Raw genomic sequence first — 57,671 nt, forward strand, 5'->3', positions numbered from 1 at the left:
AGTTTTTAATTATTAATTTAAACAACTCAAAATTTTCATTTTTCGGAGGTAGTGAATATTTAGAAATACCTTGGGAGTATGTAAAAAAAATAGGATCAAAAACTATCATTCTAGATGTAGAAGAAGAGAATATTAAACGAGCAAGGTTATAAAATTAAGAGGAAGTGGATATTTTGAAATTTTTAGTACAAAAATTCGGTGGCACATCTGTATCAACCGAAAGTAGAAGAAAGTTTGTAGTAGAAAAAGTAAAAGCAGCTATAGATGAAGGATTTTCACCTGTAGTTATTGTTTCTGCTATGGGCAGAAAAGGTGAACCTTATGCAACAGATACATTGTTATCTTTGCTTGATGATAAATTTAAAGAAGAAAATAAACAAGCTACAGACCTATTAATGAGTTGTGGTGAAATAATAAGTGCAGTAGTAATGAGTAATGAATTAAATAAGGTTGGTCTAAAGGCTATGCCATTAACAGGTGGACAAGCCGGTATATTAACTAACGATGACTTTACTAACGCTACCTCAACTAATGTAGATATTACAATGTTGAGTGACATAACATCTAAGGGATATATACCTGTAATAACTGGATTTCAAGGGATGACAAAGGAAGGCTTTATAACTACCTTAGGTAGAGGCGGTAGTGATACTTCTGCTTCCTTAATTGGCGTTGCTTTAAATGCTCATGAGATTCAAATATATACTGATGTAGATGGAATAATGACTGCTGATCCAAGAATTGTAGAAGATGCTTCATTAATAGATGTAATCAGTTATAGTGAAGTTTTCCAATTAGCAGACCAAGGTGCTAAGGTAATTCATCCTAAGGCAGTAGAAATTGCTATGAGAGGGAATGTGCCACTAGTAATTAAGAACACAATGAATAATTGTTCTGGTACATTAATAAATAGCATAGGTGATTCAAATAGCACAAGAATAATAACTGGAATTACATATTTGAACAATAGAATACAAGTTTCTATTAAATTAGAGGATAATCAAGGCAACCCTCATTATAAGGAACTATTAGATATTGTTGCAAATAATGATATCAGTTTAGATTTAATAAATATATTTCCAAAAGAAAAAATATTTACAATTGATAGCAGCAAGAAAAATATGCTAGAAACTATATTTAAAAATATTAATATTAAATATACCTTAATAGAAAATTGTAGTAAGATCTCTGTCATAGGCTCAAGAATGGCAGGAATACCCGGAGTAATGGCAAAGATAATAAAAGCGTTAAGTGATAGTAATATAGATGTACTTCAAACTGCTGACTCTCATAGCACTATTTGGTGTTTAATTGAAAGTGATAAGGTAAATGAAGCTACAAATATTTTACACCAGACTTTTCAATTATAGATTTTTAAGTTTAACTAATAACTTATGTAAACAAGAATAAATTGAGTTTCCTATAGTATAAAAATACTCCTCCTGTACAAAATATAAAAGTACAGGAGGAATGTTTGTTATGACTTATGATGATCCTATAAATTTAAATAAAAAGTATCCTAATAAAAATAATTTTTATTCTGCTGAATCTGAAGCTGAAGAAAAAAAAGAAAAAAATGAAGATATTGAATCAATTAAAGAAGTTGGAAATACAGAACCTGTAAAACCAGATGAAAGAATTCAAGTAATTTCAATAATTGGTCAAATTGAAGGGCATATGATTTTACCGCCAAACACCAAAACTACAAAGTATGAGCATCTAATACCTCAACTGTTATCAATAGAACAAAATCCAAATGTTAAAGGGGTTTTATTTATACTTAATACCGTTGGTGGAGATGTAGAGGCTGGGCTTGCAATAGCTGAAATGATTAATAGTATGTCTAAACCAACTGTTTCATTAGTAATTGGTGGTGGCCACTCCATAGGTGCTCCATTAGCAACTTCTGCTAAAGCATCATTTATATCTCCGTCAGCAACAATGATTATTCATCCAATAAGGATGAACGGACTAATAATAGGAGTTCCTCAAACCTTTAATTATTTCAATAAGATGCAACAAAGAATAAATGATTTTATTGTTAGAACTTCTAAAATAGAAACGGATGAATTAAAGCGTTTAATGTTGCAGACAGATGAACTTCTCAATGATATGGGAACTATACTAATTGGAAAAGAAGCAGTTGATATTGGATTAATAGATGAAGTTGGTGGAGTGAAATCTGCTTTAGATAAACTTGAATCTATGATAGAATAGAAATGTTAAATAAACCATAGGAAAAATCCTATGGTTTATTTGTGTAAAAAAGGATATTAATTTATAATATAGAATAGAGAGATAGGGGTGGTAAAATGGCAAGGAGAAAGACTAGAGCAAGAAAGAAGAAAAAAACAGAGATAAAGCAATATTCAGAGATAAAAGGTTTTATGTGGATTGTTATAGGATTCATTTTAGCAATAGGTATATATACTAACTTAGCAGGATACTTTTCTGCTTTTTCAAAGAATGTTTTATTCTCCCTTTTAGGAATAGGAGCATTTGTAATGCCATTATATCTAATATATTTTGGTGCTATGATAATATATCACAAAGGTGAGCTTCAACTAGGGTATAAATTTTACCCTATAACCTTTTTAGCAATTAATACATTACTATTAGTAGCCTCAATAAATATGGACATACGTAGTAATAACACATCTGACTTTTTTACAATTATAGGAGACATAATTAAGAACTCATCACCATTAGATGGCGGGATTTTAGGTTTTACATTAGCATATCCTCTATATAAAATCTTAGGATTTGTAGGTTCAATAATTGTTTATATGGCTATCTATGTTATATGTATAGTAATAACATTTAATCTCTCAATTAGAGATATGGGGAAAAATATAAAAGATAAAGGTAAGAGAGTTAAAGAAGATTTAAAAAATAAAAATATCCAATTAAAAGAGAGAGAACCAGATATTAATTTAGAAGTTGAAAAAAGCAAAGTTGAAAATGAATATATAGATGGTATAAACAAAAAGATAAAAATATTAGATTTTATGAAAAATGCTGAAATTCATAATGAACCGTTTGCAGAAGAGAAAAATAAAGAAATCGCAGTGTTTCAAATGGGTGATCTAGCTTCTGATGTTTCTAATGTTAAAAGTGAATCAACTAAAAGTAAAAAGCTTGAAAATGATGTTAAAGAAGATGTAAATAAAGAGATAGTCGAAAAAATATCTGAGGTAAAAACAGAAAAGGAATATATTATACCTAATTTAGACTATTTAAATGCTAACAGTGGTCTTAAGATTAATAAGGAAGATAAAAAAGAACTTATAGCTTCAGCTAATAAACTTGAAGAAACTCTTAGTTCATTTGGTGTTGAAGCAAAAGTTTTACAAGTTACAAAAGGACCTGCTGTTACAAGATATGAGCTTCAACCTAATATTGGAGTTAAGGTTTCAAAAATTGTAAATCTTTCTGATGATATTTCATTAAGTTTAGCAGCTTCAGGAGTAAGAATTGAAGCTCCAATACCTGGAAAATCTGCTGTAGGTATAGAGGTTCCAAATAAAAAGGTAACTCCTGTATTTTTAAGAGAAGTACTAGAATCCAATGAATTTAAAAGTTCTACAAGTAATGTTGCCTTTGCATTAGGAAAAGATATTGCCGGTCAGTGTATTGTAACAGACTTAAGTAAAATGCCGCACTTATTAATTGCCGGTGCAACTGGCTCAGGAAAATCGGTATGTATTAATACCTTAATTATGAGTATCTTATATAAATATTCTCCTGAAGATGTAGCATTGCTTATGATTGACCCCAAGGTTGTAGAGTTAAATGTTTATAATGGAATTCCTCATCTATTAATACCAGTAGTAACTGATCCTAAAAAAGCTGCTGCAGCGTTAAATTGGGCTGTTAATGAAATGACAAGAAGATATAAGTTGTTTGCTGATTTAGGTGTTAGGAATGTACAATCATATAATGCACTTTTAGAAAAAGGACAAATTGAAGCAAAGCTTCCTTATATAGTTATAATTGTAGATGAGTTGGCAGATTTAATGATGGTATGTCCAAATGATGTTGAGGAATACATTGCAAGATTAGCACAAATGGCAAGAGCAGCAGGTATGCATTTAGTTCTTGCAACACAAAGACCATCAGTAGATGTTATAACTGGCGTAATTAAAGCTAATATACCATCCAGAATATCCTTTGCAGTTTCTTCACAAGTTGACTCAAGGACTATACTAGATTCTTCTGGTGCTGAGAAATTATTAGGTAAAGGAGATATGTTATTCTATCCCGTTGGTGAATCGAAACCTCTAAGGATACAGGGTGCATTCATTTCTGAAGAAGAGGTTGAAAAAGTTGTTTCTTTCATAAAATCAGATGAAAATAACATTCAATATAAAGAGGAAATAATTGACCATATAAATAGTGAATCTGTTGAAAATAATAAAATTTCTGATGATGATACTGATGAACTTCTAGATGAAGCAATAAATATTGTAGTTGAAAGCGGCCAAGCTTCTGCTTCATTTATACAAAGAAGATTGAGAATTGGCTTTAATAGAGCAGCTAGAATAATTGAGCAATTAGAAGAAAGAGGCATAATATCAGCAAAAGACGGAACAAAACCAAGACAGGTATTAATATCAAAAAGCGAATTAGAGGAGTTTTAAGTAAAAAAACACTTGTTTTAAAATATAAAGAGTTTTAAAATTAAATTTGTAATTTATCTAACATAGGAGGAATAATTTTGACAAAATATAAGGTAGGTTTAGTAAGTTTAGGGTGCGACAAAAATAGAGTAGATTCAGAAATCTTACTAGGTGAGATGAAAACCAATTATGAATTTACAAATAATCCCAAAGAAGCTGAAATAATTATTGTAAATACATGTGGGTTTATTGAGAAAGCTAAACAAGAATCTATAGATACAATACTTGAAATGGCTAAATATAAAAATAAATATAATTGCAAACTTTTAATTGCAACTGGTTGCTTAACTCAAAGATATGGAAAAGATTTAGAAGAGCTTATGCCTGAAATAGATATAATGCTTGGAGTAAATGATTATAAGAAAATTAATCAGTATATTGAGGACTTTATTGCTGGTAATGAAAGAGTAGTCTCAATAGATTATTCAGACGAAAATATAAATGAAGGTAATAGAGTTATAACTACTGATAAAGCAACTGCTTATTTAAGAATTGCTGAAGGATGCGATAATTTCTGTACCTACTGTATAATTCCAAAAATAAGAGGAAAGTTCAGAAGTAGATCAATAGAAAACATTTTAAAAGAAGCAGAAGCTTTAGTAAGTAATGGGGTAAAGGAAATAATTCTTGTAGCTCAAGATACTACACGTTATGGTATAGATTTATATGGTGAGAAAACACTTCATAAATTACTAAAAGAACTTTGCAAAATAAATGATCTTAAATGGATCAGACTTATGTACTGCTATCCAGAAGAGATAACAGAAGAACTTATAAACGTAATGGCTTCTGAAGAAAAGATTTGTAAATATATAGATATGCCACTACAACATATTTCTTCAAATATACTTAAACTTATGGGGAGAAAAACATCAAAGGAAGATGTAATAGATAAAATTAATACTATAAGAAAATCTATCCCTGATATAACTATAAGAACTTCATTAATTGTAGGGTTCCCTGGTGAAAGCGATGAAGACTTTAATACCCTAAAGGATTTTCTTCAAGAATACAAATTAGAGAAAGTTGGAGTATTTAGATATTCTCAAGAAGAGGGTACTCCTGCTGCAACTATGAGCAATCAAATTACTGAAGATTTAAAGGCTAAAAGAGAAGAAGAAGTCATGCTTATACAACAGAATATTTCTTCTGAAATAAATAGTTTGAAAATTGGAAGAATCTATGATATTCTTGTGGAAGGATATAATGGAGAATATTTCTTTGGTAGAAGTGAAGAAATGGCTCCGGATATTGATGGAAATGTATTTATAAAAGATCAAGACCTAAAGGTTGGAGAGTTTGTTAAGGTTAAAATTACCGAGGCTTTGGAATATGATTTATTAGGGGTTGTTTGTGATGAATCTTGCAAATAAATTGACACTTATTAGAATTGTTTTAGTACCAGTATTTTTACTGTTTATTGCACTGAAAATTGATTATGGAACATATATAGCTACTTTTATATTTATACTAGCGTCATTAACTGATAAGCTAGATGGGTATATTGCTAGAAGTAGAAATCAAATTACTAACTTTGGAAAATTCATGGATCCATTAGCAGATAAATTGCTAGTTACTTCTGCATTAATTTCCTTAGTTGAATTACAAATCATACCTAGTTGGGCTGCAGTTATAATTATAGCTAGAGAATTTGCTGTTTCTGGTTTGAGAACTATAGCAGCTGCAGAAGGAACTGTTATTGCAGCTTCTTGGTGGGGAAAGATTAAAACTGTAATTCAAATTATTGCAATAATAACACTATTATTAAAAGTAAATATAAATAATTCAAGTATGCTTTTAAATACTTTTATGACTAATAACACACTTCATGCTTTATATAATTATTTACCAGATGTATTATTATATATAGCTGTAGCAATTACTATCCTTTCTGGAATTGACTATTTTAACAAGAACAAAAATACAATAGATACAAATAAGTAGTATATAAAAAAAATAAATGATAATAATTTAGATAAAAGTTCCAATTCTTATTGGAACTTTTATAATATCACTTGTTGACATAAATAAAAAAGTAACATATAATTAGTATATAGAACAGATGTTCGAGAAAGGATGGAATCTCATGGCAAATTTAGATATGGATAAACTAAAAGCAATAGAGGCTGCAATGGGCCAAATAGAAAAACAGTTCGGAAAAGGCTCAATAATGAAATTAGGCGAGCATACTACTAGCGGAATAGAAGCTATATCAACTGGATGTCTTGATTTAGATATAGCCTTAGGAATAGGCGGAGTTCCAAAAGGAAGAATAATAGAAATATACGGTCCAGAAAGTTCAGGTAAAACTACAGTAGCTCTTCAAATTGTAGCAGAAGCACAAAAAGCTGGTGGAGCCGTTGGATATATAGATGCAGAACATGCGTTAGATCCTAACTATGCACGTAACTTAGGAGTAAAAACTGATGATTTAATAGTATCTCAACCAGATACAGGTGAGCAAGCTTTAGAGATTGCTGAAGCTTTAGTTCGTTCTGGAGCAATTGATGTTATAGTTGTGGATTCTGTAGCAGCCTTAGTTCCAAGAGCTGAAATTGAAGGTGAAATGGGAGATTCTCATGTAGGTCTTCAAGCAAGATTAATGTCTCAAGCACTTAGAAAGCTTACAGGAACTATAAGCAAAACTAAATGTGTAGCTATATTTATAAACCAATTAAGAGAAAAAGTTGGTGTTATGTTTGGTAATCCAGAAACTACTCCTGGCGGTAGAGCTCTAAAATTCTATGCTTCTGTAAGAATGGATATAAGAAGAATTGATTCTATAAAGCTTGGTGATAACATAGTTGGTAATAGAACTAGAGTTAAAGTTCTTAAAAATAAAGTGGCACCACCATTTAAACAAGCTGAGTTTGATATAATGTATAACGAAGGTATATCAAAAGAAGGTAACATTGTTGATGTAGGGGTTAAAGAGAACATAATACAAAAAAGCGGAGCTTGGTTCTCTTATGGCGATGTTAGACTAGGCCAAGGAAGAGAAAATGCTAAACAGTTCTTAAAAGATACTCCAGAGCTATCTTTAGAAATAGAAAATACAATTAGAAAAAAATATGAATTGCCATTAGCAGTAGCTCCTGCTAAGGCTGAAAAAGAAAAAGCTAAAACTAAAGAAACCAATAAAGAAGAAGTAAAATAATTTTTAAATTTTTAAGATGACATAAAAACTAAATCATGCTAGAATTAATACCATATAATGGTGTTGCAAAGGAGCAGTGAAATTCACTGCTCCTTTTTGTTATATAAAAATATAAATTTTTAGAAAGATACAGGAGGTACATTATATGGAGATAAATACAAAGTACGGTGTTATTAAAGGAATGTCTTCAACCATATATTATAATAATGGTCAATTGAAAGAATGCATTTTAACTGAGAAAAACATCTTAGAAACCTCTTACGGACAATTGATCCCACAATATGAATATGATGAGGTAAGAAAAAAATATATTAATTCACTATCTTTCTATGAAAATGGAAGTCTAAAAGTAATATCATTAAATGAGAATACAAATATAAAAATTAAAAACAAATATTTTTCTGCAGAGAAAATAACTTTTTATGATAATGGTTATATAAAAAGATTATTTCACTTAAATGGCAAGCTCACAGCATATTGGAGTGAAGAAAATGAATATAAGCTTGCTCAAGAATATGATTTTCATTTTAGATTTGGATCTTTTAAATCCAAATTTATGACTCTTCAATTTTATGAAAATGAGAAAATCAAAAGTATTACCTTATGGCCAAAGGATAATATATTAATTAAAGCTAATGAACAAGATATAAAAATAAGAATAGGCATATCTTTATATGAAAATGGGAGTATTAAATCATGCGAACCAAGTGATTTAACAAAGATAATCACACCAATAGGCAATATAAATGCATACGATTATAGTGCAATCGGAATACATGGAGAAAATAACTCTTTAAAATTCTATGATAATGGTAATATAAAATCAATAAGTACATCTACAGATAGAATAGAAGTATATGATTCTTATGGTGTACAAGCAATATATACACCAGTTGAGAAAAGTAATCTATTTAATAAAAATATTAAAGACCTAATTCCATTAGTAATAAAATTTTACAATGATGCAGTTTATATAAATGGAGACGAATATAAATTGAATAAGTATAGATTTATAGTTAATAATAATTACAGAAAGCTTAAAATTAAAAACTACGATTGCTCAAGTTGTGAATTTTCAAATGTAGGAATTGAAATTAAAAAATAACCAATTTTTTTGCTAGGTATATTATGCGTATAATACCATGGTTAATTCACCTAGCAATTGTTGTCGCTTGACATAAGAAAAAAATTGCTATACAATAATAACAAATACTGGTTTATCAAATTCACTAGTTTACAGTGAGAATATATATGACACCTTTCTACGCTATCTTATTTAAATTTTATATACATTCAAATAGATGCGAAGGAGGTGTTTAAATGGAAATGAAACTTATATTAATAGATATTGTAGTATTAGCTGTTTTAGCAGTTGCTACATATATGGTTGTGAAAAAAGTTTCAAAAAATAAAGTTGAAAACTTAGAAAAAGAAGCACATGAACTTCTTGAGAATTCTAAAAAAGATGTAGAATCTTTGAAGAAGGAAGCTATTTTAGAAGCTAAAGAAGAAGTTCATAGATTAAGAAATGACTTTGAAAGAGATTCAAGAGAAAGAAGAAATGAAATTCAAAGACTTGAAAGAAGATTAATTCAAAGAGAAGAAACACTTGACAAAAAAGGTGAAGTGTTAGAAAAGAAAGAAGACGTTGTTAACAAAAGAATGCAAGAAATTGATGTAATGGAAGCCGATGTTCAAGACTTATTAAAGCAAAGAAGAGAGGAACTAGAAAGAATATCTGGTTTAAGCTCTGAAGATGCTAAGAATATTTTACTTGAAGAAGTAAATAAAGAAATTAAACACGAAGCTGCCATTATGATTAAAGAGGTTGAAACTAAGGCCAAGGAAGAAGCAGATAAGAGATCAAGAGAAATAATTACAACTGCTATTCAAAGATGTGCTGCCGATCACGTTTCTGAATCAACAGTACACGTTGTAGCGCTTCCAAATGATGAAATGAAGGGCAGAATTATAGGTAGAGAAGGTAGAAATATTAGAACACTTGAAACACTAACTGGGGTAGATTTGATTATAGATGATACTCCTGAAGCAGTAATATTATCAAGCTTTGATCCTATAAGAAGAGAAGTAGCAAGATTAGCTTTGGAAAAATTAATAGTAGATGGTAGAATACACCCTGCTAGAATTGAAGAAATGGTTGAGAGAGCTACGAAAGATGTAGAAAACGATATAAAAGAGGAAGGCGAGCAAGCCACTTTTGAAACTGGGGTACATGGATTACACCCTGAGATTATTAAATTGTTAGGTAGATTAAAATACAGAACAAGTTATGGTCAGAATGTTTTAAAACATTCAATAGAAGTTGCTTATTTAGCTGGATTGATGGCTTCTGAGTTAGGACTAGATGTTAACATTGCAAGAAGAGCTGGTTTGCTACACGATATAGGAAAAGGTGTAGATCAAGAGTACGAAGGTCCTCATGCATTAATAGGTGGAGATTTAGCTAAGAAATATCATGAATCAGCTGTAGTGGTAAATGCTATTGCGGCTCACCATGGAGATGTTGAGATGATTTCGTTGGAAGCAGTATTGGTTCAGGCAGCTGATGCAATTTCAGCAGCAAGACCAGGTGCTAGAAGGGAAACACTAGAAGCTTATATTAAGAGGTTAGAGAAATTAGAAGAGATTGCAAACTCATATGAAGGCGTAGAAAAGTCATATGCCATTCAAGCTGGAAGAGAGATTAGAATTATGGTTAAACCAGATCAAGTCGATGATGCAGTCGCAACTGAGATGGCACGAAATATTGTAAAGAGCATTGAAGAAGAATTGGAATATCCAGGTCAGATAAAAGTAAATGTAATTAGAGAAACTCGTGCTGTAGAGTATGCAAAATAATCGATAATAAATACATTTTGTGAAAACAAAATGTATTTTATTTTTTCTTAATAAAAATTTAATTTTTTTTATTTATGAAGAAGGAATTTAATGAAATTTATAGAATATATAATATGGTGTAAAGTAATTATTATGCAATATGTAAACGTATGCTAATTTAGTAAGACTAGGAGGTCAAAATAATGGAAGTATTAAAAGTTTCAACAAAATCTAATCCAAATTCAGTAGCAGGTGCACTGGCAGCAATTATAAAAGAAAAAAATATAGTGGAAATTCAAGCTGTTGGAGCCGGAGCTATTAATCAAGCGGTAAAAGCTATTGCTATAGCTAGAGGTTTTGTTGCCCCAAGTGGAAAGGATATCGTATGTGTTCCTGCTTTCACTGATATTGTAATTGACGGAGAAGAAAGAACAGCTATCAAACTAATTGTACAACCTAGGTAATAATAATATTTATAAATTATTTTTGAACTTAACTCGACAATGTCGAGTTTTTTCCTTTTAATAAGACTTTCACATATTAAAGTTTACAATATAATGATAAAATGATATATTTTTTATATATAGTAAGAGAAATCAGGTGAAAGTTATGAAATACGCTGATTTACATATTCACTCAACATATTCTGACGGTAAATTAACACCTGAGGAAATTGTTGAATTAGCAATGAGGCGAAAAATAAATTACATTTCCATAACTGATCATGATACCCTAGAATCACAATACATAACGGAAAATATGTATGATAATTTATCAATAATTCCAGGTATAGAATTATCTACTGAATTTAATGATATTGAAATACATATATTGGGGTACTTCATAGACATAAAAAACAGTCACTTATTAGGATTGATGGATGATTTAAAGGTATCAAGATCAAAAAGGGTTGAAGTAATATTAGATAAGTTAAATAAAATTGACATAAAAATTGATTTTTCAGATTTAAATGCTAATAAATTATGCTCTTTAGGTCGAGCTCATATTGCTTCTGCATTAGTCAAAAAAGGATATGCAGAAACATTCAAATCTGCATTTGTTAATTATCTTATTGAAGGAAAGCCAGCTTATGTAAAAAGAGAAAAACTTCCTTACAAAGAAATTTTAGATATTATAGAATACGCTGGAGGAATTTCTGTTTTAGCACATCCAGGAGAAATGAATAGACCAATGGAGTTGGAGAATACTATCAAAAGATTAAAATGTCATGGACTTAAAGGCATAGAAGTATTTCATCCTAGTCATAATTGCGAAAAAATAAATTGTATTTATAATTTTGCGAGCAAATACAAACTTCTTGTAACTGGGGGAAGCGATTGTCACACAATTGTTTCAAAAGAAGAAAGTATTATAGGTGAATATGGCATCAATGAATGTCAATTAAATAAACTATTAATAAGCAAAAGTAAAAATGGAGGTACATTATGATTTTATCAAAAAAAGGGGAAGCAATATCGCCGTCAATTACATTAGCTATTACAGCAAAGGCTAAAGAAATGAAGGCTAATGGGATAGATGTAGTAAGTTTTGGAGCAGGTGAGCCAGATTTTAATACTCCTAAAAACATTAGAAATGCAGCAGTTAAGGCTATGGAAGAAGGATATACAAAATACACACCAGCAGCTGGTATAACAAGTCTTAAAAAAGCTATAGCTACTAAATTATATACAGATAACAATTTAACATATGCCGAATCTCAAATAGTAATTTCAACAGGAGCTAAACAGTGTTTAGCAAATGCTTTTCTTGCGATATTAAATCCTGGAGATGAGGTTCTTATACCAACACCTTATTGGGTTAGTTACCCTGAATTAACTAAATTAGCTGATGGAGTTCCAGTATTTATTGATTGCAAAAAAGAAGATAACTATAAATTTAAAGTTAGCATTCTAGAAAAGTACATAAACGAGAAAACTAAGGCAATTTTGATTAATTCCCCAAATAACCCAACTGGAACTATATATACAAAAGAAGAATTAAAAGAACTTGCAGATTTTGCTGTAAAGCATAATTTATTTATAATTTCTGATGAAATTTATGAAAAATTAATTTATGGCTCTGAAGAGCATATAAGTATTGCAAGCTTAAGTAAGGAAGTATATGATAGAACAATTGTTATAAATGGAATGTCTAAATCATATGCAATGACTGGTTGGAGAGTAGGTTATGCAGCAGGTCCTAAGGAAGTTATAAAGGTTATGAGCAATATCCAAAGTCATATGACCTCTAATGTATGTTCTATTTCTCAATATGCTGCTCTAGAAGCGTTAGAAGGGCCACAGGATGATTTACACTCTATGATTAAAGTTTTCCAAGAGAGACGTGACTTAATGAGTTCATTGCTAGATAAAATGGATGGCATAAGCTATATTTATCCTCAAGGTGCTTTTTACATTATGGTGAATATAGAAAGCTTTATTGGTAAAAGCTATAATGGTAAAATAATAAATGACTCACTAACATTTTCAAACATATTGCTTGATGAAAATAAAGTTGCAGTAGTACCTGGAGCCGGATTCGGTCTTGAAAATTATATTAGATTGTCCTATGCTACTTCAAATAGTATTATAGAAGAAGGACTAAAGAGACTATCTTTATTTGTTTCTTGCATAAAATAATTCGTTATTTTTAGAATACAGTTGAAATTATTTAGAAAACAATATATAATAAAGTAAGTTATTATGTTTATAACAAAATATACAAAGAGGTGAATGTAATGGTAGTTAAAGAAGTATTAGTTAAAAATGCTACAGGTTTACACGCTAGACCTGCAACTTTATTAGTTAAGAAAGCATCATCATTTAAGTCTGATGTTCAAATTGAGTACAATGGCAAGAAAGCTAACGTTAAGAGCTTAATCGGAGTTCTTTCTTTAGGAGTTACTAAAGACGCTTTAGTAAAAGTTATCGCTTCTGGTGATGATGAAACTTTAGCTGTTGAAGAAATCGTTAAATTAATCGACAGTTTAGAAGAATAATAAAAAAAGGTTCGATAGAACCTTTTTTTTATTTTAAGCTTTTTTCATAACGAATTTACTTTTAACAAATATAGCTACTAAATTTATTCCTGCGACAAATACTAATATATATATTATTCGTTCTATAATGGGTAAGATACCAAATAGAAAGTGAACAAAGTTAAAATTCAATAACCCAATTGTCCCCCAATTTAAGGCCCCGATAATTACTAAAATAAAAGAAACTTTGTCTAAGATACTTATTTTATACATATTCATACAACTCCCAACTATTTTTATACTAATTTATATTCAACTTTTTTTCTTAATATAACTGATATTATGTAGAAATTATGATATAATAATAGCGAACTATATTAGATAAATTTTAAATTTTATTCGTATGGAGGTTTTTTATGACAAACTTATATAGTACACCTTTAAATTCTAGATATGCTTCAAAAGAAATGAGTTACATATTTTCTGATGATATGAAGTTTTCTACATGGAGAAAACTATGGGTTGCACTAGCAGAATGCGAAAAAGAACTCGGTTTAAACATAACTGACGAACAAATAAATGAATTAAAAGCTAATATTTATAATATTAATTATGAAGATGCTATAAAAAAAGAAAAAGAAGTTAGACATGATGTTATGAGTCATGTTTATGCATATGGCTTACAATGTCCATCAGCTAAAGGGATCATCCACTTAGGAGCAACTTCTTGTTATGTTGGAGATAATACAGATGTTATTATAATGAGAGATGCACTTTTACTCGTAAAAAAGAAAATAGTTAACGTATTAAAACTATTAAAAGATTTCTCAATAAAATATAAAGATATGCCAACACTTGGCTTTACACATTTCCAACCAGCTCAATTAACTACAGTAGGTAAAAGAGCTACACTTTGGATGCAAGATTTAGTTATGGATATAGAAAATATAGACCACTTATTAAGTACTTTAAAGCTTAGAGGAGTAAAAGGTACAACTGGAACTCAAGCAAGCTTTATGACTTTATTTGAAGGCGATGAAGAAAAAGTTAAAGCTCTTGATACAATGGTAGCCACTCAAATGGGCTTCAAGAAGAGTTTTGGCGTAACAGGCCAAACATACCCAAGAAAATTAGATTCAATAGTTTTAAACACTTTATCAGAAGTAGCACAAAGTGCATATAAATTTTCTAATGACTTAAGATTACTTCAAAGCATGAAAGAAGTTGAAGAGCCATTTGAAAAGAATCAAATAGGTTCATCTGCTATGGCATATAAAAGAAACCCTATGAGATCAGAAAGAATAAGTGCTTTAGCTAGATATGTAATTGTTGATTCTTTAAATCCTGCTATTACTGCAGCAACTCAATGGTTTGAAAGAACTTTAGATGACTCTGCAAACAAAAGAATAGCTGTTGCTGAAGCTTTCTTAGCTCTTGATGGAGTTCTAAATCTATACATGAATATAGCTGAGAATATGGTCGTATACGAAAAAGTAATTGCTGCTCACGTTAATAATGAACTTCCATTTATGGCAACTGAAAATATAATGATGGAGTCTGTTAAAATAGGTGGAGATAGACAAGAACTTCATGAGAAAATAAGAGTTCATTCTATGGCTGCTGCTCAAAGAGTAAAAGGAGAGGGTTTAAATAATGACCTTATAGATAGAATTCTAGCTGATCCAGACTTTAAATTATCTAAAGAACAAATTATAGATATAATAGATCCAATGAAATTTATAGGAAGAGCTCCTAGTCAAGTTGTAGAATTCATTGATGAATATATTGATCCTATATTAAATGATAATGCTGATATGCTAGGTGCAAAAGCTGAAATAAACGTATAATAATATACTGATAATAAGAAGACTTAAATAGGTCTTTTTATTTTTGCTTTAATATAACTTTGTAAAAACTTGTAATTATGTATTTATATGACTTAATAATGTCGCAAATGCTGATAATTTAACTTGTACAGGACATGCTATAGGAGATATTTGGGAAACACAAATTTATAATGTTTTTAAAGAAAATAGTATTCAATTGATGGGGAATGGAATAGAGAATAGAGAGTTGGGAAGAGATGTGAATCTGATATAAGTATAATCTTTGAAATCTCGAATTATAGATACTTAAATAATCTTCCAATCATCGTAAGTACTGAATGTGTTGTAGATAGACTTATTAATATTGATGAAGCAAAGGTTCAAGGATATACGAAAGTGTAAGGATTATATAATGGAGATTGGAAAAGGTAAGGAGAATAATTATAGACTTAGGTAGAAGAGGGATGGTCTTAAATAAATGCCATTAGTACCATAAAGGCGGATATATAACTAAGCTTAAAGAGTAATTAATTTTAATATTGAATACAAAATATAAAATGGCAAATATATTGTATATCTTCTATCATTTCGTGAATCTTGAGCATTGAATTTTATTTATTTTAAAATAATATATGATATAATTATATGGAAAATATAGAAAGGCATGGGGTGGTAATTGATGCTTAAAAATAAAAAAGTAATTAGTATTTCTGCTGCAATTATCTGTATTATTTTAATTGCTTTAATTATAATTATGACAAAGAACAAAAATGGAAATAATGAAAATATAGATGCAACGAAGGTATCAACTGAAAAGTCAGAAAAATCTACAGAACAAACTGAAAAACAATCTTCAGAACAACAGCCACAGAAAGTAGCAACTAATACTGCAGCAGGAGGAGCTACAGATGTTGGAAGTTCAGGTGGAGTTCCAGTACACAATGGAGCACCAGGTAGTACTGACAATGGAGGAGGCTCAAGTACACCTGCACAACCTCCAGTAAATCAAGGTATCTCAACTATTTACGGAGAACACACATATGGTGTAAACAATCAAGACGAATACAGTGCGGTAATGAGTAAGGCAAGAGGTGCTATAGGATCTGGAGACATAAATCAATATGTATACTCATACCTAGATGGCGACAGGGCAGAAAATCATCCCGCTGGTTCAGATGCATATAATTGGTTAAATTTAATAAATGAAGATATAGGTTATATGAACCACAAAGTAGGTAAAGATGCTACTTTAAAATTTGTAAGAGCAAGAGCAGCTGCAAATGCTTTATCTCGTTCAACTAATGCAAGTAATCCTTACAATGGTACACCTTCAAGTGCATATGATGTATTATTTAGAGGATTGAAAGACTGTGATGCTAATGCACAAGTAAAATCAGCAGTTTTTGATGTATCTGGATTTAGTTCATCTGTAAGATATGCTAGTGGTCATGCTTGGCTTGTAGTTAATGTAGGGGGCACTTGGTTTTCATTAGATGGAGCACCAGTTGGATTAAACGGAAATGCGGTACCTCATTCTTCACCAAATTAATGAAACATTCGAAGATATTGATAATGTTAAGTGTAAATAACCATACAATTTAGATAAATTAAAGTTAGTGTTCAGCAATCTTTGTATGAGACAATATTACTATTTGAAGCATTGCTGAAACCGTATATTGAATAGAATATAAATATAGAAAAATTAGGAGAGTTATATGGAAAAGCAAACGATACTTCGATTCTTAAAAAATATTACTAAGGATAATATAGCTGATTTATTAGTTCTTATACCTACTATAGGCATTCCTTTAAGTATAGGAACGAAATTGGTAATAGGTGGACTAGACTCTAAAGCTGATGGGGATGATGAACATACAAATAAAGAACTAAAGAATCAGATTTCTAAAATTGAAGATCTTATCAACCAATATGGTATAGAAGAAATCAAAAATCAAATAACAAAAGCAATACTAGATGAAATAGATAAGGAAAATTCTTATGATTTGGTTTATATTTCAGGAGTAACTATTGCTTTTGGTGATGGAGAAGTGTTAACAAAATGTGAAAAGGAATCTATTACTCATATATTATCGGGTTATTATGAAAATGAAATTATTAATGATTTTATGGATCAGCATTGTAGCTCGAGAGATTACCTTATTTTTGAAGATAGAATGTATTTAAATTTTGATAATGATGAAGATATGTTCAGTGCGGTAACAACCTTAAATCTTAGAAAAGAAATAATATTTTTTATAGATATGATTAATAAGATAAGAGCTGGTAGGACTCTGTTTAGTAGATACAAATTTTATTAGTATTATAGCAATCAATGTAAAATGAGTTTTAATATAAATTTATTTAGATATTACAGTTTAACAATAATTTTTACCTCAACAAATTCCAATGTATAACTTAACATAAGATTCTAAAAAGAAAATAAAAATTCCAAAATCATATTATTCAAAATCATAAATGAATAGTATGATTTTTTACTACTTATTACAAAAATGATGTGCTTATTTATTACTTAATGTTGTTGTTCAGCCAAAGCATAATGGAGTAATTATAAGGAGGGTTTAAAAATGTCTCACTTTAGTCTAAAGTCATAGACTAGAACATAGTTCAAAATAACACGAAAATAGTAGAGATTAAACTTATGTTAATAAAAATAATACTGAAAACAATTAATATTTACTTATATGCAAAGATATTTATATCCTATATAATGGTATTTGTAGTGATTGTAAATTAATGATACTTATGAAAGATGCAAGATAACTCAATAAATAGTAATTTGTAAAGGAGTAGTAAATTCAAATGAATAATTCATCTCAGACAGACACCCCAAAAACGTATAAACAAAAATACGGAAATATTATCTTCATCATTATATGCTTTATTGGAGGTTTATTTTTAATTACACCAATTTTATTGAGAGTTCAAATTTTCAGTGGTTTACTTTCATGGCTATTAAGTCCTTTAAAGACAACTGAGTATAAAAGTAGTTATATCCAAACATTCGGTGCTATATTAGGTACATTTATGGCTGTATCTGGAGCATTATGGACACAAAAAAAATCGACGAAGTAACAGAAAAAAAGAGTTTAAAAGAAAGTGTGTTGATAGTTTATTATGGTTTCTACTTTGCCACCAATGATATAAGAGCTTTGATAGAAAACTATTTAAATTCACAAAAACAAATGATAAATACGTTAGAAGATATAGACCAGTTTAAAAAATGCAAAAAAAGTATCGTTAATATTTAGATGAAAATTGGATTCGAAATGTAGCAAGCTTATCACATATCTTATCTAGCGAAGAAACTAAGATGATCTATAAAATATATGGTGATTTAAATACGTTTAAGCAAGTGATAAATATTAGCGAAGATCAATTGTCTATTGAAGATGCTAAAACCGCTTATAGAATTATGTTTAAAGACTTTTGTGATACAAGCATGGAACTCAAATACCCACTCATAATTATTGTTGAATTAAAAAGTAGCATAAATGATATAATTAATAAATTAAAACAGCTAGCTAATATTGCTTGATATCTCCAGGTGATCTAATAAAAAATTAATTACTATTAATTAAGAGAAAAACAAACTTTTAAATTCCAATTTATCTTTATAAAAGTACTGAAATATAAAAAATCTTAGTGATTTAGTTGCAAAATGTGAATTAATAGACAAGCTTTTTAAATAGATTAAGTTGTTTATATTAGATATGTGTATAGTGTGAGAAGAAATAAGAAAAGTGATATAAATTGTAAAAGGATTTTAAGTATTTTCATTTGTATAACAAGAGTTACAAAATCATATTATATAATTTTATCTATACTAAAGTTGCGTGAAAACAGTATTACTATTAATAATATAAAATATTGTTATTTACTGAAATAGATAAATAGTTATTTTTATTTAGTAGATCGAAAATTAAAAGGAGTTTTTTGAAATAAGGGATTAATAAATGCATACATAATATTTAGCAAAAAATTATCAAAAAAGGAGAAATTGAGGAATGACTACTAGAAAGCAGCACTATGTTCCACAATTCTATTTAAAGAGATTTGAAGATAATACTGGAAGATTAACAGTTGAAAATATACACACAAACAATTATAGTAAAATGTTAACTAGAAATGTATGTTTTGAAAAGGACATGTATGAAATTAAAGATGATAACGGGAAAAAATATAAAGAAAATTATTTAGAAAAAATGTTTAGTAATTTTCAATCATATATATCATATAATTTTGATAAATTAATTTGTAGAATACAAGAATACAAAAACATTAAAGATTTTAGGTTGACTGGAGAAGAAGATACTATAATTGCTTTATTCATTACGTTGCAGCTTATTCGGCATCCTACATTTAAACGATTCGTTTATCAATCTTTGGATAATAGTAATATTGCAAATGTATCTGAAATGGAAAAAGGGCTATTTTACGTAATGTTAAATTTCACAGATGAAACTTTTGAAGAAGTCATGATAGACATTTTCCCAGATATTGAACCAGCTAAATTACCCAAAGGAAATAAAAATTTATTGAGTGAGATTTGTTCATATTTAGTAAGTAATTGTTATTTTTCTTTAGTTGTTCCTAAAAGTGAAGATACGTGTTTTTTAACTAGTGATAACATAATAGTGAAATCGCCAAGTCGAGATATTAAATATTATTTTCCTCTCACCAAGAAAATTGGAGTAATCGTTTGTGAATTTAGTGAACTATCTCATAGTTAAGCTGAAAGGATAATTTTATTAAATAATTATAAGGTTGAAGTGATAAATAAAGAAATGATTTCAAATGCAGACCGATTTATTATTTTATGATAGTAACTATTTGATTTATGCAGTTAAAATATTTCAACTTACTATTCTAAAATAAGATGACTAGAAGTCTTAAAAAGTAAAGTTTAAATATTATAGTTGTAAATAATAAAATATTTTTGACATTAGTAAGCTAAATATTTTGCTACGGGCTTAAAGGAATTGAATTGAAACATATGTATTGGAATAATTCTGTATTAGATAGAAATGTTGATAGTATTAGATTTTTTAGCACAATGTATTTTAAATATATTCCAAGTTATTCTGAACCCCCAACATCGAATTCGTGTGGTGGGGTTAGATCCATCTAGATGACCTAAACAAGATTGTTATATAAAAGTGTTACATGTGGATGGGATATAATTGAATAAATGTTAATCATTGAACTTAATCAAATGTGAATAAGGTTCAGCAAAAGTCATAACCCAACTTCAAGAGCCTATAAAACAAGTTAAATCCAAAGATGAGGATATGTAGAAACTTCCGACATTCTTCCTACCATCCATAAAGTACAATAAATAAATGAGTTTTTAAACTAATTTATTTCAATAGAAAATAATTTTTAACTTTATAGTTTGTACTGGTAAAATAAGCTATATCAATTACATAAAATAAAAATCAAATACAACTATTTACCTAAGTTCACCCATTTATCTTTATTTGTTAATAGTCCACGTCTCCTCATCTCTACTTTTTTTAGTTTGTAGCTTAATAAATCTAATGTTACTCTAAAATCCTCAATTAAATGTCCTCCAAAAGCATTGTCACCTTCTACGATAAAAGTAGTTACAATTTCATCAAATTTCACTTGAAAATCAGCGGTTTTAATATCTATATCTGAAATCATTCGAGGATTATTAACTTTTTTTAAAACTGCAGGAATTATTCTATTATTCCATATATCAATTTTTTGATCTTCTGGTAGACTCGTAATAAAAAGATTTTTTAATTTCATAATTACTCTCCTTTAACAAAAGAATTCAATTAGGAATATTATACCATTAAATTGAATACACTTCAATTTAATTATTGGTTTCATGTCACCTCACAGTATTTTATATATAAATATATTAGTAAAAAACTTATTATATAGATACTATTTCTATAAAGCATTTGATTGCAAGAAAATGTAGCATCCTAAGAAATAGCTGGTTGCTATTATCATAATAACTACCAGAAAAATAATGTGAGAATGATTTCTATAACTATGGAAGTTAGCCTTACATTTCTGATACGCAAATTAGATATTTCAAACAAAAAGAAATTATAAAATGAGAGTTCAGTTAATTTTATAATTGATATTCCAGTAACTATAAAACCGATCAAATACTAAGATGAGGGTATATAGAAACTTCCTACATTCTTCCTACCATCCATAAAATATAATTAGATAACTATCGATGTAATATAATGTAAAATTAGTATAAAGTCCAGTGAAATCAATACTTTCAAGATACAAAAAGATAAATATAGACAATCATTGATACGACAATGAAGGAATACAGAACTCGGCTTATAGACTTATCTCGCTATTGAAAACACTAGGTTTCGTACTTGGTGTTTTTTGTATTGCCATTGATTTGCCACAGATAATTTCTTTTTCTATTTTTTATCTAAGAAATGATTAATTTGATGAAATACCCAAATATATTAGAGAGGAACATGATGCGTATATTTTTCTATCCAATGGATTAATTAATTAAATTCCAGTTAATAGAATATTATGTAGAATTGTGTTAATGATTATTATAAAATTAATATAAGCATAAAAAAACATTTCCTTTTATCCATATGATTGGATATCTTGAAGAAATATCAATGGAGAAAATCTAGAACTAAAAATTTCAACTAAGTTACTATTCTATATGGCATTGTTATGGGAGGGTTGGCTATGAAGAAAAAAATACTTTTAATAACACCAGAGAATGAGGAAATAAATAGATTTAGAAAAAATCAATAGGAGGCACTTTACAAAGGGAGCAGTTATCTCTTCAAGAGGATGTCCTTATAAATGCAGCTATTGCAATTTAAAGCAGATTTATTGTGAGCCATTTAGGACTAGACCTATTGATGAAGTCATTTTTGAAATAAAGACTATGAAAAATAAATTTTTTGTATTTTGGGATGATAATTTCTTTGGAGATATAAACTATGCTAAAGAATTATTAGTGGAATTAAAAAAGCTTAATAAAAAATGGGCAGCTCAAGTAACATTAGAGAGATGTAAAGATGAAGAATTATTAAAATTAGCTAAAGAGGCCGGTTGTGTATACTTTTTTGTTGGAATAGAATCTTTTTCTCAGGAGAGTTTAGGTAGTGTAAATAAAGGTATAAATGATGTTAATAGATACAAAAGTTTAATAGACAAAATTCATAATAATAATATTTGTGTACAAGCAGGAATAATATTTGGATTCGACACAGATAAAAAAGATGTATTCAAGAAAACATTAGATGCTTGCAATGAGTTAGGGATAGATGGAGCCACTATAAGTATATTGACACCTTTACCTAAAACACCAATATATGCTCAGTTAAAAGAAGAAAATAGGTTAATAACAGGGGATTGGAGTTATTACAATGGAAAAACTAGAGTGGCTTATATTCCTAAAAATATGAGCAGAGAAGAATTATTTGATGGTTACATGTGGTTTAGAAGAGAATTCTATTCTTTAAAATCAATTTATAAAAGAATGAGCAAATCTAAAACTAATATAATTTATAACTTAATTGTAAATTTGGGGTATAAGATAAGCCTTAAAGGTACAAAAAGTTAGTTTTAGTATAATTAATCTTTTAATAAGCACAAGGAGGATACAAAAATGACAACTAATAATGGTGGTATCCCTACATTACAAGAAGCGGAAACATTTCTTTACGAAGCTTCAATTTTAAATCCTGGACAATGGGTTGACCATTCAAAGTATGCAGCAAATGCAGCAAAACTTATAGCTGAAAATTGCGAGGATATAAATCCAACTACAGCCTATATATGCGGTTTATTACATGATATAGGTAGAAGATATGGTGTAACAGATCTAAGACACATACTAGATGGTTATAACTTCTTAATGGAAAAGGGATTTGAGAGAGCTGCAAAAGTATGTTTAACCCATTCTTTCGATTGTAAAGATATAAAGACAGCTTTTGGTATTTGGGATTGTTCTAAAGAAGAATTTAAGTTTGTAAAAACGTATTTAGAGAATATACAATATGATGATTATGATAGGCTCATTCAGCTATGCGATGCATTAGCATTTACAAATGGATATTGTCTTATAGAGAAGAGGCTGGTTGATGCTGTTTTAAGACATGGAACAAACGAATATACAACGCTTAAATGGAAAGCAACCTTTGAAATAAAAGATTATTTTGAACGTAAGATGGGGAAATCGGTCTATAGTATACTTCCAGGGGTAATAGAGAATACCTTTGAATTATAAGGAAGGGGATTTTATTATGCGAAATAATGAAGAAATTCTTCATGGAGGCAATGTGAATGAAGTAGTTCGAAAAGGAAATGCTGTTCATCGTAGTACTAACTGGAGTCCCTTTGTTCATGAACTTCTTATATATTTAGAAAAACAAGAATTCGAAGGTGCTCCGAGGTTTCTAGGTATAGATGATAAAGGTAGAGAAGTACTATCATTTATTTCAGGCGAAGTACCTGGTGATTATTACCCAGATTTTAAGCCGTATATATGGAGTGACAATTCTCTTATAAAGAGCGCTGAGTTATTACGTAAATACCATGATGCAGTGAAACATTTCAAAATATCTTCTACAGAAACTACATTCGAAGTTAAACAACCTGCAATAGACGAATGGAAAGATGAAGTTATTTGTCATAATGATGCTGCTCCATATAATATTGTTTATAAAGATGAAGAGCCCATAGCACTAATAGATTTTGATTTAGCTGCGCCTGGCCCACGTATTTGGGATATTGTATATATGCTTTATACTTCTATCCCACTTGCAAGCTTTTCAATAGATTATAACAAAGGAAAATCAGTACCATATATTCGAGAATCACATAGAGTAGAGCGTAAACGTAGAATTCATCTATTCTTTAATTCATATGGAATGAGAATCCCTAACAATCTTAAAGAGTGGACTATATGCCGAATCAAAGCAATGTGCTATACCTTAACTTCTGGTGCTAAACAAGGAAACATAGCATATGAAAAGATGATAGAAGAGGGGCACTTAAAGCATTATGAGAAAGAAATTATTTTCTTAGAAGAACACTTTGAAGAATGGGAGTAATAAGTATCGTTCTTCGATTATCGTTATATAAAGTTAACGCAGAAAAAAGCCGCGGTCATCCGAACCGCAGATTAAAATGGGAGGATAATATCTATGGGATTAAAAGATATAAAACTTTGGGAAAAAAATGTTCCTGATGCCGACTTAATTTCTACTATTGGGGACTTGAATAACGAAGGGTTACCTACCCTGACCCCTTATTTATTAAAAGGGGAGAAACCAGGCCCTGCAATTATTGTTTGCCCGGGCGGATCATTTCAATTTAGAGCGTCTAATGAAGGGAAACCAATTGCAAAATGGCTAAATCAAATAGGAATAAATGCTTTTGTTTTAAATTATAGGGTTGCTCCTTTTACTCCATTTACGTCAACCAAAGATGCAGTACGAGCAGTTAAGTATATTCGGTATCATGCCCAAGAATTTAATATTGATCCGGACCGGATAGGCATGATAGGATTTTCAGCTGGCGGTTATCTCACCGCTTTTGTAGGAACTCGTTTTGATAATGGAATTATAGAACCGGATAGTCGAAATGCACAAATTATGAAGATGCTTTTGGGAGTGCCAGATTTTAACGATCCGATTGATCAAACGAGTTCTAAACTTAATGCGATCATTTTATGTTATGCTGAGACATCCCCCTTTTCCAAGGAAAATTTGCCACCAGATTCTCTATTAACAAAAGATATTACAGTGGATGAGTTTATAGACTTTACTTCAAATCATAAACATGTTACTGCGAAAACACCACCGACTTTTCTATGGATTACAGCCACCGATCACTGGAATTTTCAGCGCCAAAACTTACTTTTTGCTCAAGCTCTAAATGAGCTAAATCTACCATTTGATTTTCATATATTCTCCAAAGGTCCCCATGGTTTAGGATTAGGTGAGGATGAACCTACGGTAGCAATCTGGCCAAAACTTTGTGAAAATTGGCTTCGAGGCTTATAATATTTCGTTTATTAATTCCATAAATAACAAATTACACTTGGGTGAACTTAATTTTTCATCCAAGTGTTTTTATATAAATCTCATATATGGTAGAGAAGAGTAGTTAGTCTTATAAACTTATATTAACCTCATTTTTAATCAGCAAAATAAAGTAGGGAAGTGTAGTACACATCCCCAAAAGTTCACTTATTTGTTATTCTTAAAACCTTCTAGTTTATCTTGTAAGTTTTTAATTTCTGTATCTTTAATTAATTTTATATGTTCAATTTCCATTTCAATTTTTCTAGAGTAGTATTCCTGCAAGTTTTCTTTTTGTTGTTTTAAGGAATTTTCTTTATCTAAATTATGAACTTTAGATATATTTTGAATTTCTTCTTTATGTTCTAGCCTTATAGCTTTAATATCACTTGTAGAGTGTTCTAGATTTGATTCTAGAAAAGAGATCTTATCTAATAAAGATGATATATACATATCTTTCTCAGCCAGCTTAGAAGATAGAGTAGAGAAGTCACCATTAAGTTTTTTATTCTCTAAACTAAGACTAGAAAATTTGTCTTCTAAACTTTTAAGTTCATCTATTTTACTATATAACATTTCATTTTCCTTATTAATTTGATTTAATAAGAATTTATTTTGTGCATTTAATTCTTCAGTAGATTTTGTAACAGAATCTTTTTCTTTTAGACTTTCCTCAAGTCTTTTATTTGTTTCTTTAATTTCTGATATTTGATTTTTTAAATTATTTATCTCTTTATTTAATGATAGTATAACCTCATTTTTTTCATTAAGTTTCTCAGATAGCTCTTTACTTATTTTTTCTTCAGCCGTAACATTCATTTCTAAAGAAGCTAAGTAAAGATTCTGAAGTCTAGATACATATTCCTCAAAGGTTTCGATTTCTCTTTTTCTATCTTTTAGAGTACTTTTAGCTTGCTGCATCTCAAACACTTGAAGCAAACTTGCCATACATTGTTCCTGAGTTATGCCTTCTTTTTCAGCTACCTCTCTAAAATTCTTAATTGTTTCTTCTGATAATCTCATTGTTGTTGCCTTTAAATCTGCCATGTTTTCCTCCTATGTAATACTATATACTACATTATAATACATGTGTATTACATGTTCAAGAATTCTCGAAAGTATATAATTAATTATTTTTATAAGCATCAATTCTGACGAGATTTCAAATCTGAACGCATTTAAATGCATGCAAATGTACATTTAGTTATTTTCAAGTTTATTTTTCTATTAAAATCAATTACACATAAAAGAAGATAGGTTTTTAAAGCAGGTGTAAAAGTGCATGAATTAAGAATTATATCAATTTCTCCTAAAAACTCGTATAAAAATGTTCGCTAAATATACATTTAGCGAACTTATTGTTGTAATTTATATAAAATTCCTGTAAAATTATATTAATGACATTATTAGGAGGTTTTTCACTTGAAATATTACATAGAAACCATGAAAAACAACGATTTACCACCAGATTTAAATGATTTTCTAAATTATTTAGAAACGATCAAAGGTAAATCTTTAAATACAATCGACGGATACAAAATTGATTTATCTATGTTTTTTAGATTTTTAATGATATACAAGGGCCGTTCTGAGCAAAATATTGAGTTCAACCAAGTAAGTATCAAGGATATCGACGCTGATTTCATAAATAAAATAAGACTTTCGGACATGTATGCCTTCTTATCATTCACAGAGAAACAAAGAGAAAACGGTACATACGCAAGAGCTCGAAAGGTTGCTGCACTTAAATCTTTCTTTAAGTTCTTAACCGGTAAGGCAGGTATAATAAAAGATAACCCCGCATTAGAGTTAGAATCGCCTAAAATCAGCTCTAGACACCCTATTTACCTGACTTTAGATCAGTCTCTTACACTACTGGATTCAATGGATAGAACGTATAAATATTACACCAGGGATCACTGTATGATTACACTGTTTTTAAATTGCGGATTGCGAGTTTCAGAGCTTTGCAGCATTAATATTTCAAAACTCAAAGGTGATACCTTGAATATAATCGGTAAAGGTAATAAGGAAAGAACCGTTTATTTAACCCCTGCAGCACTCAAATCCATCGATGATTATATGAAGGATAGAGTTAAGTTGAAAACAAAGACTCTAGATGGCGAAGATGCCCTATTTATCAGCTCTTACGGTACCAGAATCACCAAAAGAAGTGTTGAGAAAATAGTTAAAAAATACACTCAAGATGCAGGTTTAACAGATGCAAAATACACTCCTCATAAGCTAAGACACACCGCTGCAACACTAATGTATAAGCACGGAAACGTTGATATTAGGAGTTTGCAAGATATTTTAGGCCACGAAAACATCTCTACTACTCAAATCTACACCCACGTAGATGATGAAGATCTAAGAAAAGCTGTTAAGTCTAACCCACTTGCAAACTTAAAATAAGCAATGTAATACACGTGATTACAATGTATTACTATGTATTTAAAATGTATAATATTCTTAAAATTTATCGAGTAAACAAAAACAGAACATTAAATAAAAAAGGTGTACTTCAAATACAAAGCACACCTTTTAATTTCTATATATTTCCTTTTATCCTTCTTAAGCCTGGAAAAACCTCATTTGAATTTTCTTCTAAATAAGTTTCATCTTCCACTAACCCATCTAAATCTTCTACATATTCAATATGATCCCAAGCATCTTCGTACTCCTCATTAGATTCTGTGAATGCCAATTCCACATCTTCTTCAAAGTCAGCCTCATCATCTTGAGTATCATCAGACTCTTCTACTTCTACAAATTCATCTTCGACAAATTCATTTTCAACAAAATCATTCTCTTCAACATTTTTTGCTATCTCTTCTATTCTAATTGCTTTTATATCTATTCCTTCATCTTCTAAGCATTTACCACAATTGTTGCAAATCTTTTTATTATCATAAACGCAATAATCACATTCACCACAGTCATTACACTTCTTATTTGAATTAAATATACAAATTTCTCTCATGCACACTACTCCTCTTTAAATCATTCTTTAGAGATTATAACAAATAAGAACGATATAAGCAAATTTTTTATGAGAACACAAGTTTGATTAATTATATATACTATGCTATAATGGGAACATATGTTAGAGAGGTGTTAACTATGTCTAAGGATAAACAAACTGAAATATATGATTTTCTTAAAATTTATACAGAAAATAAAGGGTATCCACCTTCAGTAAGAGAAATATGTGATGCCGTAAGTCTTAAATCTACTTCAACTGTACATGGACATTTAAAAAGACTTGAAAAGAAGGGTTTAATTCGTAGAGACCCTACTAAACCAAGAGCCTTAGAGATCCTTGAACTAAACTCTCCTAAAAGGGAAATGATTAACATACCTTTAGTAGGAAAGGTTACTGCTGGAGTACCTATTTTAGCAACTGAGAATGTTGAAGACTCATTCCCAATACCAATAGATTATATTAAGCATGATCGCGAACTATTTATGCTTAAAGTATCTGGCGAAAGTATGATTGAAGCTGGAATCAACGATGGAGATTTAGCTATAATTGAGCAATGTCAAACTGCTTTAAATGGCGAAATCGTTGTTGCATTAATCGATAATGAAGCTACAATTAAGAGATTTTTCAAAGAAAAAGGAAGAATAAGACTACAACCTGAAAATAGTACAATGGAACCTATTATAGTTAATGATTGTTCAATTTTAGGTAAGCTTGTTGGACTTTTTAGAGCATATTAAGAAAAAATACTGGCATTTAGCCAGTATTTTTTCTTTATTTTATTTCTAAAACCTTAGATAAAGCAATCATTATTCCAAGCTTTGCGTGATCAAAAGTTAAACCACCCTGTAAATAAGCTATATATGGTTCTCTAATTGGTGCATCTGCTGATAATTCAATACTTGAGCCTTGTATAAATGCCCCAGCTGCCATTATAACTTGATCCTTATATCCAGGCATATCCCATGGCTCACATTCTACAAATGAGTCTATTGGAGAACCTTTTTGAATCCCCTTACAGAAAGCAATAAGCTTTTCCTCATTTCCAAACTTAACTGCCTGAATTATATCACTTCTTCTATGATTATATTTAGGCAACACTTCAAATCCTGCAAGTTCCATTATTCTTGCACAGAACACTGCTCCCTTTACCGCTTCCATTGCTACATGTGGTGCCAAAAACAATCCTTGGTAAAAACTTCTCATTACACCAAAAGTAGAACCACACTCCCCTCCTATTCCAGGGATAGTTAATCTATAGGAGCTTTGAACAACGCACTCTTCTTTTCCAGCAATATATCCTCCTGTAGGAGCAATACCTCCACCTATATTTTTGATTAATGAGCCTGCAATTAAGTCTGCTCCAACATCAGTAGGTTCTAAAGTTTCTATAAATTCACCATAGCAATTATCAACAAAAACTATAACATCCTGTCTTATGCTCTTTATATGTGATATAGCAACTTCCAAATCTTTTATATTAAAAGAGTTTCTCCAACCATAGCCTGTACTTCTTTGCATATGTACCATCTTAATTGATGGATCATTTTTTAATTCATAAGCTATTTTATCTAAATCAAAATATCCATCTTTTAAATCTATTTGCTTATAATTAACTCCATAATCCTTTAAAGATCCAATATTCTCTTCTACTTCAATTCCTATAATGTTATGTAAAGTATCATAAGGGGTTCCTGTAACTGTTAGCAATGTATCCTTTGGTCTTAAGTTACCAAATAAAGCTGCCCCAATTGCATGTGTTCCATTTACAAAATGAGGTCTAACTAGCGCACTTTCACAATTAAATATCCTAGCATAAACCTTATCTAATGAATCTCTTCCTATGTCTCCATATCCATATCCTGATGAGTTAGTGAAATGAGAATCACTTATCCTCTCTTCTTGAAGAGCTTTTAGAACTTTAAACTGATTATATTCTCTTATTTCATCATATATTTCAAACTCTCCTTTTATATCCTCCATTGCTTTTGAATATAAATCTAAAGTTTCATCATTAATCTTATATTGTTCTTTTAAATATTTTACTGTTAAATCTAGCATTAAAAATGTCCTCCACTTAATTTATTCCCAGACTCAAATAAAAGCTCTCTATGCAGAGCATAGAGAGTATTTTATACTGTTGTTTCATTATTAAACAAAATTGGTTTAGCTGGGTTTATAGTTGAAATTGCATGTTTATATATCATCATTTGCTTGCCATCAGAATCTAATACTACAGTAAAGGAATCAAAACCTTTTACATATCCCTTTAATTGAAAACCATTTGTTAAGTATACGATAACTGCGATTTTATTCTTTCTAGCACCATTTAAAAATATATCTTGCAAATTATTACTTTGCTTATTCATTCAACTCATCCTCCATATTCATTAACGAATTAATTCTATTATACTCTTTACTTTACATAATGTCATTAGTTATTTTGGTTACAATTTCATCTTGATTCTTAAATTCTTCTCTATTAATAAACTTAGCTCTTGGGTCTTTTCTAAACCATGTAAGCTGTCTTTTTGCATAATTTCTACTGCCCTGCTTTATGCTATTTATAGCATCCTCAAGTGAGACTTTATCATTTAAATACTCAAATAACTCTTTATATCCAATTCCCTTCATGGATTGCATATTCTCATTAAGGCCTTTAGCTTTTAAGTCCTCAACTTCCTTTAAGAGGCCTAAATCCATCATTATGTCTACTCTTTGATTTATTCTTGCATAAAGTTCATTTCTTGGCATATTTAAGACATAATAATATAAATCATACTTACATGTATAAATGCTATCACCAATATCAAAGGAAGAAAAAGGTTTTTTAGTTAAATGAAAAACTTCAAGTGCTCTAATTACTCTTTTTCTATTATTATAATGAATTGTATCTGCACTTACTTTGTCAACTTCTTTTAGCATATTGTGTATATACTCATTCCCATTACGTTCAGCTAAATCATTTAAATAAGCTCTATATTCTTCATCCTTTTCCCCTTCTGCAAAGGTCATGTTACAAATTATAGAATTAATATATAATCCTGTCCCACCAACAATAATAGGTAACTTACCTCTTGAGTGTATGTCTTCAATTATATTAATAACAGCATCTTTATATTCAGAAACTGTATATTCTTCACTGGGGTCTAAAAAGTCAATCATGTAATGAGGAATACCGTCCATTTCTTCTTTAGTAATTTTGGCTGATCCAATATCCATATACTTATATATCTGCATTGAATCTGCTGATATTATTTCCCCATTTAAATTTTTTGCTAAAGTTACAGCAGTCTCACTCTTTCCTACTGCTGTTGGCCCTGCAATTACTAAAAGTTTATTATTCATATATACTCCTTAGGTTATTCTTCTAAATCGCTTTTCTAGTTCATAATTAGTTAACTTAATGATTGTTGGTCTTCCATGAGGACAATGGTAAGGATCCTCCATCTCTCTCATATCATTAACCAAGCTTTTCATTTCTTCAATAGTTAATTCGTTATTTGCTTTTACTGCAGATTTACATGAAAGAGTGGCTATTCTATTGTATTTTACCTCTATAGTCTGACCAGTACCAAGATTTTTTAAGTTATCTAAAATACTTAAAAACAATCCTTTAGGGTCAAGCTTACCTAAGAAATATGGAACCTCTTTAACTGATACTGTGTTAATACCAAAAGGTTCAATTACAAAGCCTGCATTTTTAAATATTTCCATGTTGTCTTCATAATATACATAATCATCTAAAGTAAGTTGAATTATACTTGGTATTAATAATGGTTGAATCTCTACATGTCTATTTTTTATATCTTTATAGTATTTTTCAAAAAGATATTTTTCATGCGCAGCATGTTGATCTATCACATATAATGTATCAGCATACTCGCACAAGATATAAGTTTTATTAAATTGACCAATTACATTAAGAGGAGGTATTTTAGGCGTACTCTGAACTCTACTTTCATAAGTAACCTTTGAAGTATCCTCATTTATAGAAGATGAGGGTTCACTTATCTCGTCCTTTACATCCTCTATTATTTCCTTAAAATCGCCGTTGTCTTCTTCTTTTGCTACATCATTTTTTAAATCAACAGGTATTTTAACCTCTACTATTACGCTTGGCTCTTCATAGTAAGTATTTTTAAAATATGACGCTCTTTCTGTTGCTGCATTTGCTTGCTTTTCATATTCAAGTGAAAAACTTAAATTTTCAAGCTTTTCTTCAGAATCTCTATTAATTTCATCCTCCATAAAGGATGACCTAACATTTTCTTTAAGCTTATTATGTACAGTATCAAATATTATCTTAAATAATTCTCTCTCATCTTTAAATTTAACTTCTGCTTTTGTTGGATGTATATTAACATCTACAAATTCAGGATAAGTTTCTACGTTTATAATAAAAAATGGATACTTATTAACTGTAGCAAAAGATTTAAAAGCAGTTTCTACAGCTGCAGTAATAGTTTTGTTTTTAATATATCTTCCGTTAATATAAATACTTTGATTATTTCTGCTGCCTCTTGATATTTCTTCACTACCTATATAGCCATGAATAGTTAAGGTATCATTAGCACCTTGAAAATATGTCACATTATCTAAGATTGTTTTTCCATAAATATTTCTAATTACATCTTCTATCTTTCCATTACCATATGTATTAAGCATCTTCTTACCATTTGCAGTTAATGTAAATGATATATCAGGATTAGATATTGCAATTCTAGTAATTATATCATTAATTAACGCAGCTTCCCTAGAAGAGGATTTAAGAAACTTCTTTCTAGCAGGTACATTATAAAATATATCTCTAACTTCTATTGTAGTTCCATAATTAACTCCACTTTCAGTAATATAATCAATATTACCACCAGTTATAGATATCTCATTGCCTGTTTCTACATCCCTAGGTTTAGATTTTAGAAGAGTTTTAGACACTGAAGCAATTGATGGCAAAGCTTCCCCCCTAAAACCTAATGTACTTATAGAATATATATCCTCAACAGTTTTAATCTTAGAAGTTGCATGGGGAAGAAATGCTTTTGAAATATCCTCTGGATGTATTCCATCACCATCATCTATTACTTTAATAAGTGTTTCTCCGCCATTTTCTATCTCAACTATAATGTTCTTACTATTAGCATCTATTGAGTTTTCTACTAGCTCCTTAACCACAGAGGAAGGTCTCTCAACTACTTCACCAGCTGCTATTTTATTTGAAGTATTATCATCTAAAATATTTATTCTCTTCAATCCCCATCACCTCACATTAAATTTATAGTATTTCCTTTGCATCCTTAATTAGTTTATAGAGTCTATTCATAGCATCCATTGGAGTCATATTTAAAACATCTAGTGAAGCAACTTCATTTATAAAGCTATCCTTTTCTATAGCTGTAAAATCAAGCTGCATTGTTTCAGTTTTCTTAATTTTTTCTTTTGGTTTAACCTCATGGTTAGCTGTTTTATTAGTAACTTCACTATTACTACTTATACTGATTTCTTCTTTAGATTTCATATTACTTTCTAAATTAAGTAAAATTTCTTTAGCTCTCTCAATTACATTCTTAGGTAATCCAGCAAGCTTTGCAACCTCAATACCATAAGATTGGTCAGCCCCTCCTGGTATAATCTTTCTTAGGAATATAATATTGTCTTGAAGTTCTTTAACTGCTACAGAATAGTTCTTAACTCCTGAAATTTTATCCTCCAGCTGAGTTAATTCATGGTAATGTGTAGCAAAAAGAGTTCTTGGCTTTATATTTCCTTTAGATAAGTGTTCTATAACAGCCCAAGCAATACTTAATCCATCATATGTAGAGGTACCCCTTCCTACTTCATCTAAAAGTACAAGTGAATTAGAAGTTGTATTCTTAAGAATATTAGAAACCTCCCACATTTCAACCATGAAGGTAGACTTTCCGCCAGCCAAATCATCCGATGCACCAATTCTAGTAAATATCTTATCACATATACCAATATTAGCTTCTTTAGCTGGAACAAAGCAACCTACTTGAGCCATAAGAGTAATTAATGCTACCTGTCTCATATAAGTAGATTTACCAGCCATGTTTGGTCCAGTAATAATTAAAAGCTGATTATCTTCTGAGTTTAGCTTAGTATCATTTGATATAAACTCTCCAGAAGGAATAACCTTTTCTACTACAGGATGTCTTCCTTCTATAATGTTTGTTATTCCTTTTTCATTCAAAGAAGGCTTAACATAATTATTTTCCAAAGATATCTTTCCAAAAGTACTTAAAACGTCAAGTTCAGAAATAATTCTAGCTGTTATTTTAAGTCTCTCTATAGATAAATCTACTTTATCTCTAATATCGCAGAAGGCTTGATATTCTAAATTCACTAATTTATCTTCAGCACCTAGAATATCGTCTTCAATCTTCTTAAGTTCATCAGTTATAAATCTTTCCGCATTTGAAAGTGTTTGCTTTCTAATATATCTGCCTTCCGGAATAGAACTAAAGTTAGCCTTACTAATTTCAATATAATATCCGAAAACCTTATTATAACCAACCTTAAGGGATTTAATTCCAGTTACTTCTCTTTCATTATTCTCAAGAGAAGCAATCCATTCCTTACCTCTAAGCTTAGCATTTTTTAATCTATCTATTTCTTCGTCGTAGCCATCTTTTATTATTCCACCTTCTTTAATAGTAAGAGATGGGTCATCTAAAATAGCCTTCTCAAGAAGTTCCTTTATATCCTTTAATTCATCAATTTTCATATAATACTCTTTGAAAAGTAATGCATCAAAGTTAGATATAATATCCTTAATTTCCGGAACTTTATTCAAGGATAGTTTTAAACTAATTAAATCCTTAGGCGTTACATTTCTATTTGATATCTTTCCTATAATACGTTCTATATCGTAAATAGAGTCTAATGCTTCTCTAAGTTCTTCTAGCATAGAAATCGAATCTGTAAGTTCGTGAACTGCTTGTAATCTATTTTCTATTCTATTTTTATTTATTAATGGTTCCTCAATAAAACGTCTTAAGGTTCTAGAACCCATTGCTGTTTTAGTTTTGTCTAAAACCCAAAGTAGGGAACCCCTTTTATTCTTCTCCCTTAAGCTTTCAGTAAGCTCTAAATTTCTTCTAGAAGAGGAATCTAATGTCATATAATCTTCAATTTCATATATTTCAATAGAAGTTATATTAGATAGCGTAATCTTCTGAGTTTCATTTATGTACTTTATTAATCCATTTGCTGAAACCTTGATAAATGAATTTAATTCATTAGTTTCAGTATTCTTAAATTGATTATCAAAGTCAGTAAAATCTTCCGAGAAGTATTCTTCCTCTTTTACTGTAAACAATCCTTGATATGCCTCTGTTAACTTACTTCTTAAGTTTTCTTCAAATAGTTTATTTATTATTATCTCTGAAGGCTTAAATTTAGCTATTTCATCCTGCACCAACGCAAAGTTATTAGAAAACTTTGTGCATTTAAATTCTCCAGTAGATATATCAGAGGAAGATAGTGCAAATTCATTATTATTAAAATATAGAGCCATTATATAATTATTTTTACTGTCATCAATAAAAGCTGTATCATTAAAAGTACCAGGTGTAATTACCTTAATTACATCCCTTTTAACTATTCCTTTAGCTAAAGCAGGATCTTCAACCTGTTCGCATATAGCTACTTTATACCCTTTAGTTATAAGTCTACCTATATAGTTACTAGATGCATGATAAGGTATACCACACATTGGAGCTCTATTTTCAAGACCACAATCTCTTCCAGTAAGAACTAATTCTAATTCTTTTGAAGCAATTTCAGCATCTTGGAAAAACATTTCATAAAAATCCCCAAGTCTAAAAAACAGAATGCAATCCTTATAATTCTCTTTAATCTCAAAATATTGTTGCATCATTGGAGTTAATCCCATACAAACCTCCTAATAAATATAAAAGCCCTATGAAAGAGCTTTTATTATAGGAACTCTAAGTAAGCATATGCTTAACTTAGAATTCCTTATAGGGTTTTAAGTTCAACTAATAACTTATTCATGCCTGAAAATGTCCAGAAACCGACATTTTCAAACAAGTATAAGTTAAGTTTCCTATAAAAAACCCTATAGTTATAAATTTATTTATACTCTTCTCCAGTAAGTGAAAATGATCCAGCTTTTGTTATTTTTACATTTACAAGCTTGCCTATATTTTCTTGACTACCTTCAAAATTAACAAGTCTTCCGTTTCTTGTTCTTCCCATTAATCTATCTTCTTGATTTTTACTCTTACCTTCTACAAGAACTTCTACTACTTCTCCATTATATTCCTTATTTCTCTTTTCAACAATCTCATTCACTTGCTTAACTAGTCTATTAAATCTCTCATGTTTTATTTCTTCAGAAATTTGATTTTCCATTCTATCAGCTGGTGTATTATTTCTTCTAGAATATATGAATGTAAATGCAGAATCGTACTCAACTTCTTTAACTAAATCTAACGTATCTAAGAAGTCTTCTTCTGTTTCACCAGGGAAACCTATTATAATATCAGTAGATATTGAAACTCCTGGTATTTCTTTTCTTATTTTCCTAGCAAGTTCTAAATATTGTTCTTTAGTGTAGCTTCTATTCATTTCCTTTAATACTCTAGAAGATCCACTTTGAACTGGTAAGTGAATTTGCTCACATAACTTATCGCATTCTTTTACTGCTTGAATTACATCGTCAGTTAAGTCTTTAGGATGAGAAGTCATAAACCTTATTCTTTCTAAACCTTCAACTTCATTTACAACTCTTAGTAATTTAGCAAAGGTCATATCATCTCCTAAGTCTTTTCCGAAGGAGTTAACATTTTGTCCAAGTAAAGTTACTTCTTTATAGCCTAAGCTAACTAATTCCTTTACTTCTTTAAGTATATCATCAACTTTTCTACTTCTTTCTCTTCCTCTAACATAAGGAACTATACAATAAGTACAGAAATTATTACATCCATACATGATAGTTACAAAAGCTTTTACATCGCTCTTTCTATCTATAGGAAGTCCTTCTACTATTCCTTCTTCCTTATTTATGATTTCCTTAATTTGAACTCCTTCTTTTTGCACCATATCTAAGTACTCAGGGAACTTATATGAATTATGAGTACCAAATATTATGTCTACATATGGGAAGGTCTTAAGTACCTTATCTGCCATATCTTTTTGCTGCATCATACAACCACATATAGCTATTATTAAATTAGGCTTCTTTTCCTTCATTGCTTTTAATAGTCCAAGATTGCCGAAAACTTTATTTTCAGCATTTTCTCTTACACAACATGTGTTAAATATAATAATGTCAGCTTCTTCTTTTACCTCAGTATTAGAATAGCCAATTCTTTTAAGCATTCCAGATAGTTTTTCGGAGTCTTCCTCATTCATTTGGCAACCCCAAGTTTCAATATAGTATTTTAATTCAGTATTTTGTAACATCTTTACACTCCTTATAAAATAATTCAAGGTTTATCCTTTAATCTTTCGATTATAAATTTTGTTCATTAAATAATTATATATAATTTATAGAGATTTTGAAAGAGTTTAATAAAATTGATGTATAAATTATTCATAAAAAATATAAAAAAGAAGAATACTATCATAAAAGGAGTGATAGTATGTATGATGCTAAAGTAACAGATCATCCAGATAAGTATGTTAATCCAGAAAATACAAAGGATAAAAAACGTGACATAAGTGATAGGGGATATTTTAATGATAAGCTAACATCATCTGTACTAGGTACTAAAACTTCCTACGTACCAACTGATGATTTGTTATAATCCCCAGGATATTTTCAAACTAATAAGCCTATAGGATGTGAAATTCCATAGGCTTTTTTTATAATTCTACAGCTGCCAATACTTGTAAAATCATATAGTTTTTTTATACAATAGTAATATAAAACGATGTAACAGTAATATTGTTATAATCTTCAATTGATTATCTTGTTTGATTTTAAAAATGTACACTATCTATTTATTAGAATATAAGATAAATTTTATACTTTAAGGAGATATAATTAAATGGCACTTTCAAAACTTAAAGAATTTGCTTCACAAAAAGGTTGGAAATTCGAAAAAAATATTGCATCTGGAGAAGAGAACAACTACTTATTTACTGTGATTTCTGGACAAGGAGTGAAAATTTTTATTTGTCCATTACCATCCATTAGTGAAGAAAGTAAGAACCAGGTTTTAAATCATTTAACTAACAATAAGAAGCTATTAAAAATTAGTAGTTTTTTATTCGATCATGATGTGTTAATTATAAAATTTAAAGAGAATTATAGACGCACCAAAATTGAAACTATGAATAATTTATTACTTGAGTTAACTAATCTTTTAAACTCTTTAGGAATAAAAGGTAAGGAATGCTGCATATTCTGTGGTCATGATAATGCAAATGAAACTATTTACTTTGAAAATATAATGTATTCAGCACACAGTGAATGTTACACCCAAGAGGTCCAAATGCTCCAAACGGCAGCAAAAGAATATGAATCAGAAGATAAAAACTATTTTAGAGGAACAATCGGTGCGTTAATAGGTGGCATTATAATCTCCATACTTTGGAGCTTGGCTCAAATGTATTTAGATGATAGTTTAGCAGCGATTTTCTCTATTTTCTTAAGCTTTGGATTATTAAAATCTTATTATTTTTTTAAAGGTAAATTAGGTACTGCAACAAGATGGATTATAGCTGCATGTACTTTTATTTCTGTAATAATTTCTCAACTTATGGTTGTTGAAATTATGATGCTACAGCATGGTACCACTATAGAGTATAGTGACTTAAAAGGTCTATTTGGTATTTCTGGACTAGCAGCGATGTTTAGACTAAACGTAAAATTAAGTCTATTCATTGCATTTATAGGCTTTTTAATTTTTATTTTTCCAATAAAAGGTGATACAAAAAGTGTTTTGCCAAGAATAGAAAAGAAATAGAAAGAGATAGGAGCAATCCTATCTCTTTTTATCTAATCCATCCAACAACTTTATTATAATAATTAAAACCTACTGAATTATAAAGGTTAACTGCTGGAGTATTTTTTTCAGAAACTCTAATATATAAATCCTTTATATTTTTCTCAGTACATGTAGCTATTATTCTATTTAAAAGTATTCTTCCGTAGCCTTTTTTTCTATACCCATCGATTATTCCAAAATTAACTACAAGATACTGTTTATTCAAATATATTACTTGTCCATATCCTATTGAGACACCTTTATGCAGAATTAAAATAGACAAATCATCTATATAATATGACTGCTTCATATCATTAACTATATCCGCTACCTTTAAATCAGCTCTATTTACATCCTTAAAGATAGAATTTTGTATCTCTGCTCTAGTCTTTATGTCTGAATTATTTTGAACTACTTTAAACTCCACATCCTCAGCTTTTATGAAATCAACATTTCCTAATTTTTTAAGGAGAACGATGCTCTCATCTGAAATTTGAAAACCTATCTTATTTAATAGTTCTGTATTACCTTGGGTCGCAGTTGTTTCAAAGGAATAGAATTTATTAGATTTAAACTCATTTAGAGGAAACTCTTCAAAACCATCTTGAAAGTATAAGCTGCGCAAATTCACATAATCATCTCTTAAATTTTCTTTCCATATCATACCTAGTTTATCTTCATAGCTATATACCTTTAGATTAGTTCTAAGCACTAATTTATCCAATATATTTGCTTTAGTATATGCTTCCTCGAAATCTTCATTTAATGGATTCATTTCTATTGCTTCATCTGATATTTCTTTTATAAGATTCAAATCAAATTTTCTAACTTTTTTGATCTTCATATTAATCACATCTCTCCATCAAAATATAATTATTATACCATATATTAAATCTACATATTATACTTTTCCTCGAATTTTTTAATCCATAAATCAAGATTTTCTTTAACTTCTATTAAATAATCAAATTCATTTCTTAATATATTTATGTTGCTTGTATTTTGCTTTTTATATATACCTTTACAAATTTCATACAGCCTATAGGGGAATATGGTAAAGCAATAAAGCAAATAAATTTCTTCGTCAATAAAGGTTTCTTCTTTATTATAAGTATTAACTAACTCTTCAAAAAAACTATAATTCCATTTAATAGACGAACTATTTTCTATGCTATTTAATAATGAACCTAAATCAGTAAGATAGTAGGATTGCTTTATTTTAGGTATATCTCTAAGCAATATCTTCCCTTCAACTTCCCCAAAGTTATCTAATCCTAAATTAGAAATACAAAATTTATATCTAAGTAGTTTTTCAGAACTTTTAGGTACTACACTTCTTAATATTAACAAACATTTATCAAATATATTATCGTAAGCATTTAATATATCATAAACCTTAGAATCTAATGGAGCTTTAATAATTTTCATATTTAATTCTTGCTTCAAATTAACAAGGAAAACTAACCTTCTAATATATTTATCAATTGTTTTTCCATATTCTCTTCTTAATCTGTATTTTTCAGGGTGTAATTCTTTAGTGCACTTATGAAAATTTCTAAGTACTTGCATAGTTGATTTGTAAAACAGAGAAAGTTCCATTTTGTTCTCATTCTCAATATAAGTAGTTAAATAGTAAATTCTATCTTTTGTTATTATATAACTATTTCCATTGTTACTTTTAACTACACGTGAAGTTTTCCTAAAACCATTGTTGTATATATCTTCTTTAAACTGAAATAATTCCTTAATACCTTTTTTATTTCTTCTATGGGAATTTAAAATAAATTTATCTTCTCCACAATCAATTATGTAACACTTTCCATTCTTAATTGCATTATATCCAATGATATTATAATTTAATAATACTCGCTGAATGATGTGTTCCATAAAATTCCTCCTAAAATATTATTACTAATTAAATATATTCAATAAATTCTCGTATAATAACAAAAGAGTTCTTTCTTAATGAAAGAACTCTTTAATATACACTTAAACTATTAGTCTATAACCTTTGAACTTAATCCAATTTTCTTTTTCTCACTGTCAACGCTTAATATTTTAGCTTTAACAACATCATTAACTTTTAGTACTTCTGATGGATGGTTTATCTTCTTTCTAGAAATTTGAGAAATGTGAAGTAATCCATCTACTCCTTTTTCTAATTCTACAAAAGCACCAAAATCAGCTATTCTTACTACTTTACCAACTACTATAGTTCCTTCTGGATATTTTTCTTCTATGTTAACCCATGGATCTTCTAGTAAATCTTTAATACTTAATGTTAGTTTATTATCTTCTCTATTTAATGCTATTATTTTAGCTTCAACTTCTTCTCCAAGCTTTAAAAGTTCTTGTGGCTTTGAAACTTTGCCATAACTCATAAGTGATAGTGGAATTAATCCATCTAGACCTTTAACATCTACAAAAGCACCAAACTCTGCAAATCTTAACACCTTAACCTTTAATACATCACCTTCATTTATAGAGCCCCATGCAGCATCTTCTCTCTCGTTTTTAGCAGCTTCTTCAATAATTCTGCTAGAAGCAATTACATTACCTTCTTCTAAGTTTAGTATCTTTACATTTAATACTTTTCCTACATAACTAGCTGGGTCTTTTACAAAAGCAACTGATATTTGTGATTGAGGTATAAATATTCTTACACCCTTATAATATGCTACTAATCCACCTCTAGCTGCATCAGTTATTTCAATATCTAATGTCTTTTCAGTTTCTTTAGCATCTTTTAATTCCTCTAAGGCTTCTTCTCTTTGAATTTCTTTTCTTGATAATAGAACATAACCTTCAAAGTTATAACTTAAAACCTTAGCTTTTATTTCATCTCCAACTTTTACTACTTCTAATATATCTTCTGATTTATCAAAAGTAAATTCATTCTTAGGAATTTTACCATCTAACTTATATCCTGGAATAGCTACATATGCAGCATCAAAATCAACTTTTAATACTTCAACCTTTATAACTTCACCAATAGTTAATTTTCTATCCATTTCATTCATCAAATCTAATTGATTAACTTCTGAGTTGTTGTTTTCCATAATATTAATTACCTCCTTAATTACCCAGTCAGGAGTAGATGCTCCAGCAGTTACTCCAACTAACTCTATCTCTTTATCATTAATTAAATCTAAGGGTATTTCCTTAGCATTTTCAACATAGTATGTTCTATCACAATTCTTCTTGCAAATCTCATACAATTTTGTTGTGTTAGAACTATTCTTACCACCGATAACTAGCATTACTTGAACTTGTTTAGAAATTTCATCGGCACTTTTTTGTCTTACATCTGTAGCTGAACAAATGGTATTAAAAGAAAGAACTTCCTTTGACCTATTGCTAATATTATTTAAAGTTTTTTCCCAGTTTTCTTTTTTTTCAGTAGTCTGTGAGACTAAGCAAACTTTTTCAAGATTAGACTCATCAATATCTCCATTTTTAGTTATGATTGCCTTATTATCGCACCAACCATTTATGCCTACAACTTCTGGATGCTTTTCGTCTCCCATAATAACTATTCTATATCCATCATCACTATATTTTTTAGCCTTTTTTTGAATATTAGTAACAAAGGGACATGTAGCATTTATTATTGTAAGTCCTCTATTTTCTAGTTCATCATATACTTTCTTTGATACGCCATGTGATCTAATTACTACAACATCATCCTTTGACAATGTAGAAATATCATCAAAATTAACAGCATGAATATCATTGCTTTCAAGCATTTCAACCACATCATTATTATGAATAAGTGGTCCTAAAGTATATATTTTCTTATTAAACACTTCTTTATTCTTAAGTGCTTCATCAACTGCTCTTTTTACACCAAAGCAGAATCCTGCATTTTCTGCTAATATTACTTTTCTCATTCCATCACCTTTATAAATAGAGTATAAATCTAAAATAATATATTTATAATTAGTTCATTATTTAATATACTCTAAAATTTTGTTTACAACACCATCAATATCTAATCCAGTAGTATCTATTTCGATAGCATCGTCTGCTTTTCTTAATGGATCTGTTTCTCTATGAGTATCAATAAAATCTCTCTTTTTCATATCTTCTAAGATTTCATCAAACTCTACCTTCATCCCTTTAGATATCAATTCTTCATGTCTTCTTCTAGCTCTTTCTTCTGAAGAGGCTGTTAAGAAAAACTTATATGGAGAATCTTTTAAAACCACTGTGCCAATATCTCTACCATCCATAATAACATCAAACTTTTTACTCATTTTTTGTTGTAAATAAACTAGTTTTTCTCTTACTTCAGGTACTTGTGCATAATTTGAAACATTACTACTTACTTGTAGTGAAGATAACTCCTCTTGAATATCTATTCCATTTAAGATTAAATTATCCCTTTCAAAATGCATCTCCATCTTATCAATTAATGATGAAAGTTTATCTATATCTTTAAAAGAAATATCACTTTTTATGGCTTCAAGTGTCACTGCTCTATACATAGCACCTGTATTTATGTACATTAAATTTAGTTTTTTTGCTATTATCTTTGCAATGGTACTTTTCCCTGCACCAGCTGGTCCATCTATTGCTACTGAAATTCTCAAGTCAAAACTTCCTTTCTTTTTTAAAACATTACCAATTTCTATTATATCATATTGGAAATAAAAATAAATTATTAAATTGAAGTTCCAGCTATATAACCAGTAGATAATGCAATTTGAACATTATATCCACCCGTAAATGCATCTACATCCATAACTTCACCAGCAAATGAAATATTTGAAATTAATTTTGATTTCATGGTAGATGGATCTATTTCTTTTGTATCAATCCCACCAGCAGTTACTATTGCTTCTTCGATTGGTCTTAACCCTTTTACAGTAAAGGTCAAGTTTTGAATCAACTCTACTAGCCTTTTTCTTTCTTCTTTTGTTATTGAGTTGACCTTTTTATTTTCATCAATTCCTGATAAATTTATTATTATAGGAATAAGTTTTTTAGGAAGTAATTCATCTAAAGAATTCTTAAAATCCTTATTTAAAAACTTCTGGAAATCTTTTTGAATTCTTTTGTCTAGTTCTTGATTATCTAAAGCTGGTTTTAAGTTTATTGATATCTCCATAGGTATATTATCTTTTACATATCTAGAAGCACTTAATATTAATGGACCAGAGATACCAAAATGCGTAAATAGCATTTCACCTTGTTCTTTATACTGCACTTTTTTATCTTTAGAACTAATTAATTTCACTTGAACATTTTTAAGACTTAATCCCATTAGCTCTTTTACCCAATCTTCTTTTAATTCAATTGGAACTAGAGAGGGTTTTAATGAGACAATTTTATGTCCTAACTTTTGTGCAAATTTATATCCTTCACCTCTAGAGCCTGTAAGTGGATAGGATTTTCCTCCAGTTGCTATAATAAAATGATCTCCAGATACTTTTTGATTATTTTCTAAAACTACAGCTTTAACTGTACTGTCTTCAATAACGATATCGCTAACTTTAGATTTAAGGTAAATTTTCACTCCTAAATCGTTTAATTCATTTTCAAGGCCTTTAATTATATCTGAACTCTTATCTGATAAAGGAAATACCCTATCTCCTCTTTCTACTTTTAATTTTATATTCTTTCCTTCAAAAAAATTCATAACATCTTGATTTGTGTATGTATAAAGAGCACTGTATAAGAAATATGGATTACCAGGAATATACTCAAAAAATTCTGATATATCCTTAGCATTTGTTACATTGCATCTTCCCTTTCCAGTTATAAATAACTTTTTCCCAAGTCTATCATTTCCTTCTATTAAAATTACTTCATTACCATTTTTAGCTGAAGTAATTGCTGCCATCATTCCAGCTGGACCTCCGCCTATCACAATAACTTTTTTCAAAATATCACCTCTAAACTTTCTTAAGGATATTATAACATCTTATTTAATAGAAAAAAGAGGCAAAGCCTCTTTTTTGAAATTATTCATCTAACACATTACCCCTGTTATATGAATAAACATTATATTCTTTCCAAATACTTTCAAGATTATTAAATGTATTTGCTATAGTTTCTTTTTCTCTCATCCCTACAGCTATAATTAACGCATTAATAACTGATAGCGGTGCCACAAGTGAATCAACAAAACTTGCCATGTTACTTTGAACAATTAAGCTATAGTCTGCTTGTGTTGCTAAAGGTGACAATAGCGAATCTGTTATCGCAACTACCTTTGCATTTCTACTTTGTGCAAATGATAAAGCATCAATTGTTTTTGCTGCATATCTTGGGAAGCCTATACCTATTACTAAATCTCCTTCTTTGATATTAATCATTTGTTCAAATATATCTGAAATACCATAAGCTACAATATTTACGTTATCAAGAATTATATTTAAATAGAAACCTAAAAACTCAGCTAAAGCAGTTGAACTTCTTAATCCTATAATATATATTCTCTTTGCATCGAATATGGACTGAACTACTTCCTCAAAGGTTTTGTGATTTATTTTTTCAAGTGTTGCTCTTATATTTTCTATATCTGCCTTTAAAACTCCTTTTAAAGCATTTTCTTCTGAAATATAATCATTTGTAAGTTCTAATCTTTGAACAGTTGTTAACTTATTCTTTATAAGTTCTTGTAATTCCTTTTGAAGCTTAGGGTAACCACTAAATCCAAGCTCATTTGCAAATCTAACTACAGTGGATTCCGAAACACCTACTGAAACTCCTAATTTAGCTGCAGTCATAAAGGCTGCTTTATCATAATTTTTTAATATGTATTCTGCAATAAGCTTTTGCCCTTTACTTAATCTTGGAAATTTTAATTGAATAATTCTCATTAAATCTTGATTTGCTTCTAGCTTTTCTTGGAAATAATCCATTTACCCTTACTCCTATCTTTTTTGCAATTTATTTATAATATAAATTCATTTTAACATCATTAATTAATTACATCAACCTTAATTATAAAATTACTTTTTTTCTATGCATAACAGCATTGGAGGATTATTATTGCGATTGACATACTCAAATTTCATTGCCCCATATTTATTCTTGGGTAAGTTTTCAGCAAATTCTAAAATGCAAGTTTTTTCTCTAGCACCTTCATTATGTCCAGAATAAATAGCAATTAAAATAATTCCCCCTTCATTCAGTAAATCTAGTGCCTGAATTATTGAGTTCATTGTACTATCTTTCATGGTTGTAATCTCTTTATTTCCACCTGGTAAAAATCCTAAGTTATATATTATACAATCTGCACTTTCCTTTACATATTCATTAAGCTTATCATGAGAATCCTGTATTAGATAAACATTATCTTTATTTTTATTCTTATAATTAGTAATTGCCATTTCTTGAATATCAAAAGCAATTACCTTATTAAAGTTTTCAGATAAGAAATCAGAATCGTATCCGTTACCTAGTGTACAATCTATTGCTAGGTTTTTGTTTTCAATATATTTGTCAATGATATCATGAGATAAGGAACTAATATCCTTCACTAATTTAAACATACTATTTACCCTTACAAAGATTTAATGTAGTTAAGCTCGGAGTCTGTAAGCTCTCTAAAACTACCTAATTCTAAATCTCCGATATTAATTTCTCCAATAGCAACTCTTTTAAGAGAAATTACATCGTGATTTAATGCCGCACACATTTTTCTTATTTGCCTATTTTTACCTTCATGTATTTTAATTTCAACTTTACAGTTATTTTGATCTTTCCAAAGAATTTTAATACTTGATTTAGCTGTAATATATCCCCCTATATCAACTCCATTTTGAAAAGTCTCTATCTCTTTATCTGTAAAAACTCCCTTAACCTTAACAATATAGGTTTTATGAATTTCCCTTCTTGGATGTATTATTTTATTATAAATTTCACCATCATTTGTAAGTAATAATAGCCCAGAAGAATCATAATCCAGTCTTCCAATTGGATATATTCTCTCCTTAGCATTTATTATATCTATTATAGTTTTTCTACCTTTTTCATCACTAACAGAAGATATTATTCCAACAGGCTTATTAAGCATGATGTATCTCTTAATCTCTTCTGCCTTTACAATTCTACCGTTATATTCTACAATATCTTTTTCTATATCAATTTTAGTACCTAATTCTTTTATGATTTCTCCATTAACCTTAACATTTCCAGCTAAAATTAACTCTTCACATTTTCTACGTGAAGCCACTCCGCAATTTGCCAAATATTTTTGTAATCTTTCCATTATAAAATCACCTATCCTGCTGTATTCTTAATAATTATAAAGACTTAACATAAAAAAATCAAATTGGAATTTCCTGGGAAATTTTAGGAGATTGAAGAAATACTATATTTTTGTTATACTACTTACCAATAATATATATATAAAGGGTGATAAGCATGGATAAACTACTATTTGGAATTTCAGGAATTCCATTAGGTAAAGGTGAAAAATTCAATTATAGTACTGGATTAGAATATTTACATAACATAGGACTGGATGCTATGGAGCTACCATTTGTACGTTCTGTTAATGTTACCTCAAAAAATAGAGATTCTATTCTTAAAGTTAAAGAAGAAACTGGCATGTATTTATCTGCTCATGGTTCATACTTCATAAACTTAAATGCTAAGGAAGATGAGAAAATAGAAAAATCAAAGGAAAGGATTTTAAAGGGAGCTGATGCTTTGGAATCCGTTGGAGGAAGAAGTTTAGTATTCCATGCTGGATTTTATTTAGATTCATCTAAAGCAGATACATTAGATAATATTAAAAGAGAATTAAGTACACTCCCTAAAGGAAATGTTACATATAGACTTGAAACTACAGGAAAAGCTACTCAATTTGGTGACATATATGAATTAGTTAATATAGCAAAAGAAATTCCAAGTTGTAATATATGCATAGATTTTTCTCATTTACATGCAAGGGGAAATGGAGCTTTAAAGGACTATTCTGACTTTGCTAAAATATTAGATTATGTTGGTACTAATTTAGGAGATGCAGCATTAAATGATATGCATATTCATTTATCTGGAATAAACTACACTGCAAAAGGTGAAAGAAATCATCTGCCTTTTGAAGAAAGTGATTTTAACTATAAGGCTTGTCTTAAATCCTTCATAGATTTTGATATAAAGGGTTGTATTATTTGCGAGAGCCCTATTTTAGAAAATGATGCATTACTTTTAAAAGAAACTTATAACAGTCTATAGTTAAATCCTTGCCCAATAACGGGCAAGGATTTTTTTCTAGCACCTAAAGAATCTGTTGTTACCTAGTAATAGTAGAGCTATTAATAAGGGACTATTAAATAAGCAAGTCTGTCCTATAAGTGAATTGTAGGGGTAACCACAACCGCCTGTATAGCAGCCACAGTTATTAAAGCCTCCAAATCCTCCAGGATAACCTCCAAATCCGCACCCTGGATAACCTCCGTAGTAACTATTACAACAGCAATTTCTCCTTCTTGACATGTTAATCACTCCTTCTCTTCTGTATAGTACATACTATTCCGTCCTATTGATTATTGTTAATTAATCTCAAATTTAAGTTTTTTTAGAATACTATACTCATTTACGAGGATATCATTTTAGTGTATAATAAGAGTAAGAGGTGATATTATGAGTAGAAATAGATTAGTTGCCCCTAGAAATGTTGTTAATACTAAACAACTTTATATATTTTATATACTAGGAGAGCTATATAAAGGTAATTCTATATACGGAAATAAGGTTTTAGAGGAGTTTAAAGGCAGATTTGAAAGTTCTTCACTTCCTTTCCCAGTCTCTTCATCAACGGTATATGATACTCTATTCTATTTAGAAGAGATGGGCTATGTTAATTCTACTTGGCTTGGGGATGAGTTTTTAAATAAAAGAAGTAAGAAGATATACTCAATTACCGATGCAGGTATTGAATATTATAAAAAACATATAGCTGACTATATTGATAATCTAAATAAAACTAAGAGCACTTTGGATATTATGATCAATATGCTTAAATAAATAGAAATAGTTTATAGTAGTACTATAACTTACATTTTGAGGTGCAAATCGAAAAAACATCATTAATTTTAAATGTATTAATGATGTTTTTATCATATTCTTAGTAGTCTAATCACAATCTTTATTACACAATTTTCTTAATTCATTAGCCATATTGCTCCATATTATAAAAGATTCATTAATTCCTTCCGAAAAACTACCCAATCTAATAACTTCTAATATATTTTCTTTACATTTTTTTGGTTTAATATTAAAGGTTTCAATATAATCAAGTGTTCTCTTTCGACTTGGAAAATATGTTTTATTAATAGCAAATTATGTTTGAAGGAAATGATCAATTGAAATATCAATTGCAAAGTGATAAAACAGTACATCTTTTCTTACTACAGCTCGTTCTAAGTCCTCTGTATCTTCAAGTTCTGTCATATGATACTGTACAAGTATTTTAGCTAATTCCTCTGGGTACTTTGATAGCCTCTTCCTCAAATTATATAAAAACTTATTTTTATCAACTAGAACCTGAATATTGCCAAGCATGGCACATCGCCCTATTGGATAATAGTAATTATCTAATTTATCAGGTTGTTCACCTTTAAGTATAGACGCTACATCTGTTAAGGTTTCAGTTTCAGTAAAATACATTAACCATGTTTCAATGCCATTTATTAGCATAAAATCTCCTACTCCCCAGTGACCTCCTTCAAATGTATTCAATTTATATTCCTGTATCATGTTACCTAATTCATTTATTACTAATTGCCTCTTTTCAATATCAGGTATAGTATCACAATATATAAAAATATCAATATCCCCTTCTCTAACCTTAGGAAGAGAAGTTTTACCACCACTAATTCCAATTGATTGCACTTCCACTATTTCCGAGATATTCTTTATTAATGTGTCAAGAATTTTTTCTGTGTTATAAACCATGCTATTCCCCCATAAAATACTTATGAACAATCTCTTAAATCATCTTCATAAAGATTAATCATTTTAAGACCTCCATAAAAATACCAACTGTAACTTTTTCCTTATATTGTATCATATTACCATATCTATATCATCCAAAACAAAAAAGGATAGCTTAAGGTAATAAACCTTAAACTATCCTATATAATTCATTTATTTTCTTATACGTTATAGTAATCAGAAATTGTACTTAAAATAAATAGTATGTACTCTTTATCGTAGCAACCTTTTTCAATTGATGTAGTTTCATCTAACTGAACTTTTAAATATCCTCTTGGGCCATCATAAATAAGTTCTTTTTTAGCTTTATTATATATTACATCAAAAGTATTGTTATAGTAGTGTGTTCCTGACATACTGTCTTTATATCTAAAGAAAACTGTATTATCTAGAGTTTCCTTATCAGCGTCTTTAAGTATTGCAATTGTTTCTGCATGTGGTATGTATAAATCAATATCTTTGTACTCTTCTAAATTGATTCTTAGGAAAGGTCTATTATCCCATAAAACTCCATATTCATGCTTTGGATCTCTGTTTTCTAAGCTTTCTTGTACTTGGTTAAATAATGAATCAAGATCCAATTGTTTTAAGTTTTCAACAAATATATTGCTGATTTGTGTCTTATATTTATTATAGTTATCGATACGTTTTCCCATAGTTTCTCCTCCTAGATCTATTTAATAGCGCATTTGTATTCTTTGGTCTAACTATATTATAGCACTATTTTCCTAACCTACAATAAGTTCAATGAAAAACATTATATTTATTTGTAACAATTGAAATAAATATAAATACCTTAATAATAGAATAATCTCTTTTGGAGGAACAATGAAAGGTGAAAAAATTGATTGTATAGATAGTGGGAGTAAATTTTGTCCTTGCCATCTAGCAGAAGCAAATGAATGTTTATTATGTTCCCAATTACATGGGGAATGCTTTTGCGACTGTCTAAACTGGAAAGGAGTATGTATTTATCAAGGATGGATAGCTAACGGCTCTAAACCAAAGGAAGGAAGGAAAACTTACTCATGTAAAATAGAAGACTGGATATTACTTCAAAAGGATCTATTACTTATTAAATTCAAATTACCTGAAGATCTTGCTCTTGATTTAACAACACCAGGTAGTTTTATTTTTCTAAGAACTGATGATAATTTTTATTTTGATATACCAATTTCTATAATGGAATGTGACACTGATGCTAACAATGCTAGTATATTAATTGAGATAAGAGGTATTAAAACAAAACACCTTATAAATACAAAATCAGTTGAGAATCTAGTAATAAGAGGTCCCTATTGGAATGGAGTCTTTGGGTTAAAAAATATAAAGAATACTACAAATTCTAAATGTTTAATTCTAGCTAGAGGTATTGGAATGGCTCCTATGATTCCAGTAATTAAGGCTCTTAAAAATCAAGGAAATGATCTTGATATTCTTATTGATAAAGAGCCATTTGATGATGTATATGTTAATGATATATTATCTAATCTTGGATTATCTTATAACGAAATGTCTTTACTTGATGCTGGAAAGCTATCTGATAAATGTAAAGCCTATATAAAAGATTCCATTGAAAATAATAATATCAAATTAATACATTGTGGAGGTGCAGATATATTAACCTTTAAAGTGATGCAATATTTAGATACTATAGGTGAAAAAAGTATTAAATTATCCTGTTGTAATAATTCTAAAATGTGTTGCGGAGAAGGAGTATGTGGAAGTTGCACTGCAAGATTTGCTGGTCACAGAGTAAAAAGACTATGTAAAGTTCAAGCAGATCCAAGAGATATTTTTGAAGGGAGAAGATTTATATGAAGGTATTAGTTGTAGGTGGAGGCTGGGCTGGAGTTTCTTCTGCAATCTCAGCTAGGAAAGCAGGTGCAGAGGTGCACGTTTTTGAAAAGACTGATTTACTTTTAGGTTTAGGTAATATAGGCGGAATTATGCGTAATAATGGACGTTTTACTGCTTCTGAAGAATTAATTGAACTTGGCTCAAGTGAACTTATGGAAATATGTGATAATAACTCTAAACATAAGAATATAAAGTTCCCAGGACACGAACATGCTTCATTATATGATGTTACATCAATTGAACCTGATGTTAAAAAACTACTATTAGACATGGGAATTAACTTACACCTAATTACACGTGTTACAGATATAGATCAAACTGATAAAAGCATCAAGGGTATACATCTTTCTAGTGGAGAATATATCGAGGGAGATGTTATTATAGAAACCACAGGCTCAACAGGTCCTATGGGTAATTGTCAGCGCTTCGGAAACGGCTGTGCTATGTGTATACTTAGATGTCCCTCATATGGGCCTAGAATATCTATAAGTGAAAGAGCTGGTGTTAAGGATTTTTCTGGAGAAAGAAATGATGATAAATTAGGTGCATTTTCTGGTTCTTGTGAAGTTGCAAAAGATAGTCTTTCAGAAGAGTTAAAAGAAGTTTTAGAAAAAGAAGGAGTTGCAGTATTAAAGGTTCCACCAGAAGATGTTAACTATGGAAAGCTTGAAGCTAAGGTATGTCAGCAATATGCTTTAAAAGAATTTGCTGAAAATATTGTTTTATTAGATACTGGCCATGCAAAATTAATGACAACCTATTATCCATTAGAAAAGCTAAGAAAAATACCTGGACTTGAAAAAGCAAGGTATGTGGATCCTCTAGCTGGTTCTATAGGAAATTCTATAAGATATCTTTCAGTTGCTCCTAGAGATAATAATATGAGAGTTATAGGCGTAGATAATTTATTCTGTGCAGGTGAAAAATCTGGTCTTTTTGTAGGACACACTGAAGCTATGTGTACAGGAGCACTTGCAGGCCATAATGCTGTAAGATTAGCTTTGGGTATTCCACTATTAACTCTACCCTCTTCACTATGCGTTGGGGATTTAATCTCCTATGCTAATGAAAGATCTAAAACTCGTGAAGGAAGAAAAACAAGATATACCTTCGCTGGTTCTGATTATTTTAACAGAATGAAATCACTAAATTTATATAGCACTAATGTAGAAGAAATCAAAAACAGAGTAAGAAAAGTTAATTTAGATGGTGTATTTAATCAAAAGCTTATATAGAAATTTTAAGGGAACCCTTTTGGGTTCCCTTTGCTTTATAAATGTAGTTATTTTAATTCATATTTTATTTTGTTTAATAGTTTCTATTTAAAGTTCTATCTTTCCATACTTCTTGAAATATTCATCCAAGGTCTTATCTAAAAACTCCTTTGCCATTTGAGTTATTCTTAGATGAGATTTCTGTGAATGTACCTTATTTAAATAAACTCTATCAGCTTTTGGATTTACTGCTGAACTTGGATATGTTTTAGTTCCAACAACATCATATAATATATGTAGTGGTACTGTATTTTTTATAGGGGTATCTATGATCTTACATTCTTTAAATTCAATATAATACGGATAATTCTTTCTCGTATAATCTTCTAAAATTTCGTCATCTGTTACAATATTTTTCTTATCATATCCATACGTTAAAGCTCTTCCAACTATCATTGGTGAAGGTCTGTCTTTATGATCATAGCTTAAAGCAGTTATGTATATACTGTCATTATCTTTAATACCAGTAGGCTTGATATTAAAGTAAACTCTCTTTAAGGCATTACTATTTCTTTCATTTATGAACTTATTATCACTATTTAATCTATCATTAGATTTAGCTATAAATTTTATCCATGCATTGCTCAAATCTTCAATCATACGATTAGTTAATACTTCTTCAAGAATATCCGTTGTTTTAACCGGTGCTTCATTTTTAGGTTTTTCTTCAAATGGTGTCCATGGTTCGGCACCTAGTTTTGCGCCTCGCTTTGCCCTATTAGCCTTTGATACTCCCTTTATTAAGTTGATCGATACTTTTTCAACTCCATCTATCTCTTGTTCTATCCATTCTTTTGTTATATTACCTTCATCTGTTTGTTTTATTCTATCCCATAATTCTTCAAAGTGTTTATTGCATTCATCGCCGATTGACTCATCTTGGTCAATAAAAACACTTAATTCATGGTTAGTAAAAAATCCTCCATTTGTAAAGTTTGCTGAACCTAATATTGCAGATGATTCATCGAATACATATAATTTTGTATGGAGCCCAATTAATGCAACTAGTTCTGCCCCTGAATCCAACAAAGCGTTCAATCCCTGTAAACTGCTAACACCTTGAATAAAATCTTCTCGATAAAATCTAGTTATTATTTTACATTTTATATTAGGATTTTGTTTTAAGACCTCTGCCAATTTTGTAGCAGTTTTTAACCCTATAAATGGTGAAATTACTTTTATTGATGATTCTAATGAATCTACAACTTCATAAAACTTATCTGCAAAAAAACCTGATGAAATTAACTCGACTCCCATTTTTTTAACCTCCAATAAATATAATTTAAATACTTCTACCACCCATCAATATCATAAAACCATCTTACAAAATACTAGCAGTTATTTTCTAGTAAGCTATCCCTCTTCATATAGCATAGATTGTAATCTTTATATTTCAGTTTCAGCTTAGTGGATGAGATATCTGCAACATAGATTACTTTATCTTACGAAAATCTTCTATTGGTGTACCTTCAATTTTACAACTTAGTTTATTAAAACATTCTCCATGCTAGTTGCAAGTAAGATTTTTTTTCTACCTTTATGTATCTATTAATCCATATAATAAATATAAAACATAGCGTCGATAGCTTGTACGCAAATATCTATAGAAACTTTATACTGCTTTTCTAAATTATACTTCCAGCTCCCACAACTAAAGCAATATTTTTAACATCTTCACTTTAATACTGAAACTACTATTACCCCTATACCAGCAAATAAGGGAGCTAAATACTTAAAATACATTTTCAACTTTTTCCCTCTTTGATATTTTTCAACTCTACCTTTAATCTCTAAGTACAAATCCTCTTCTTTTTCATTAACACCTTCCTTTTTAAAATAACTTAGTCTGTACATGTCAAAATCTATTTCTTCATGATTTTCTATACTTGATATAATTGCTTCATATTCCTTATATAATTTTTTACATATTTCTTGTGTTATATTTGATTGATTATATTGTAGAGTTATGTTTATCTTATTTTTTAGCTTATCTAAACTCTTAAATGTTTCTTCCATCTTATAAGCTCTTTCCTGAAGATTTTGTTCAGATATATAAAACATAAAGTACGTAAGAACTATAGAAAACATTAGAACTATATTTGAAATCGATATCTTTGATATTTTAATATCAATCCCAATTGAAAGTATAGAAATTCCTGTTATCAATGCAGAATAGTATATATTTAATTTTTTATACTCATTATGCTTTTCTCTTAATCTATTAGTAGAAATTATCCTTGTTCTGTATGTTATATCAACTCTTCTTTTCAGCTCTTCTAATAAATCTGCATTCTCTTTTTTACTTTTATTTAACTCTAAAAGCCCTTTCTTATTTGAAAAATCCACTTCCATTAAACACACCTCCTTGGTTCCTTTTTTATACAATTATACCATATTACCCAATGACGTTTATACATTAAATATTTTAGATTTTAACTATATTGAAATATCATAATTCAATGCATTTAATCCGATATTACTTAGCATAAAAGAAGAAGGGGTACCCTTCATAGATAACCCTTCTTCCTTACTTAAATAGTTTATTAAGTTGACATAAATATCAATTTTATTGGCGAATGCTAAGCATGACCTTTAAAATTCATTATTAAATTAATTGGCTTCGTTATCCAAGTCAACTACATTTTCCTTTCCAAAATACATTATAGCATTTGTGAGTACTTTATCATCTGGGCTTGGATAATATACAACTAGATTCTCCTTAGCTCTTGTACAGCAAACATAAAAAAGTTTTTTTGTCCTTTCTAAAATAACCGGAAAGTTTTTTTCCTTACTTTTATTTAGGCTTTTAACCATGTCTGGATTAAATAGATATTCAAAGTTATAATTTGACCATCCCCCATTATCAAGAATAACTAATACATTATTAAACTCATTTCCTTTTATCTTATGTTGTGTTGATAACGGTACATAACCTTCTAAATAATAATATAACTCTTTAAATACTTTGTATTTAACCTTTTTAACCCTCTCATACAAATATTCATTAGATTTTATAGTTTGTTCAAGCGTATCGTCAATCTTGCAAAGGTTTTGTTCATCAGCATGCTTAATCACTGATTCAATCGTATCATTTTCCAATCCGCTAAATTTATCAATAATATCTTTAATTCTTGCTTTATCAGCAACTGAATTTATCTTATATGATGTAATTCTTAGAAAATCATTATATTGATTATTTTCATATAAATGCAATAAGTTTTGTATTTTAAATAGATGTTGAATTATTCTATCTCTTCTAGGCTCTCTTATAATTTCTTCAGTATAATCTTCTTTTTTATCATCTATTAAATTATCTTTATTAAAATAAATTCTTGATACTTTACTAAATGGCCACTCTTTTACAATATCATATAGTTCTCTAAATAGATTGTCCTCTAACTTTATATCCTTTTTTGAACGTCCTTTATTTTCTCCAATCTTATACGTTAGATTTATTTGATTTACAATATCATCAAATGTATCTTCTACGTTAATAGATATATTATTATCTCTAATTTTTTTAACAATCTCATCTTTAAATTTAATAATTGGGTCAGAATCATATATCTCCATCAATTCAGAGAACCCAGCTTGCCCAGCAATTAAATTATGTGTCAACCTTAGTTCTTTTGTCTCACTAGAATTGGTAAAATCCCATGTATTGCAATAACTCGAATTATATAACTTATTTATATCAGCCTTATATGAATACACAAACTTTATGTCTCCATCTTTAATTAATCCATCTTTCATATTAGGAGCATCCATATCACATGATGGCTTTTGAATAAGGTTATCAATACGAATTTTATTTGATAAATTAATAACACTTCTAGGATTTCGTCTATTCTGTTCTTTCTTTACTTCATTTATTATTCCACTATCTATATACTCATTAACATTTCCAACTCCACCATCATATATAGCTTGCATTAAGTCTCCAAATAAACCTATTACATTCCTACGGTTGTATTTCTGTAGAAATTCTAGTAGTATCTCTATTACCAATGGAGATGTATCCTGATACTCATCAACAAATATATACTGATATTTATCTTTTACTATG

General features: G+C 29.4%; 55 protein-coding genes (2 of these 55 cut by a window edge). 31 read left to right on the plus strand and 24 right to left on the minus strand.

The genetic code is table 11. The features are described from left to right. The 13 genes from JK634_RS03665 to JK634_RS03725 all read left to right on the plus strand — a co-directional run. Nucleotides 1-152 carry the 3' portion of a YlmC/YmxH family sporulation protein gene (locus JK634_RS03665; protein WP_202766269.1) on the plus strand. It extends 124 nt beyond the left edge of the window, so only the last 152 of its 276 coding nucleotides appear in the window; the start codon falls outside the window, past its left edge; it ends in the stop codon at nucleotides 150-152. 21 nt (nucleotides 153-173) lie between these two features. Next, nucleotides 174-1,370: an aspartate kinase gene (gene dapG / locus JK634_RS03670; RefSeq protein ID WP_202766270.1), complete on the plus strand. Its 1,197-nt coding sequence runs from the start codon at nucleotides 174-176 to the stop codon at nucleotides 1,368-1,370. 109 nt (nucleotides 1,371-1,479) lie between these two features. Beyond that, entirely contained in the window at nucleotides 1,480-2,217 is a 738-nt protein-coding gene (locus JK634_RS03675) for a ClpP family protease (protein WP_202766271.1), read from the plus strand. Between the two features lie 95 nt (nucleotides 2,218-2,312). Continuing rightward, the gene (locus JK634_RS03680) at nucleotides 2,313-4,640 is read left to right on the plus strand and encodes an FtsK/SpoIIIE family DNA translocase (protein WP_202766272.1); all 2,328 of its coding nucleotides are present in this window, start codon (nucleotides 2,313-2,315) and stop codon (nucleotides 4,638-4,640) included. A gap of 77 nt (nucleotides 4,641-4,717) precedes the next feature. Continuing rightward, the gene (gene rimO / locus JK634_RS03685) at nucleotides 4,718-6,052 is read left to right on the plus strand and encodes a 30S ribosomal protein S12 methylthiotransferase RimO (RefSeq protein ID WP_202766273.1); all 1,335 of its coding nucleotides are present in this window, start codon (nucleotides 4,718-4,720) and stop codon (nucleotides 6,050-6,052) included. Continuing rightward, nucleotides 6,036-6,623, plus strand: coding sequence for a CDP-diacylglycerol--glycerol-3-phosphate 3-phosphatidyltransferase (pgsA, locus tag JK634_RS03690; RefSeq protein WP_202766274.1), 588 nt, complete (start codon nucleotides 6,036-6,038; stop codon nucleotides 6,621-6,623). The genes rimO and pgsA overlap by 17 nt, the downstream gene beginning before the upstream one ends. 142 nt (nucleotides 6,624-6,765) lie before the next feature. Next, nucleotides 6,766-7,836 (plus strand): recombinase RecA, encoded by a 1,071-nt coding sequence (recA, locus tag JK634_RS03695; protein ID WP_202766275.1) that lies wholly within the window; start codon nucleotides 6,766-6,768, stop codon nucleotides 7,834-7,836. Between the two features lie 145 nt (nucleotides 7,837-7,981). Next, nucleotides 7,982-8,941: a hypothetical protein gene (locus tag JK634_RS03700; RefSeq protein ID WP_202766276.1), complete on the plus strand. Its 960-nt coding sequence runs from the start codon at nucleotides 7,982-7,984 to the stop codon at nucleotides 8,939-8,941. Nucleotides 8,942-9,162: 221 nt separating this feature from the next. After that, nucleotides 9,163-10,695: a ribonuclease Y gene (rny, locus tag JK634_RS03705; RefSeq protein WP_373689039.1), complete on the plus strand. Its 1,533-nt coding sequence runs from the start codon at nucleotides 9,163-9,165 to the stop codon at nucleotides 10,693-10,695. Between the two features lie 182 nt (nucleotides 10,696-10,877). Further along, nucleotides 10,878-11,138 carry a stage V sporulation protein S gene (locus tag JK634_RS03710; RefSeq protein ID WP_202766278.1) on the plus strand — a complete coding sequence of 87 codons (261 nt, stop codon included), beginning with the start codon at nucleotides 10,878-10,880 and terminating at the stop codon, nucleotides 11,136-11,138. Between the two features lie 145 nt (nucleotides 11,139-11,283). Further along, the gene (locus tag JK634_RS03715; protein ID WP_202766279.1) at nucleotides 11,284-12,123 is read left to right on the plus strand and encodes a PHP domain-containing protein; all 840 of its coding nucleotides are present in this window, start codon (nucleotides 11,284-11,286) and stop codon (nucleotides 12,121-12,123) included. Continuing rightward, complete coding sequence (locus tag JK634_RS03720) at nucleotides 12,120-13,313, plus strand: pyridoxal phosphate-dependent aminotransferase (RefSeq protein WP_202766280.1); 1,194 nt, start codon at nucleotides 12,120-12,122, stop codon at nucleotides 13,311-13,313. The genes JK634_RS03715 and JK634_RS03720 overlap by 4 nt, the downstream gene beginning before the upstream one ends. A 98-nt stretch (nucleotides 13,314-13,411) precedes the next feature. After that, a complete protein-coding gene (locus JK634_RS03725; protein ID WP_202766281.1) occupies nucleotides 13,412-13,672 on the plus strand; it encodes an HPr family phosphocarrier protein in 261 nt (86 codons plus the stop codon). 33 nt (nucleotides 13,673-13,705) lie between these two features. Here JK634_RS03725 and JK634_RS03730 read toward each other — a convergent pair whose 3' ends face one another. Continuing rightward, a complete protein-coding gene (locus JK634_RS03730) occupies nucleotides 13,706-13,924 on the minus strand; it encodes a DUF378 domain-containing protein (RefSeq protein WP_202766282.1) in 219 nt (72 codons plus the stop codon). A 143-nt stretch (nucleotides 13,925-14,067) separates the two neighbouring features. Between JK634_RS03730 and purB the strand changes: the two genes are divergently transcribed. The 6 genes from purB to JK634_RS03760 all read left to right on the plus strand — a co-directional run bounded on the left by purB (nucleotide 14,068) and on the right by JK634_RS03760 (nucleotide 20,228). After that, nucleotides 14,068-15,498 (plus strand): adenylosuccinate lyase, encoded by a 1,431-nt coding sequence (gene purB / locus JK634_RS03735; RefSeq protein WP_202766283.1) that lies wholly within the window; start codon nucleotides 14,068-14,070, stop codon nucleotides 15,496-15,498. Between the two features lie 658 nt (nucleotides 15,499-16,156). Next, nucleotides 16,157-17,026 carry a hypothetical protein gene (locus JK634_RS03740; RefSeq protein ID WP_202766284.1) on the plus strand — a complete coding sequence of 290 codons (870 nt, stop codon included), beginning with the start codon at nucleotides 16,157-16,159 and terminating at the stop codon, nucleotides 17,024-17,026. A gap of 166 nt (nucleotides 17,027-17,192) precedes the next feature. Continuing rightward, the gene (locus JK634_RS03745; protein WP_202766285.1) at nucleotides 17,193-17,795 is read left to right on the plus strand and encodes a hypothetical protein; all 603 of its coding nucleotides are present in this window, start codon (nucleotides 17,193-17,195) and stop codon (nucleotides 17,793-17,795) included. 616 nt (nucleotides 17,796-18,411) lie between these two features. Continuing rightward, the gene (locus JK634_RS03750; protein ID WP_202766286.1) at nucleotides 18,412-18,570 is read left to right on the plus strand and encodes a hypothetical protein; all 159 of its coding nucleotides are present in this window, start codon (nucleotides 18,412-18,414) and stop codon (nucleotides 18,568-18,570) included. Nucleotides 18,571-18,850: 280 nt separating this feature from the next. Continuing rightward, nucleotides 18,851-19,033: a hypothetical protein gene (locus JK634_RS03755; RefSeq protein WP_202766287.1), complete on the plus strand. Its 183-nt coding sequence runs from the start codon at nucleotides 18,851-18,853 to the stop codon at nucleotides 19,031-19,033. Nucleotides 19,034-19,502: 469 nt separating this feature from the next. Beyond that, nucleotides 19,503-20,228, plus strand: a complete 726-nt coding sequence (locus tag JK634_RS03760; RefSeq protein ID WP_202766288.1) for a DUF4238 domain-containing protein — start codon at nucleotides 19,503-19,505, stop codon at nucleotides 20,226-20,228. Between the two features lie 715 nt (nucleotides 20,229-20,943). Here the strand turns inward: JK634_RS03760 and JK634_RS03765 are convergent. Continuing rightward, a complete protein-coding gene (locus tag JK634_RS03765) occupies nucleotides 20,944-21,270 on the minus strand; it encodes a hypothetical protein (RefSeq protein ID WP_202766289.1) in 327 nt (108 codons plus the stop codon). 1,030 nt (nucleotides 21,271-22,300) lie between these two features. Here JK634_RS03765 and JK634_RS20625 point away from each other — a divergent pair. From JK634_RS20625 to JK634_RS03785, 4 genes are all read left to right on the plus strand, one after another. After that, a complete protein-coding gene (locus JK634_RS20625) occupies nucleotides 22,301-23,092 on the plus strand; it encodes a B12-binding domain-containing radical SAM protein (protein WP_420839034.1) in 792 nt (263 codons plus the stop codon). A gap of 45 nt (nucleotides 23,093-23,137) precedes the next feature. Next, a complete protein-coding gene (locus JK634_RS03775) occupies nucleotides 23,138-23,758 on the plus strand; it encodes an HD domain-containing protein (RefSeq protein WP_202766290.1) in 621 nt (206 codons plus the stop codon). 16 nt (nucleotides 23,759-23,774) lie between these two features. Further along, the gene (locus JK634_RS03780; RefSeq protein WP_202766291.1) at nucleotides 23,775-24,584 is read left to right on the plus strand and encodes a phosphotransferase; all 810 of its coding nucleotides are present in this window, start codon (nucleotides 23,775-23,777) and stop codon (nucleotides 24,582-24,584) included. 93 nt (nucleotides 24,585-24,677) lie between these two features. After that, nucleotides 24,678-25,538 (plus strand): alpha/beta hydrolase, encoded by an 861-nt coding sequence (locus JK634_RS03785; protein WP_202766292.1) that lies wholly within the window; start codon nucleotides 24,678-24,680, stop codon nucleotides 25,536-25,538. 186 nt (nucleotides 25,539-25,724) lie between these two features. On the opposite strand, the gene JK634_RS03790 is transcribed toward JK634_RS03785, so the two are convergent. Beyond that, on the minus strand, nucleotides 25,725-26,603 hold the full coding sequence (locus JK634_RS03790; RefSeq protein ID WP_202766293.1) for a coiled-coil domain-containing protein: 879 nt from the start codon (nucleotides 26,601-26,603) through the stop codon (nucleotides 25,725-25,727). Nucleotides 26,604-26,978: 375 nt separating this feature from the next. On the opposite strand from JK634_RS03790, the gene JK634_RS03795 reads away from it, so the two are divergent. Beyond that, nucleotides 26,979-27,971, plus strand: a complete 993-nt coding sequence (locus tag JK634_RS03795; RefSeq protein WP_202766294.1) for a tyrosine recombinase XerC — start codon at nucleotides 26,979-26,981, stop codon at nucleotides 27,969-27,971. A 136-nt stretch (nucleotides 27,972-28,107) separates the two neighbouring features. On the opposite strand, the gene JK634_RS03800 is transcribed toward JK634_RS03795, so the two are convergent. Continuing rightward, a complete protein-coding gene (locus tag JK634_RS03800) occupies nucleotides 28,108-28,539 on the minus strand; it encodes a hypothetical protein (RefSeq protein WP_202766295.1) in 432 nt (143 codons plus the stop codon). A 140-nt stretch (nucleotides 28,540-28,679) separates the two neighbouring features. Here JK634_RS03800 and lexA point away from each other — a divergent pair, with 140 nt between their 5' ends. After that, nucleotides 28,680-29,279: a transcriptional repressor LexA gene (gene lexA / locus JK634_RS03805; RefSeq protein WP_202766296.1), complete on the plus strand. Its 600-nt coding sequence runs from the start codon at nucleotides 28,680-28,682 to the stop codon at nucleotides 29,277-29,279. A gap of 34 nt (nucleotides 29,280-29,313) precedes the next feature. Here lexA and JK634_RS03810 read toward each other — a convergent pair whose 3' ends face one another. From JK634_RS03810 to miaB, 6 genes are all read right to left on the minus strand, one after another. After that, on the minus strand, nucleotides 29,314-30,600 hold the full coding sequence (locus JK634_RS03810) for a methionine gamma-lyase family protein (RefSeq protein WP_202766297.1): 1,287 nt from the start codon (nucleotides 30,598-30,600) through the stop codon (nucleotides 29,314-29,316). 71 nt (nucleotides 30,601-30,671) lie between these two features. After that, on the minus strand, nucleotides 30,672-30,908 hold the full coding sequence (gene hfq, locus JK634_RS03815; protein ID WP_202766298.1) for an RNA chaperone Hfq: 237 nt from the start codon (nucleotides 30,906-30,908) through the stop codon (nucleotides 30,672-30,674). Between the two features lie 52 nt (nucleotides 30,909-30,960). Next, complete coding sequence (miaA, locus tag JK634_RS03820; protein WP_202766299.1) at nucleotides 30,961-31,887, minus strand: tRNA (adenosine(37)-N6)-dimethylallyltransferase MiaA; 927 nt, start codon at nucleotides 31,885-31,887, stop codon at nucleotides 30,961-30,963. Nucleotides 31,888-31,896: 9 nt separating this feature from the next. Continuing rightward, nucleotides 31,897-33,792 (minus strand): DNA mismatch repair endonuclease MutL, encoded by a 1,896-nt coding sequence (gene mutL / locus JK634_RS03825; RefSeq protein WP_202766300.1) that lies wholly within the window; start codon nucleotides 33,790-33,792, stop codon nucleotides 31,897-31,899. A 22-nt stretch (nucleotides 33,793-33,814) separates the two neighbouring features. Beyond that, nucleotides 33,815-36,454 carry a DNA mismatch repair protein MutS gene (gene mutS / locus JK634_RS03830; RefSeq protein ID WP_202766301.1) on the minus strand — a complete coding sequence of 880 codons (2,640 nt, stop codon included), beginning with the start codon at nucleotides 36,452-36,454 and terminating at the stop codon, nucleotides 33,815-33,817. Between the two features lie 200 nt (nucleotides 36,455-36,654). Continuing rightward, nucleotides 36,655-37,989, minus strand: coding sequence for a tRNA (N6-isopentenyl adenosine(37)-C2)-methylthiotransferase MiaB (gene miaB / locus JK634_RS03835; protein WP_202766302.1), 1,335 nt, complete (start codon nucleotides 37,987-37,989; stop codon nucleotides 36,655-36,657). A gap of 179 nt (nucleotides 37,990-38,168) precedes the next feature. On the opposite strand from miaB, the gene JK634_RS03840 reads away from it, so the two are divergent. Both JK634_RS03840 and JK634_RS03845 read left to right on the plus strand, forming a co-directional pair. Then, on the plus strand, nucleotides 38,169-38,333 hold the full coding sequence (locus tag JK634_RS03840) for a hypothetical protein (protein ID WP_202766616.1): 165 nt from the start codon (nucleotides 38,169-38,171) through the stop codon (nucleotides 38,331-38,333). A gap of 243 nt (nucleotides 38,334-38,576) precedes the next feature. Continuing rightward, nucleotides 38,577-39,497, plus strand: a complete 921-nt coding sequence (locus tag JK634_RS03845; protein WP_202766303.1) for a hypothetical protein — start codon at nucleotides 38,577-38,579, stop codon at nucleotides 39,495-39,497. A 28-nt stretch (nucleotides 39,498-39,525) separates the two neighbouring features. Here the strand turns inward: JK634_RS03845 and JK634_RS03850 are convergent, their stop codons facing one another. The 8 genes from JK634_RS03850 to JK634_RS03885 form a co-directional block, all read right to left on the minus strand. Next, nucleotides 39,526-40,362 (minus strand): GNAT family N-acetyltransferase, encoded by an 837-nt coding sequence (locus tag JK634_RS03850; protein ID WP_202766304.1) that lies wholly within the window; start codon nucleotides 40,360-40,362, stop codon nucleotides 39,526-39,528. A gap of 50 nt (nucleotides 40,363-40,412) precedes the next feature. Then, nucleotides 40,413-41,405, minus strand: coding sequence for a hypothetical protein (locus tag JK634_RS03855; protein ID WP_202766305.1), 993 nt, complete (start codon nucleotides 41,403-41,405; stop codon nucleotides 40,413-40,415). A gap of 110 nt (nucleotides 41,406-41,515) precedes the next feature. Then, a complete protein-coding gene (locus JK634_RS03860; protein ID WP_202766306.1) occupies nucleotides 41,516-43,408 on the minus strand; it encodes a bifunctional 4-hydroxy-3-methylbut-2-enyl diphosphate reductase/30S ribosomal protein S1 in 1,893 nt (630 codons plus the stop codon). A gap of 57 nt (nucleotides 43,409-43,465) precedes the next feature. Further along, nucleotides 43,466-44,110: a (d)CMP kinase gene (cmk, locus tag JK634_RS03865; protein WP_202766307.1), complete on the minus strand. Its 645-nt coding sequence runs from the start codon at nucleotides 44,108-44,110 to the stop codon at nucleotides 43,466-43,468. Nucleotides 44,111-44,181: 71 nt separating this feature from the next. After that, complete coding sequence (locus tag JK634_RS03870) at nucleotides 44,182-45,405, minus strand: BaiN/RdsA family NAD(P)/FAD-dependent oxidoreductase (RefSeq protein ID WP_202766308.1); 1,224 nt, start codon at nucleotides 45,403-45,405, stop codon at nucleotides 44,182-44,184. Nucleotides 45,406-45,484: 79 nt separating this feature from the next. After that, on the minus strand, nucleotides 45,485-46,387 hold the full coding sequence (locus JK634_RS03875; RefSeq protein WP_202766309.1) for a MurR/RpiR family transcriptional regulator: 903 nt from the start codon (nucleotides 46,385-46,387) through the stop codon (nucleotides 45,485-45,487). A gap of 90 nt (nucleotides 46,388-46,477) precedes the next feature. Next, on the minus strand, nucleotides 46,478-47,020 hold the full coding sequence (gene mnmM, locus JK634_RS03880; protein ID WP_202766310.1) for a tRNA 5-(aminomethyl)-2-thiouridylate-methyltransferase MnmM: 543 nt from the start codon (nucleotides 47,018-47,020) through the stop codon (nucleotides 46,478-46,480). A gap of 11 nt (nucleotides 47,021-47,031) precedes the next feature. Then, on the minus strand, nucleotides 47,032-47,742 hold the full coding sequence (locus JK634_RS03885) for a pseudouridine synthase (RefSeq protein WP_202766602.1): 711 nt from the start codon (nucleotides 47,740-47,742) through the stop codon (nucleotides 47,032-47,034). 152 nt (nucleotides 47,743-47,894) lie between these two features. On the opposite strand from JK634_RS03885, the gene JK634_RS03890 reads away from it, so the two are divergent. Continuing rightward, on the plus strand, nucleotides 47,895-48,710 hold the full coding sequence (locus tag JK634_RS03890; protein ID WP_202766311.1) for a TIM barrel protein: 816 nt from the start codon (nucleotides 47,895-47,897) through the stop codon (nucleotides 48,708-48,710). 36 nt (nucleotides 48,711-48,746) lie between these two features. On the opposite strand, the gene JK634_RS03895 is transcribed toward JK634_RS03890, so the two are convergent. Continuing rightward, complete coding sequence (locus JK634_RS03895; protein WP_202766312.1) at nucleotides 48,747-48,971, minus strand: hypothetical protein; 225 nt, start codon at nucleotides 48,969-48,971, stop codon at nucleotides 48,747-48,749. A gap of 147 nt (nucleotides 48,972-49,118) precedes the next feature. Here JK634_RS03895 and JK634_RS03900 point away from each other — a divergent pair, with 147 nt between their 5' ends. Further along, nucleotides 49,119-49,502 carry a PadR family transcriptional regulator gene (locus JK634_RS03900; RefSeq protein WP_207753585.1) on the plus strand — a complete coding sequence of 128 codons (384 nt, stop codon included), beginning with the start codon at nucleotides 49,119-49,121 and terminating at the stop codon, nucleotides 49,500-49,502. Nucleotides 49,503-49,817: 315 nt separating this feature from the next. On the opposite strand, the gene JK634_RS03905 is transcribed toward JK634_RS03900, so the two are convergent. Together JK634_RS03905 and JK634_RS03910 are read right to left on the minus strand one after the other, a co-directional pair. After that, nucleotides 49,818-50,432, minus strand: coding sequence for a DUF4037 domain-containing protein (locus JK634_RS03905; RefSeq protein ID WP_202766313.1), 615 nt, complete (start codon nucleotides 50,430-50,432; stop codon nucleotides 49,818-49,820). 200 nt (nucleotides 50,433-50,632) lie between these two features. Beyond that, a complete protein-coding gene (locus tag JK634_RS03910; protein WP_202766314.1) occupies nucleotides 50,633-51,127 on the minus strand; it encodes a hypothetical protein in 495 nt (164 codons plus the stop codon). A gap of 172 nt (nucleotides 51,128-51,299) precedes the next feature. Between JK634_RS03910 and JK634_RS03915 the strand changes: the two genes are divergently transcribed. Then, nucleotides 51,300-52,292 (plus strand): sulfide/dihydroorotate dehydrogenase-like FAD/NAD-binding protein, encoded by a 993-nt coding sequence (locus JK634_RS03915; protein ID WP_202766315.1) that lies wholly within the window; start codon nucleotides 51,300-51,302, stop codon nucleotides 52,290-52,292. Next, the gene (locus JK634_RS03920) at nucleotides 52,289-53,566 is read left to right on the plus strand and encodes an FAD-dependent oxidoreductase (RefSeq protein ID WP_202766316.1); all 1,278 of its coding nucleotides are present in this window, start codon (nucleotides 52,289-52,291) and stop codon (nucleotides 53,564-53,566) included. Before JK634_RS03915 ends, JK634_RS03920 begins: the two co-directional genes overlap by 4 nt. A gap of 87 nt (nucleotides 53,567-53,653) precedes the next feature. On the opposite strand, the gene JK634_RS03925 is transcribed toward JK634_RS03920, so the two are convergent. From JK634_RS03925 to JK634_RS03935, 3 genes are all read right to left on the minus strand, one after another. Beyond that, nucleotides 53,654-54,862 carry a phospholipase D-like domain-containing protein gene (locus JK634_RS03925; RefSeq protein ID WP_202766317.1) on the minus strand — a complete coding sequence of 403 codons (1,209 nt, stop codon included), beginning with the start codon at nucleotides 54,860-54,862 and terminating at the stop codon, nucleotides 53,654-53,656. A 417-nt stretch (nucleotides 54,863-55,279) separates the two neighbouring features. Further along, complete coding sequence (locus JK634_RS03930) at nucleotides 55,280-55,957, minus strand: SLATT domain-containing protein (protein WP_202766318.1); 678 nt, start codon at nucleotides 55,955-55,957, stop codon at nucleotides 55,280-55,282. A gap of 258 nt (nucleotides 55,958-56,215) precedes the next feature. Beyond that, a protein-coding gene (locus tag JK634_RS03935; protein ID WP_202766319.1) for an ATP-dependent helicase crosses the window boundary here: on the minus strand, nucleotides 56,216-57,671 show its 3' portion. Its footprint extends 482 nt past the window's final position; only the last 1,456 of its 1,938 coding nucleotides appear in the window; its start codon lies beyond the right edge, outside the window; the stop codon is at nucleotides 56,216-56,218.

Source organism: Clostridium paridis (assembly GCF_016765615.1).
Lineage (GTDB): Bacteria > Bacillota > Clostridia > Clostridiales > Clostridiaceae > Clostridium_T > Clostridium_T paridis.

What these genes read in the sequence shown, in the direction of transcription:
- JK634_RS03675 (WP_202766271.1), top strand. Translation starts at nt 1,480, where the DNA reads ATGACTTATGATGATCCTATAAATTTAAATAAAAAGTATCCTAATAAA.
- JK634_RS03680 (WP_202766272.1), top strand. Translation starts at nt 2,313, where the DNA reads ATGGCAAGGAGAAAGACTAGAGCAAGAAAGAAGAAAAAAACAGAGATA.
- pgsA (WP_202766274.1), top strand. Translation starts at nt 6,036, where the DNA reads ATGAATCTTGCAAATAAATTGACACTTATTAGAATTGTTTTAGTACCA.
- recA (WP_202766275.1), top strand. Translation starts at nt 6,766, where the DNA reads ATGGCAAATTTAGATATGGATAAACTAAAAGCAATAGAGGCTGCAATG.
- JK634_RS03700 (WP_202766276.1), top strand. Translation starts at nt 7,982, where the DNA reads ATGGAGATAAATACAAAGTACGGTGTTATTAAAGGAATGTCTTCAACC.
- rny (WP_373689039.1), top strand. Translation starts at nt 9,163, where the DNA reads ATGAAACTTATATTAATAGATATTGTAGTATTAGCTGTTTTAGCAGTT.
- JK634_RS03710 (WP_202766278.1), top strand. Translation starts at nt 10,878, where the DNA reads ATGGAAGTATTAAAAGTTTCAACAAAATCTAATCCAAATTCAGTAGCA.
- JK634_RS03715 (WP_202766279.1), top strand. Translation starts at nt 11,284, where the DNA reads ATGAAATACGCTGATTTACATATTCACTCAACATATTCTGACGGTAAA.
- JK634_RS03720 (WP_202766280.1), top strand. Translation starts at nt 12,120, where the DNA reads ATGATTTTATCAAAAAAAGGGGAAGCAATATCGCCGTCAATTACATTA.
- JK634_RS03725 (WP_202766281.1), top strand. Translation starts at nt 13,412, where the DNA reads ATGGTAGTTAAAGAAGTATTAGTTAAAAATGCTACAGGTTTACACGCT.
- JK634_RS03730 (WP_202766282.1), bottom strand. Translation starts at nt 13,924, where the DNA reads ATGTATAAAATAAGTATCTTAGACAAAGTTTCTTTTATTTTAGTAATT.
- purB (WP_202766283.1), top strand. Translation starts at nt 14,068, where the DNA reads ATGACAAACTTATATAGTACACCTTTAAATTCTAGATATGCTTCAAAA.
- JK634_RS03740 (WP_202766284.1), top strand. Translation starts at nt 16,157, where the DNA reads ATGCTTAAAAATAAAAAAGTAATTAGTATTTCTGCTGCAATTATCTGT.
- JK634_RS03745 (WP_202766285.1), top strand. Translation starts at nt 17,193, where the DNA reads ATGGAAAAGCAAACGATACTTCGATTCTTAAAAAATATTACTAAGGAT.
- JK634_RS03760 (WP_202766288.1), top strand. Translation starts at nt 19,503, where the DNA reads ATGACTACTAGAAAGCAGCACTATGTTCCACAATTCTATTTAAAGAGA.
- JK634_RS03765 (WP_202766289.1), bottom strand. Translation starts at nt 21,270, where the DNA reads ATGAAATTAAAAAATCTTTTTATTACGAGTCTACCAGAAGATCAAAAA.
- JK634_RS03775 (WP_202766290.1), top strand. Translation starts at nt 23,138, where the DNA reads ATGACAACTAATAATGGTGGTATCCCTACATTACAAGAAGCGGAAACA.
- JK634_RS03780 (WP_202766291.1), top strand. Translation starts at nt 23,775, where the DNA reads ATGCGAAATAATGAAGAAATTCTTCATGGAGGCAATGTGAATGAAGTA.
- JK634_RS03785 (WP_202766292.1), top strand. Translation starts at nt 24,678, where the DNA reads ATGGGATTAAAAGATATAAAACTTTGGGAAAAAAATGTTCCTGATGCC.
- JK634_RS03790 (WP_202766293.1), bottom strand. Translation starts at nt 26,603, where the DNA reads ATGGCAGATTTAAAGGCAACAACAATGAGATTATCAGAAGAAACAATT.
- JK634_RS03800 (WP_202766295.1), bottom strand. Translation starts at nt 28,539, where the DNA reads ATGAGAGAAATTTGTATATTTAATTCAAATAAGAAGTGTAATGACTGT.
- lexA (WP_202766296.1), top strand. Translation starts at nt 28,680, where the DNA reads ATGTCTAAGGATAAACAAACTGAAATATATGATTTTCTTAAAATTTAT.
- JK634_RS03810 (WP_202766297.1), bottom strand. Translation starts at nt 30,600, where the DNA reads ATGCTAGATTTAACAGTAAAATATTTAAAAGAACAATATAAGATTAAT.
- hfq (WP_202766298.1), bottom strand. Translation starts at nt 30,908, where the DNA reads ATGAATAAGCAAAGTAATAATTTGCAAGATATATTTTTAAATGGTGCT.
- miaA (WP_202766299.1), bottom strand. Translation starts at nt 31,887, where the DNA reads ATGAATAATAAACTTTTAGTAATTGCAGGGCCAACAGCAGTAGGAAAG.
- mutS (WP_202766301.1), bottom strand. Translation starts at nt 36,454, where the DNA reads ATGGGATTAACTCCAATGATGCAACAATATTTTGAGATTAAAGAGAAT.
- miaB (WP_202766302.1), bottom strand. Translation starts at nt 37,989, where the DNA reads ATGTTACAAAATACTGAATTAAAATACTATATTGAAACTTGGGGTTGC.
- JK634_RS03840 (WP_202766616.1), top strand. Translation starts at nt 38,169, where the DNA reads ATGTATGATGCTAAAGTAACAGATCATCCAGATAAGTATGTTAATCCA.
- JK634_RS03845 (WP_202766303.1), top strand. Translation starts at nt 38,577, where the DNA reads ATGGCACTTTCAAAACTTAAAGAATTTGCTTCACAAAAAGGTTGGAAA.
- JK634_RS03850 (WP_202766304.1), bottom strand. Translation starts at nt 40,362, where the DNA reads ATGAAGATCAAAAAAGTTAGAAAATTTGATTTGAATCTTATAAAAGAA.
- JK634_RS03855 (WP_202766305.1), bottom strand. Translation starts at nt 41,405, where the DNA reads ATGGAACACATCATTCAGCGAGTATTATTAAATTATAATATCATTGGA.
- JK634_RS03860 (WP_202766306.1), bottom strand. Translation starts at nt 43,408, where the DNA reads ATGAGAAAAGTAATATTAGCAGAAAATGCAGGATTCTGCTTTGGTGTA.
- JK634_RS03875 (WP_202766309.1), bottom strand. Translation starts at nt 46,387, where the DNA reads ATGGATTATTTCCAAGAAAAGCTAGAAGCAAATCAAGATTTAATGAGA.
- mnmM (WP_202766310.1), bottom strand. Translation starts at nt 47,020, where the DNA reads ATGTTTAAATTAGTGAAGGATATTAGTTCCTTATCTCATGATATCATT.
- JK634_RS03890 (WP_202766311.1), top strand. Translation starts at nt 47,895, where the DNA reads ATGGATAAACTACTATTTGGAATTTCAGGAATTCCATTAGGTAAAGGT.
- JK634_RS03895 (WP_202766312.1), bottom strand. Translation starts at nt 48,971, where the DNA reads ATGTCAAGAAGGAGAAATTGCTGTTGTAATAGTTACTACGGAGGTTAT.
- JK634_RS03900 (WP_207753585.1), top strand. Translation starts at nt 49,119, where the DNA reads ATGAGTAGAAATAGATTAGTTGCCCCTAGAAATGTTGTTAATACTAAA.
- JK634_RS03905 (WP_202766313.1), bottom strand. Translation starts at nt 50,432, where the DNA reads ATGGTTTATAACACAGAAAAAATTCTTGACACATTAATAAAGAATATC.
- JK634_RS03910 (WP_202766314.1), bottom strand. Translation starts at nt 51,127, where the DNA reads ATGGGAAAACGTATCGATAACTATAATAAATATAAGACACAAATCAGC.
- JK634_RS03915 (WP_202766315.1), top strand. Translation starts at nt 51,300, where the DNA reads ATGAAAGGTGAAAAAATTGATTGTATAGATAGTGGGAGTAAATTTTGT.
- JK634_RS03920 (WP_202766316.1), top strand. Translation starts at nt 52,289, where the DNA reads ATGAAGGTATTAGTTGTAGGTGGAGGCTGGGCTGGAGTTTCTTCTGCA.
- JK634_RS03925 (WP_202766317.1), bottom strand. Translation starts at nt 54,862, where the DNA reads ATGGGAGTCGAGTTAATTTCATCAGGTTTTTTTGCAGATAAGTTTTAT.
- JK634_RS03930 (WP_202766318.1), bottom strand. Translation starts at nt 55,957, where the DNA reads ATGGAAGTGGATTTTTCAAATAAGAAAGGGCTTTTAGAGTTAAATAAA.